Annotated in this window: 42 protein-coding genes, 1 tRNA gene and 1 pseudogene (2 of these 44 only partly in view); 30 read left to right on the forward strand and 14 right to left on the reverse strand. The window is 74.9% G+C overall.

Features of this window, described 5'->3' with window-relative positions; all coding sequences use genetic code 11:
* The 3 genes from IFT45_RS04585 to recR form a co-directional block, all read left to right on the forward strand.
* On the forward strand, positions 1–9,777 hold the 3' portion of the coding sequence (locus IFT45_RS04585) for a hypothetical protein (RefSeq protein WP_192126924.1). Its footprint begins 1,245 nt before the window's first position; the window shows 9,777 of its 11,022 coding nt (coding positions 1,246–11,022); its start codon lies beyond the left edge, outside the window; its stop codon occupies positions 9,775–9,777.
* A 144-nt stretch (positions 9,778–9,921) separates the two neighbouring features.
* Entirely contained in the window at positions 9,922–12,336 is a 2,415-nt protein-coding gene (locus IFT45_RS04590) for a DNA polymerase III subunit gamma and tau (RefSeq protein WP_192126926.1), read from the forward strand.
* A gap of 3 nt (positions 12,337–12,339) precedes the next feature.
* Positions 12,340–12,939 (forward strand): recombination mediator RecR, encoded by a 600-nt coding sequence (gene recR, locus IFT45_RS04595; RefSeq protein ID WP_056053137.1) that lies wholly within the window; start codon positions 12,340–12,342, stop codon positions 12,937–12,939.
* 24 nt (positions 12,940–12,963) lie between these two features.
* On the opposite strand, the gene IFT45_RS04600 is transcribed toward recR, so the two are convergent.
* A complete protein-coding gene (locus IFT45_RS04600) occupies positions 12,964–13,770 on the reverse strand; it encodes a DUF1206 domain-containing protein (RefSeq protein ID WP_192045397.1) in 807 nt (268 codons plus the stop codon).
* A 134-nt stretch (positions 13,771–13,904) separates the two neighbouring features.
* Between IFT45_RS04600 and IFT45_RS04605 the strand changes: the two genes are divergently transcribed.
* The 9 genes from IFT45_RS04605 to IFT45_RS04645 all read left to right on the forward strand — a co-directional run bounded on the left by IFT45_RS04605 (position 13,905) and on the right by IFT45_RS04645 (position 23,724).
* Positions 13,905–15,170, forward strand: a complete 1,266-nt coding sequence (locus IFT45_RS04605; protein ID WP_056053143.1) for an aspartate kinase — start codon at positions 13,905–13,907, stop codon at positions 15,168–15,170.
* 73 nt (positions 15,171–15,243) lie between these two features.
* Positions 15,244–16,314: an aspartate-semialdehyde dehydrogenase gene (locus IFT45_RS04610; RefSeq protein ID WP_056053146.1), complete on the forward strand. Its 1,071-nt coding sequence runs from the start codon at positions 15,244–15,246 to the stop codon at positions 16,312–16,314.
* A gap of 67 nt (positions 16,315–16,381) precedes the next feature.
* Positions 16,382–17,065, forward strand: a complete 684-nt coding sequence (locus tag IFT45_RS04615) for a GDSL-type esterase/lipase family protein (protein ID WP_192126928.1) — start codon at positions 16,382–16,384, stop codon at positions 17,063–17,065.
* Between the two features lie 131 nt (positions 17,066–17,196).
* The gene (locus IFT45_RS04620) at positions 17,197–18,678 is read left to right on the forward strand and encodes a malate:quinone oxidoreductase (RefSeq protein WP_192126930.1); all 1,482 of its coding nucleotides are present in this window, start codon (positions 17,197–17,199) and stop codon (positions 18,676–18,678) included.
* Positions 18,679–18,727: 49 nt separating this feature from the next.
* Positions 18,728–19,840: an Rv2578c family radical SAM protein gene (locus IFT45_RS04625; protein WP_192126932.1), complete on the forward strand. Its 1,113-nt coding sequence runs from the start codon at positions 18,728–18,730 to the stop codon at positions 19,838–19,840.
* A gap of 126 nt (positions 19,841–19,966) precedes the next feature.
* Positions 19,967–21,244, forward strand: coding sequence for a sensor histidine kinase (locus tag IFT45_RS04630; protein WP_192126934.1), 1,278 nt, complete (start codon positions 19,967–19,969; stop codon positions 21,242–21,244).
* Positions 21,241–22,383 carry a hypothetical protein gene (locus tag IFT45_RS04635; protein ID WP_185231832.1) on the forward strand — a complete coding sequence of 381 codons (1,143 nt, stop codon included), beginning with the start codon at positions 21,241–21,243 and terminating at the stop codon, positions 22,381–22,383. The genes IFT45_RS04630 and IFT45_RS04635 overlap by 4 nt, the downstream gene beginning before the upstream one ends.
* Positions 22,370–23,119, forward strand: a complete 750-nt coding sequence (locus IFT45_RS04640) for a response regulator (RefSeq protein WP_082514262.1) — start codon at positions 22,370–22,372, stop codon at positions 23,117–23,119. Before IFT45_RS04635 ends, IFT45_RS04640 begins: the two co-directional genes overlap by 14 nt.
* Positions 23,119–23,724 carry a thymidine kinase gene (locus tag IFT45_RS04645; RefSeq protein ID WP_192126936.1) on the forward strand — a complete coding sequence of 202 codons (606 nt, stop codon included), beginning with the start codon at positions 23,119–23,121 and terminating at the stop codon, positions 23,722–23,724. The genes IFT45_RS04640 and IFT45_RS04645 overlap by 1 nt, the downstream gene beginning before the upstream one ends.
* Positions 23,725–23,935: 211 nt before the next feature.
* On the opposite strand, the gene IFT45_RS04650 is transcribed toward IFT45_RS04645, so the two are convergent.
* From IFT45_RS04650 to IFT45_RS04660, 3 genes are all read right to left on the reverse strand, one after another.
* A tRNA-Pro gene (locus tag IFT45_RS04650) sits at positions 23,936–24,009 on the reverse strand.
* A 106-nt stretch (positions 24,010–24,115) separates the two neighbouring features.
* A complete protein-coding gene (locus IFT45_RS04655; RefSeq protein WP_192126938.1) occupies positions 24,116–25,066 on the reverse strand; it encodes a metallophosphoesterase in 951 nt (316 codons plus the stop codon).
* Positions 25,063–27,624 (reverse strand): transglycosylase domain-containing protein, encoded by a 2,562-nt coding sequence (locus IFT45_RS04660; protein ID WP_192126946.1) that lies wholly within the window; start codon positions 27,622–27,624, stop codon positions 25,063–25,065. The genes IFT45_RS04655 and IFT45_RS04660 overlap by 4 nt, the downstream gene beginning before the upstream one ends.
* Before the next feature lie 50 nt (positions 27,625–27,674).
* On the opposite strand from IFT45_RS04660, the gene IFT45_RS04665 reads away from it, so the two are divergent.
* Positions 27,675–27,836, forward strand: coding sequence for a hypothetical protein (locus IFT45_RS04665; protein WP_185231838.1), 162 nt, complete (start codon positions 27,675–27,677; stop codon positions 27,834–27,836).
* Complete coding sequence (locus tag IFT45_RS04670; protein ID WP_185231840.1) at positions 27,836–28,306, forward strand: RidA family protein; 471 nt, start codon at positions 27,836–27,838, stop codon at positions 28,304–28,306. The genes IFT45_RS04665 and IFT45_RS04670 overlap by 1 nt, the downstream gene beginning before the upstream one ends.
* A gap of 48 nt (positions 28,307–28,354) precedes the next feature.
* Here IFT45_RS04670 and acs read toward each other — a convergent pair whose 3' ends face one another.
* Positions 28,355–30,337: an acetate--CoA ligase gene (gene acs / locus IFT45_RS04675; protein WP_192126948.1), complete on the reverse strand. Its 1,983-nt coding sequence runs from the start codon at positions 30,335–30,337 to the stop codon at positions 28,355–28,357.
* Between the two features lie 393 nt (positions 30,338–30,730).
* Between acs and IFT45_RS04680 the strand changes: the two genes are divergently transcribed.
* The 13 genes from IFT45_RS04680 to IFT45_RS04740 all read left to right on the forward strand — a co-directional run bounded on the left by IFT45_RS04680 (position 30,731) and on the right by IFT45_RS04740 (position 44,020).
* Positions 30,731–31,855: a TadA family conjugal transfer-associated ATPase gene (locus IFT45_RS04680; protein WP_185231844.1), complete on the forward strand. Its 1,125-nt coding sequence runs from the start codon at positions 30,731–30,733 to the stop codon at positions 31,853–31,855.
* Between the two features lie 59 nt (positions 31,856–31,914).
* Positions 31,915–32,856, forward strand: a complete 942-nt coding sequence (locus tag IFT45_RS04685; protein ID WP_192126950.1) for a type II secretion system F family protein — start codon at positions 31,915–31,917, stop codon at positions 32,854–32,856.
* Between the two features lie 126 nt (positions 32,857–32,982).
* Entirely contained in the window at positions 32,983–33,294 is a 312-nt protein-coding gene (locus IFT45_RS16715; RefSeq protein ID WP_197982203.1) for a DUF4244 domain-containing protein, read from the forward strand.
* A 36-nt stretch (positions 33,295–33,330) separates the two neighbouring features.
* Complete coding sequence (locus tag IFT45_RS04695; RefSeq protein ID WP_235491147.1) at positions 33,331–33,642, forward strand: TadE family type IV pilus minor pilin; 312 nt, start codon at positions 33,331–33,333, stop codon at positions 33,640–33,642.
* Between the two features lie 25 nt (positions 33,643–33,667).
* Positions 33,668–34,030 carry an Rv3654c family TadE-like protein gene (locus tag IFT45_RS04700; protein WP_219731549.1) on the forward strand — a complete coding sequence of 121 codons (363 nt, stop codon included), beginning with the start codon at positions 33,668–33,670 and terminating at the stop codon, positions 34,028–34,030.
* A 155-nt stretch (positions 34,031–34,185) separates the two neighbouring features.
* Complete coding sequence (topA, locus tag IFT45_RS04705) at positions 34,186–37,152, forward strand: type I DNA topoisomerase (RefSeq protein ID WP_192126954.1); 2,967 nt, start codon at positions 34,186–34,188, stop codon at positions 37,150–37,152.
* Complete coding sequence (gene tmk / locus IFT45_RS04710; RefSeq protein WP_192126956.1) at positions 37,152–37,778, forward strand: dTMP kinase; 627 nt, start codon at positions 37,152–37,154, stop codon at positions 37,776–37,778. The genes topA and tmk overlap by 1 nt, the downstream gene beginning before the upstream one ends.
* On the forward strand, positions 37,775–38,917 hold the full coding sequence (locus IFT45_RS04715) for a DNA polymerase III subunit delta' (RefSeq protein ID WP_192126957.1): 1,143 nt from the start codon (positions 37,775–37,777) through the stop codon (positions 38,915–38,917). Before tmk ends, IFT45_RS04715 begins: the two co-directional genes overlap by 4 nt.
* A gap of 14 nt (positions 38,918–38,931) precedes the next feature.
* The gene (locus tag IFT45_RS04720) at positions 38,932–39,609 is read left to right on the forward strand and encodes a TetR family transcriptional regulator (RefSeq protein WP_056053190.1); all 678 of its coding nucleotides are present in this window, start codon (positions 38,932–38,934) and stop codon (positions 39,607–39,609) included.
* Positions 39,610–39,731: 122 nt separating this feature from the next.
* Positions 39,732–40,718, forward strand: coding sequence for a Gfo/Idh/MocA family oxidoreductase (locus IFT45_RS04725; RefSeq protein WP_192127376.1), 987 nt, complete (start codon positions 39,732–39,734; stop codon positions 40,716–40,718).
* Between the two features lie 10 nt (positions 40,719–40,728).
* Entirely contained in the window at positions 40,729–42,297 is a 1,569-nt protein-coding gene (locus IFT45_RS04730) for a D-alanyl-D-alanine carboxypeptidase/D-alanyl-D-alanine-endopeptidase (RefSeq protein WP_082514428.1), read from the forward strand.
* A gap of 71 nt (positions 42,298–42,368) precedes the next feature.
* On the forward strand, positions 42,369–42,956 hold the full coding sequence (locus tag IFT45_RS04735) for an isochorismatase family protein (RefSeq protein WP_192126959.1): 588 nt from the start codon (positions 42,369–42,371) through the stop codon (positions 42,954–42,956).
* Positions 42,953–44,020: a Gfo/Idh/MocA family oxidoreductase gene (locus tag IFT45_RS04740; protein WP_192126961.1), complete on the forward strand. Its 1,068-nt coding sequence runs from the start codon at positions 42,953–42,955 to the stop codon at positions 44,018–44,020. Before IFT45_RS04735 ends, IFT45_RS04740 begins: the two co-directional genes overlap by 4 nt.
* Before the next feature lie 129 nt (positions 44,021–44,149).
* Here the strand turns inward: IFT45_RS04740 and IFT45_RS04745 are convergent, their stop codons facing one another.
* The 8 genes and pseudogenes from IFT45_RS04745 to IFT45_RS04780 form a co-directional block, all read right to left on the reverse strand.
* Positions 44,150–46,093 carry an ABC transporter ATP-binding protein gene (locus IFT45_RS04745; RefSeq protein WP_192126963.1) on the reverse strand — a complete coding sequence of 648 codons (1,944 nt, stop codon included), beginning with the start codon at positions 46,091–46,093 and terminating at the stop codon, positions 44,150–44,152.
* A gap of 184 nt (positions 46,094–46,277) precedes the next feature.
* Entirely contained in the window at positions 46,278–47,624 is a 1,347-nt protein-coding gene (locus tag IFT45_RS04750) for an MFS transporter (protein WP_167258608.1), read from the reverse strand.
* Between the two features lie 224 nt (positions 47,625–47,848).
* Positions 47,849–48,466, reverse strand: a pseudogene (gene ribA / locus IFT45_RS04755) (GTP cyclohydrolase II); the annotation flags it as partial.
* A gap of 56 nt (positions 48,467–48,522) precedes the next feature.
* Positions 48,523–49,524, reverse strand: coding sequence for a bifunctional diaminohydroxyphosphoribosylaminopyrimidine deaminase/5-amino-6-(5-phosphoribosylamino)uracil reductase RibD (ribD, locus tag IFT45_RS04760; protein ID WP_192127378.1), 1,002 nt, complete (start codon positions 49,522–49,524; stop codon positions 48,523–48,525).
* A 29-nt stretch (positions 49,525–49,553) separates the two neighbouring features.
* Positions 49,554–50,255, reverse strand: a complete 702-nt coding sequence (locus IFT45_RS04765; protein WP_192126967.1) for a GNAT family N-acetyltransferase — start codon at positions 50,253–50,255, stop codon at positions 49,554–49,556.
* A 2-nt stretch (positions 50,256–50,257) separates the two neighbouring features.
* On the reverse strand, positions 50,258–51,310 hold the full coding sequence (gene trpS / locus IFT45_RS04770; RefSeq protein WP_192126969.1) for a tryptophan--tRNA ligase: 1,053 nt from the start codon (positions 51,308–51,310) through the stop codon (positions 50,258–50,260).
* Between the two features lie 25 nt (positions 51,311–51,335).
* Entirely contained in the window at positions 51,336–52,181 is an 846-nt protein-coding gene (locus IFT45_RS04775; protein WP_056053214.1) for an exodeoxyribonuclease III, read from the reverse strand.
* Between the two features lie 10 nt (positions 52,182–52,191).
* On the reverse strand, positions 52,192–53,310 hold the full coding sequence (locus tag IFT45_RS04780) for a YihY/virulence factor BrkB family protein (protein WP_056053217.1): 1,119 nt from the start codon (positions 53,308–53,310) through the stop codon (positions 52,192–52,194).
* 131 nt (positions 53,311–53,441) lie between these two features.
* Between IFT45_RS04780 and ptsP the strand changes: the two genes are divergently transcribed.
* Positions 53,442–55,091 carry a phosphoenolpyruvate--protein phosphotransferase gene (gene ptsP, locus IFT45_RS04785; RefSeq protein ID WP_192126970.1) on the forward strand — a complete coding sequence of 550 codons (1,650 nt, stop codon included), beginning with the start codon at positions 53,442–53,444 and terminating at the stop codon, positions 55,089–55,091.
* Between the two features lie 97 nt (positions 55,092–55,188).
* Here ptsP and IFT45_RS04790 read toward each other — a convergent pair whose 3' ends face one another.
* Positions 55,189–56,106, reverse strand: a complete 918-nt coding sequence (locus IFT45_RS04790) for a hypothetical protein (protein ID WP_192126972.1) — start codon at positions 56,104–56,106, stop codon at positions 55,189–55,191.
* Between the two features lie 171 nt (positions 56,107–56,277).
* On the opposite strand from IFT45_RS04790, the gene IFT45_RS04795 reads away from it, so the two are divergent.
* Together IFT45_RS04795 and IFT45_RS04800 are read left to right on the forward strand one after the other, a co-directional pair.
* Positions 56,278–57,510, forward strand: a complete 1,233-nt coding sequence (locus IFT45_RS04795; RefSeq protein ID WP_192126974.1) for a DUF6177 family protein — start codon at positions 56,278–56,280, stop codon at positions 57,508–57,510.
* A protein-coding gene (locus tag IFT45_RS04800; RefSeq protein WP_192126976.1) for a hypothetical protein crosses the window boundary here: on the forward strand, positions 57,500–57,671 show its 5' portion. 176 nt of this gene lie beyond the right edge of the window; only the first 172 of its 348 coding nucleotides appear in the window; it begins with the start codon at positions 57,500–57,502; the stop codon falls past the right edge of the window. The genes IFT45_RS04795 and IFT45_RS04800 overlap by 11 nt, the downstream gene beginning before the upstream one ends.

Here is a 57,671-nt window from a genome sequence, read left to right on the forward strand (position 1 = left end):
GTCCTCGTCCGGCCCCTCCTCCGTGGGGTGGTCGTGCCCGTCGTGACCGGCACGCTGCTGCCCGCCGTCGGCGCGGTCTACTCGCCCCTCGTCACCGGCGCGGGGCTCACGGCCACGACCTCGGCGATCACCACGGTGACCAGCGCGACGCTGCTCGCCCTGTCGCCCCTGACGGCCGTGCTCGGCCAGCTCGCCGGCGTCACGATCAACGCGCAGGACGCCCCCGGCTTCCGCGACCCCCGCGGCACCGACGCCGGCTCGCGCAGCGTCCACGCCGTCCGCCTCACCGTCCTGCCCGCGCTCGCGGGCGGGCTCCGCGTCGACCTGGCGACATCGACGGCCCGTGCCGCCGCGTTCGTCGGCCTCACCGTGCAGACCCCCGCCCCCGGCCAGCAGTTCGTCGTCGCCGCGACGCCCGGCGCCACCCGCACGGTGACGCTCACCGGCACCGGCGAGCCCGGCGCGACCGTGCGGGTCAGCGTGCCCGCCTCCGCGGCGGGCGCCCCGGCCCTCACCGGCACCGCGACCGTGGCGGGCGACGGCACCTGGAGCGTGCCCGTGGCCGCCGTGCCCGCCGGTCAGTACCAGGCGACCGTGACGCAGACCGTCGGCGGCACCGTGACCGGTACGCAGACGCGCGCCTTCGTGGTCGTCGCGCAGCAGCCCCTCGTCGTCACCAGCCCGACGGCGGGCCGTGTCTACACGGTGCTCGACGGCGCGTCGACGACCCCCGTCGTCGTGGCGGGCACCGGCACCCCCGGCGCCGCGGTCGCGATCGACCTCGGCGGCGGGCGCACCGCGACCGCCACCGTCGGCCCCGACGGCAGCTGGACGACCACGGTCGACGGCGTCCCCGTCGGCTCGTACACCGCCTCCGTCACGCAGTCGCTCGGCGGCGACACCTCCGCCGTCGTCACCCGTGCGTTCAGCGTGCAGGCGGGCACCGCGCTCGCCCTGACCGCCCCGACGCCCGGCACCGTCCTGCGCGTGCCGGGTGCCGACTCCACCCGTGACGTCACCGTGAGCGGCACGGGCCAGCCCGGCGCGACCGTGACGGTCACCCTGCCCGGCGACCGGACGCAGACCGCGACCGTCGCGGCCGGCGGCCCCTGGTCGACGGTCTTCACCGCCCTGCCCGTCGGGGCCTACCCGGTCTCCGCCACGCAGACGGTGGGAGGCGCCACCAGCGCCCCGCTGACCACGGACGTCACGATCGAGGCCGCCGAGGGCGTCGCGATCACCTCGCCCGACGACGGCGCCGTGATCACCCTCGCCGACGCCGGCTCCGTCACCCCGCTGACCGTGACCGGCACCGCCGAGCCCGGCGCCCCCGTCCGCGTCGACCTCGGCGACGGACACCTCGCGACCACGACGGCGGACGCCGACGGCGACTGGACCGTGACGATCCAGAGCGTGCCCGTCGGGCCGCAGCGCACCGTCAGCGTGACGCAGACCGTCGCGGGCGTCGTCTCGAGCCCCGTCACCCGGGCGCTCACCGTCACGGCGGGCGCGCCCCTCGTGGTCGACGCCCCCACGCCCGGCCAGGCGTACCGGGTGCCCGCCGCGGGCTCGGTCACCACCGTGCCCGTCTCCGGCACCGCCGCGGTCGGCGCCATCGTCTCGCTGTCGCTCGGCACCGGACTGCCGACGCAGACCGTCGTCGCCGTCGACGGCACCTGGGCGACCACCTTCGAGGCCGTCCCCGTCGGCGGCCGCACCCTGACGGCGACCCAGTCGATCGGCGGCACGACGTCGCCGGCGCAGACGCGGCCGATCTCCGTGGTCGCGGGCGCCCCGCTCCTGATCGACTCGCCGACCCCCGGCACGGTCGTCGCCGTGGCCGAGGCGGGCGACGTCGCGGACGTCGTCGTCGCCGGCCGCGCCGACCCCGGCGCCGCGGTGCAGGTCGGCCTCGGCGCCCTCCTCGCCTCCACCGTCGCCGACCCGACGACGGGAGCGTGGACGGCGACGATCACCGGCGTGCCGGAGGGCACGTACACGCTCGGCGCGACGCAGGTCGTGGGCGGCGTGACGTCGCCCCGCGTGACCCAGCCGCTCACCGTCGAGGTCGGCGAGCCGATCGAGATCACCGGCCCCGCCGACCAGACCGTCTACTACGTTCCGGGCGCCACCGGCACGGCGACCGTCCCGGTGACCGGCACGGCCGAGCCCGGGGCCGCCGTGCTCGTCGACCTCGGCGGCGGACGCACCGCGCCGGTCACCGCCACCGCGGTCGGCACCTGGAGCGTCGACGTGGCCGGCGTGCCGATCGGCAGCTACGAGGTCGCGGCCACGCAGACGGTGAACGGCAGCACGTCGTCGGCGACGACGCGAGTGATCGTGGTGGAGCAGGGCGGCTTCGTCGTCATCACCGCCCCCGCGACCGGCAGCCGCCTCACCGTGGCCGACGCGGCCGGCAGCACCTCGGTCGTCGTCCGCGGCACCGGTGTCGCCGGCGTCCCCGTCACCGTCACGGTGTCGGGCGGGGTCGTCGGGCCCGTCACCCGGGACGGCGCGCTGTGGGAGGCGACCGTCACGGGCCTGGCCGTCGGCACGCACACGGTCGAGGCCCGGCAGGTGCAGGGCGGTCAGACGCTCTCGGCGGCCCCCACCACGTTCCAGGTGGTCGCGGCCGAGCCCCTCGTCGTCGTCTCGCCCGCCGACGGCGACGACCCCGTGCGGATCGTCGGCGCGGGGACCGCGTCGGTCCCCGTCACGGGCACGGCGGCGCCCGGCGCTGTCGTCGCCCTCACCGTCGCCGACGCCGACGGCGCCCCCGTCGGCGACGCGCCCGCCCCGGTCACCGCCGACGGCGCCGGCGCGTGGAGCGCCGTGCTCACCGGGCTGCCGGTCGGGCCGCTCACCGTCAGCGCGACCCAGACCGTCGGCGGCTCGACGTCGACCACCCCGGAGACCGTCGTCGTGCGCATCGAGCGCGCGGACGACCTCGTGATCGACACGCCCCTCGGCGACCCCGACTACGTCGTGCTCGACGCCGCGGGGGTGTCCGACGTCCTCGTGCAGGGCCGTGCGGCCGCCGGGGCGACGGTCGAGGTCAGCCTCGACGGCGCCCTCGTGGGTCGGACCGTCGCGGACGGCGCCGGCGCGTGGAGCCAGCTCCTGCAGGCCGTGCCGGGCGGCGACCACGAGGTCACCGCCACCCAGCTGCTCGGCGGCACGAGCCAGGGCGCCGGCCCGGCGACCTTCTCGGTCACAGCGTCGCCCCTCGCCGTGACGACGCCCGACGTCGTGACCCTGGCCGACGAGCTCGCCACGACCGCCGTCACCGTCCGCGGCACCGCCGCCGCCGGGGCCTCGGTGGCGGTCACGCTCGACGGCGTCACCGTGACGGTGACCGCCACCGGGGGAGCGTGGTCGGCCGACTTCGACGACGTGCCCGTGGGCACGCACCAGATCACGGCCGTCCAGTCCCTCGGCGGCCGCACCTCCCTGCCGCAGACGGCGCAGCTGACCGTGCAGGCCGGCGCGCCCGTCACCGTCGACGCGCCCGTCGCCGGCTCCGTGGTCGAGGCGTTCGGCTCGCAGCTGCCGGCCACCGTCACGGTCACCGGCCGGGCCGAGCCCGGCGCGACGGTCGACGTCGCCCTCGGCGGCGTCGTCCGCCAGGTGGTCGCCGACGACGGCACCTGGTCGACGACCTTCCCCGTCGGGGCGGGCAGCGCCACCGTCACCGCCGTGCAGACGGTCGGCGGCACCACGTCGACCGTCCCCGCGACGACGACGTTCCAGGTCGTGGCCCTGCCCGACCTCGACGTCGTCGAGCCCGGCGGCGACCCGATCGTGGTCGTCGACGACGAGGCGACGGTGAGCGTGCCCGTCTCGGGCGCCGCGGCGCCCGGCGCGACCGTCACCGTCGTGCTCGACGGGACGGCCACCGCGACCGTCCAGGCCGACCCCGCGTCGGGCGACTGGTCGACCGTGCTCGAGGGCGTCCGCACCGGAGTCCACGAGGTCGTCGTGACCCAGTCGCTCCGCGACCTGGTCTCGGCCCCCGAGACCGTCGAGTTCACCGTCGAGGCCGGAGCTCCGCTCGTCGTCCTCGACCCGCAGCGCGACGCGACGGTCACCGTCCCCGACGCCGCCGCCCGCGCGGTCGTCACCGTGACCGGCACCGCCCAGCCCGGAGCCCGCGTCCGGGTCGACCTCGGCGACGACCGGGTCGTCTCGACCGACGCCGACGACGCGACCGGCGCCTGGTCGGTCGACGTGGCCGGCGTCCCGGTCGGGGTGCACGTGGTCAGCGTCACCCAGACGGTCGGCGGCACGACCTCCGCCGCCGACGAGCGCACCCTCACGGTCGCGGCCGCCCCGCCCGTCACCATCGCCACCCCGCAGGCCGGCGTCCCCGTCGTCCTGGCCGAGGCCGGCTCGGTGACCGACGTCACCCTCAGCGGCACCTCGGCGCCGGGCGTCGACGTCGTCGTGCAGCTGGGCGACCTGCCCGCCCGCACGGTCACCGCCACCGGCACCGAGGGCGGCCCCGGCACCGGCACCTGGACGCTCCTCGTCGAGGACGTCACCGTGGGCGACCGCGAGATCAGCGTCGTCCAGGTCGTCGGCGGAGCCACGTCGACCCCGGTCACGCAGCTGCTGCAGATCGTGGCCGGGGCCCCCGTCGTCGTCGCCGAGCCCACGGGCGCGGACGACGTCGTCGTGATCGACGCCGACGCCACCGCCTCGGTGGTCGTCTCGGGCACGGCCCAGCCGCAGGCCGTGGTCACGGTGACCCTGGCCGGCACCACGGTGCCGACCCGGGCCGACGGCGAGGGCCGCTGGTCGGTCACCGTGCCGGGCGTGCCCGTCGGCGACCAGGTCGTCAGCGTCGTCCAGACGGTCGGCGGCACGACCTCGACGCCCGTGACCGTCGACCTCACCGTCCGCGCCGCGGGCGACCTGGTCGTCGAGCGGCCGGCCGACGAGCTCGTCGCCACCCTCGTCGACCCCGCCGGCGTCGTCGACGTGCCCGTCTCGGGCACGGCCGAGCGCCTCGCCACGGTGCGGGTCAGCCTCGGGGGCGACCGCGTCGTCGAGGTGCAGGCCGACGACCAGGGCGCGTGGAGCACGGTCGTGCCCGGCGTCCCCGCCGGCCGCTACGAGCTCGTCGTCACGCAGACGGTGGGAGGCGCGACCTCGGCCCCCGAGACCCGCCCCGTCCTCGTCGCGGTCGCCGACGCCCTCGTCCTCGACGAGCCGGTCGACGGCACCGTCGTGCCGCTGATCGCGGCCGGCGACACCACCGACGTCACCGTCTCGGGCTCCGCGGACCCGGGGGCGACGGTCACCGTCGACCTCGGCGCGGCGGGCACCCGGACGGTCGTCGCCGACGACGTCGACGGCTCCTGGTCGACGACCTTCCCGGGCGTCGGCGTCGGCGAGTACGCCGCCACCGTCACCCAGACGGTCGACGGCCGCGTCTCCGCCGCCGTCACCGCCGACGTCTCCGTCGTCGTGGCCGCCCCCGTGGTGGTCACGGTGCCCGACGTCGACGCCTCGTACACCGTCCCGGCGGCCGGCGGCACCGCCGACGTCGTCGTGGTCGGCACCGCCCAGCCCGGCGCCTCGGTCGAGGTCGTCGTGGTCGACGACGACGGCACGAGCCACACCGGCACCGGCACGGTCGGCGTCGACGGCGGCTTCACCGTCACCGTCCCCGGGGTCCCCGTCGGGGAGCACACCGCGAGCGTCGTCCAGACGGTGCCCGCGGGCAGCTCCGACCCTGTGACCCGCGACTTCTCCGTCGTCGTCGCCGACGGCGTCGTCCTGACCGCGCCCGAGGCCGGCACGCCGTTCGTCGTCATCGACGCCGCGGCCACGACCGACGTCGTCGTCAGCGGCACCGCCGAGGGCGACGCCGAGGTCACGGTGACCGTCGGCGGCCTCCCGCCGGTCGTCGTCACCGCCGACGCCGAGGGAGCGTGGACGGCCACCGTGCCCGACGTGCCCGTCGGCACGACCACCATCTCGGTCGTGCAGCGGTTCGGCGGGGTCGTCACGACGCCCGTCACCCAGCCGCTCGTCGTCGCCGCGGCCGCCCCGGTCGTCGTGGCCGCGCCGGCCCCCACCGAGCAGGTGGCGGTCCTGACCGCCGCCGACCTGGCCGACGTGACGGTGAGCGGCACCGCTCAGCCGGGCACCGTCGTCCGGGTCGACCTCGGGGGCGGCCGCGTGCTGACCGCCGACCTCGGCCAGTCGACCACCTGGTCGGTCCGGTTCGCGGACCTGCCGGTGGGCGCCTACCGGGCCTCGGTCACGCAGTCGCTCGACGGGGCCGTCTCGGCGCCCGTCACCCGCGACTTCTCCGTGGTGCCCGCAGCGGCCCTCCTGGTCGAGTCGCCGGCCGACGGGGAGGTCGTCACCGTGCCCACGGTCGACGGCACCGCCGACGTGACCGTCTCGGGCCGTGCGCAGGCCGGGGCGACCGTCCGCGTCGACCTCGGCGACGGGCTCGTCCGCACCGTGCGGGCGTCCGGCGACGGCACCTGGTCGGCGATCGTGGCCGGCGTCCCCGCCGGCGACCGCACCGTCTCGGTGACCCAGACGGTCGGCGACCGGACCTCGGCGCCCGACCGGCGACTCCTCAGGGTCGTCGCCCTCGCCCCGGTCGTGGTCTCGGCCCCGGCCGCCGGCGCGGTCGTCACCACCGCCGACCCGTCGGGCACCGCCGACGTCGTCGTGAGCGGGACGGCGGCGCCCGGCGCGACCGTCACCGTCGACCTCGGCGACGGCCTGGTCGAGGTCGTCACGGCCGACCCGACGACGGGCGCGTGGAGCGTCACCGTCCCCGACGTCCCGGCCGGCGACCGCACCGTGACCGTCAGCCAGGTCCGTGACGGGGTCACGAACGCCCCCGTCGCGCAGGCCCTCACCGTGGCGCTCGCCGAGCCCGTCTCGGTCGACCAGCCCGTCGACGGCGACACCGTCGTCGTGCTCGCCCCCGGCGACACGGCACCGGTGACCGTCCGCGGCGAGGCCCAGCCCGGGGCGACGGTCACCGTCGACCTCGGCGACGGCCGCACGGTCGACCTCCCGGTCGGCGCCGACGGCAGCTGGACCACCGGGCCCGTCGACCTCCCCGTCGGCGGCACGACGGTCACGGTCACGCAGACGATCGACGGCTCGACCTCCGCTCCCGTGGTGGTCGACCTGACGGTCGCCGTCGCGGCGCCGGTCGTCATCGCGACGCCGCCCGCGGGCACGGTCGTGACGGTGCCCACCGCGGGCGCGACCACCACGGTCGTCGTCGCCGGCTCCGCCCAGCCGGGCGCGTCGGTCACGGTCGACCTCGGCGACGGCCTCGTCGGCACGGGGACGGTCGGCGTCGACGGCTCCTTCTCGGTGCCCGTGGCCGGCGTGCCCGTCGGCGACCGCGTGGTCAGCGTCACGCAGACCGTGCCGGCCGGCACGACGGCGCCCGTCGAGCAGCCGCTCACGGTCGTCGTCGCCGCGGCCGTCGTCGTCGAGACGCCGCGTGCCGACCGGCCCGTGGTGGTCGTCGACGACGCCGCCACGACCGACGTGCTGGTCTCCGGCACCGCCGAGCCCGGAGCGAGCGTCGTCGTCGGGCTCGACGGTGATCGGAGCCAGACGGTCTCGGCCGACGCGACCACCGGTCGGTGGGCGACCACCTTCGCGGCGGTCGGCGTCGGGACGCACGTCTTCTCGGTCTCCGAGCGGCTCGACGGCGTGCTCACCGCACCCGTGACCCGCACGCTGGTCGTGCAGGCCGCGACGCCCGTCACGGTGACGGCGCCCCTCGACGGCAGCAGCACGACCGTCGCGACGGCCGCCTCCACCGCCGACCTGACCGCCGGAGGCGCGGCGCAGCCGGGTGCACCGGTGCGCGTCTCGCTCGACGGCGGCGACCCCGTCACCGTGACGGCCGGGGCGGACGGCCGGTGGGCCCTCGCCCTCCCGGGCCTCGCGGTCGGGCCCCACGAGCTGACGGTCGTCCAGACCGTCGGCGGGGTCGACTCGCAGCCGGCGACCTCGCAGTTCGAGGTCGTGGTCGCGGCGGTCGTGGTCATCACGTCGCCGACCACCGACGAGCGCTTCGTCGTCGACGGGGCCGGCACGGCGGCCGTGGTCGTGCGCGGCCAGGCCGAGCCGGGCGCGCCCGTGTCGGTCTCGCTCGACGGCGACGACCCGGTGACGGTCACCGCCGACGCGCGCGGCGCCTGGCAGGTGAGCGTCGAGGTCCGCCCCGGCGTGCACGTCGCCTCGGCCAGCCAGGTCGTCGCGGGCGGGGCCACGGCCCCGGTCGAGGTCCGCTTCGTGGTCGACCCGGCGCCCACCGTGCCGGTCGCGCCCCTGGTCGTCACCTCGCCGGCCGCCGGCCAGCTCGTGGTCGACGCCGACGGCGACGGCACCGTCGACCTCGCGGTCACGGGCACCGGCCAGCCGGGCGCGGTCGTGACCGTCGACCTCGGCGCCGGCGTCGGGGCGACCGGCCAGGTGAGCCCGGAGGGCGACTTCACCGTCGTCGTCCCGGGCGTCCCGGTCGGGTCGCAGGTGATCACGGTCGAGCAGTCCGAGGGCGGCGTCGTCGTCGGCAGCGTCACCGTGCCCGTCACGGTGGCCCCGGCCGCCACGGTCGCGCCGCTGCGGATCGGCTCGCCCGCCCAGGGCGACGTCGTGCCGGGAGGCACGGACGGCGTCGCGGACGTGGTCGTCCGGGGCACCGGTCAGCCCGGCGCGGCCCTCTCGCTGGTGCTCGACGGCGGCGACCCCGTCGCCCTCGAGGTCTCCGACGGCGGCACGTGGGAGCTGCCCCTCGTCGGGCTGGCCTCGGGCCAGCACGCCGTCGCGGTGACCCAGACCGTGGGAGGCGCGACCTCGGCCCCCGAGACCGTCTCGTTCTCGGTGGCCCCGGCCGCCGCGGTCGGCACCCTGACCATCACGGCCCCGGCCCCCGACGAGCTGATCCGCGACGCGGACGGCGACGGGCTCGAGGACGTCGTGGTCTCGGGCACGGGCCAGCCGGGCGCCGTGGTCGTCGTCGAGGTCGCCGGCCGCGACCAGAGCGTCGTGGTCGACGAGGCCGGCCGGTGGACGCTGCCCTTCCGGGCGGTGCCCGTCGGGGCGACCCAGGTGATCGCCACCCAGGTGGTCGACGGGGTCACGAGCGTCGTCTCGCAGGGCCTCGTGATCGCCGCGGTCGCGCCGGTCGTCATCGACGACCCGGCGGCGGGGGCGCAGCTCCCGGCCGGTGCCGCGGGCACGGCCCCGGTCACGGTGTCGGGCTCGGCCGAGCCGGGCGCGCTCGTCACGGTCGTCCTGGACGACGACCGGACGGCGACCGTGACGGCCGACCCGGCCACCGGCGCCTGGAGCGTCGCGTTCGCGGACGTGCCGGTCGGCGACCACGTGGTCGCGGCGGCGCAGACCGTCGACGGCGCCACGGGCGACCCCGTGACGACCGGCTTCAGCGTCGTCGCGGCGGACGAGCCGGCACAGCCGGGCACGCCGGGCACGCCGGGCCAGCCCGGCACGCCGGGTCAGCCCGGGTTCCCGGGCCTGCCCGGGCAGCCGGGCACGCCGGGCACGCCGGGTCAGCCCGGGGCCCCGGGGCAGCCGGGCACGCCCGGCCAGCCCGGCGGCGCCTCGCCCGCGCCGACCGTGGCGGGGTCGTCCGGCCTCGCCTTCACCGGACAGGACGCCCTCGGGTGGGCGTCCGCGGGTGCCGACCTCCTCCTGCTCGGCCTGGGGCTGCTCACCGCAGCCCGGGTGCGCCGGGCCGTCCGGTCGAGGAGGGCGTAGCACCCCGCGTGCCCCGTCCCGTTCGGGTCGGGACGGGGCACGCCCCGACGGCCCCCGTGCAGCCCGCACGGGGGCCGTCGCCGTGCCCGGCGGGCGGTCGCCCGGCCGGGTCGCCCTGTCGGTGGCGGCGGCTACTCTTGGGGGGTGGTCACCGCCCTGTATCGCCGTTACCGGCCAGAGAACTTCGCCGAGCTGATCGGGCAGTCGCAGGTGACGGACCCGCTCCGCACGGCGCTCCGCACCGACCGCGTCAACCACGCGTACCTGTTCAGCGGCCCGCGCGGCTGCGGCAAGACGACGTCCGCCCGCATCCTCGCCCGCTGCCTCAACTGCGCCGAGGGCCCCACCGACACCCCGTGCGGCGTCTGCCCGTCCTGCGTCGAGCTCGCGCGCGACGGCGGCGGATCGCTCGACGTGATCGAGATCGACGCGGCGAGCCACAACGGCGTCGACGACGCCCGCGACATCCGTGACCGCGCCGTCTTCGCGCCGGCCCGCGACCGCTTCAAGATCTTCATCCTCGACGAGGCGCACATGGTGACCCCGCAGGGGTTCAACGCGCTGCTCAAGGTCGTCGAGGAGCCGCCGGAGCACGTCAAGTTCATCTTCGCGACGACGGAGCCCGACAAGGTCATCGGCACGATCCGCTCGCGCACGCACCACTACCCCTTCCGCCTCGTGCCCCCGGCGCAGATGCTCGAGTACGTCCAGGAGCTCAGCGCGAGCGAGCAGGTCGCCGCCGCCCCCGGCGTGCTGCCCCTCGTGGTCCGGGCCGGGGGAGGCTCGGTGCGCGACACCCTGTCGCTGCTCGACCAGCTGATGGCGGGCAGCGACGACGGCGGCATCGACTACGAGCGCGCCGTGGCGCTGCTCGGCTACACCCACGCCTCCCTGCTCGACGACGTCGTCGAGGCCCTCGGCGCCCGTGACGGCGCGGCGGCCTTCGCCGCCGTCGACCGGGTCGTGCAGACCGGCCAGGACCCCCGTCGCTTCGTCGAGGACCTCCTCGAGCGCCTCCGCGACCTCATCGTGGTCGGCGCGACCGTCGAGGGGGCCGCCGCCGTGCTGCGCGGAGTCACGCCGGAGGAGCTCGACCGGCTGACGGCCCAGTCGCACGCGTTCGGCGCCGCGGAGCTCTCGCGCTCGGCCGACGTGGTGAACCGCGCCCTCACCGACATGACCGGGGCGACCTCGCCCCGCCTGCACCTCGAGCTGATGATCGCGCGCGTGCTCGTGCCGGAGTCCGACGAGACCACCCGCGGCGCCCTCGCCCGGGTCGAGCGGCTGGAGCGCCGGGTCGGCGTCGACGGGGGAGCGGAGGCCCCGCGGGCCGCGGCGCCCGCGTCGTCGTCGCCCGCCGCCCGCGGCACGGCCTCGGCAGCGCCGCGAGCGTCGGCGCCCGGCCAGGTCGAGTCGGCGCCCGCCGCGTCGTCCTCGGCGTCGACGTCGTCGGCGTCGCCCGCCTCGGCGGCCGAGGCCTGGTCGTCGGTCGCTCCCGCGGCCGCACCCGCCGCGCGGGAGGGCGCCGGCGCCGCGGCGAGCGAGCCGGCGCCGCCGAGCGCTCCGCACTCCGCGGCCTGGGCCCAGGCCCCCGCCGTCGAGAACGCGGTGCCGCCGGAGCCCGAGCGCGCCTCGTCGCCGGTCGGGCCGGTCAGCCTCCAGCAGCTGCGCGACGCCTGGCCGGAGATCGTCGAGGTCGTCGAGAAGTCGAAGCGGACGGCGTGGATGGTCGTCGTCACGGCCACCGTGCAGGCCTTCGCCGACGACGTGCTCACGCTGACCTTCCCGAGCGCGCACGACGTCGAGAGCTTCAAGAAGCCCCAGGGCGCCGGCGACGGCGTCAGCGAGCACCTGCGACGCGCCATCCAGCACGTGCTCGGCGTCAAGGTGAAGTACATCGCCCGGGTCGAGGGCCCGACCGACGCCCCGGGCGCCCCCACGGGTGCGTCGGCGACGCCCGTGGCGTCCGCGCCCGTCGACGCGCCGACCGCCGCCGCTCCTGCTGCCGCTCCGACCGCTGCCGCTCCGGTCGAACCTCCGGCTCGCCGGGAGGCGCCCGTCGCCGCGCCCGCGCCGACCCGCTCCGCGGAGCCCGTCGAGGCGCCCGCCGCCCCGGCACCGACGGCTCCGACGGCCGCGGCGGCGCCGCCCCGCCGCCCCGCCGCGGCTCCGACGCGGGCGACGTCGTCCGACCCGGTCACCGGCTGGGACGTCGCCCCGATCCCGCAGTCGGCTCCGCCGGAGCCCGACGAGCCCGAGCACATCACCGAGGAGCCCCCGGGAGGCGTGCCCACCGTCGACGCCGCGCCCCCGCCCGTCGAGGTCGCCGCCCCGCGCACGGCGCCGGCCGCCTCGGGCACCGGGCAGGCCCCCGAGGGCCGACCCGCGACTCCCGCCGGTCCGCCCGCGGCCGCCCGCCGCGCCGCCGCCGGCGACCCGCGCCGCGGCATCCCGAACGGCTCGCGCTACGGCGAGGCCGTCGTCCGCGAGATCCTCGGGGCCCAGTTCATCGAAGAAGAGATGGTCGCCCCCCGCGTCACGCCTCAGAGAAGCGAGTAGCCCGTGTACGAGGGAATCGTCCAGGAGCTGATCGACGAGTTCGGCCGCCTCCCGGGCATCGGGCCGAAGTCGGCCCAGCGCATCGCCTTCCACATCCTGCAGAGCGAGTCGTTCGACACGACGCGGCTCTCCGAGCTGCTGGTGGACGTCAAGACGAAGGTGCGGTTCTGCGAGGTCTGCGGCAACGTGACCGAGCAGGAGACCTGCGTGATCTGCCGCGATCCGCGTCGGTCGCCCGCGACGATCTGCGTCGTCGAGGAGGCGAAGGACGTCCAGGCGATCGAGCGCACCCGGGAGTTCCGCGGGCTGTACCACGTGCTCGGCGGGGCGATCAGCCCCATCGACGGCGTCGGGCCCGACGACCTGCGCATCCGACAGCTGGTGCAGCGCCTCGCCGACGACACCGTCCAGGAGGTCATCATCGCGACCGACCCGAACCTCGAGGGCGAGGCCACCGCGACGTACCTCTCGCGGATGCTCGCCCCGTTCGGGCTCCGCGTCACCCGGCTCGCCTCGGGCCTGCCCGTGGGCGGCGACCTCGAGTACGCCGACGAGGTCACCCTCGGCCGTGCCTTCGAGGGGCGCCGGGTCGTCGGCGAGTAGCCGGCGGCCGACCGCGCCCGGCGGTCAGAGCCGGGCGCGGCGGGCCCGGACGAAGCTGTAGAGGCCGAACGCCACGAGCCCGACCGCGACGGCCGTGAGCACGACCGTGCCGAACGGCAGCTCGGCCAGCGACCGCAGGGCCCCGTCGAGCCCGCTGGCCTCCTCGGGGTCGGAGGTGATCGCCGCCACGGCGAAGAGCACGCCGACCACCGCCAGGGCGACGCCCTTGGCGACGTAGCCGGCCACGCCGAGCCCGACGGTCGCCCGCCCGGCGCTGCCCGACGGCACGACGAGGTCCTGGCGGAACTTCTGCCTGACCCCCTTGACCACGAAGTAGACGCCGACGGCGACGATCGCCAGGGCCAGCACGACGAGGAGCACGACGCCGCCGGGCGTCGCGATCAGGCGTGCGCTCAGCGACTCGGTCTGGTCGGAGCTGTCGGAGGAGCCGCCCCGGGCGAAGGTGAACGCGGTGGCGCCGACGGCCAGGTACGCGACGCCCTTGCCGCCCTCCTTGGCCCGCGCACCCCACGCCTCCCCGTCCGTCCCGCGCACCAGCGCGGCCTCGAGAAGCTGGAACAGGCCGAGGGCCCAGAGGCCGACGACGATCACCCAGAGCACGACGGCCCCGGCGGGCTGAGCGGCGAGCTGGCCGAGGGCGCCGCCCTGGTCGGCCTCGCCCCCGCCGCCGAAGGCGATGCCCACGGCGATGCCGCCGATGAGCACGTGCAGGACGCCGTTCATGGCGAAGCCCACGCGGGCGAGGGTCTGGAGGGCGCGGCTGTCCTGGACCCGCGAGGCGGCTCCGCGGGCGTCGTCGGTGTCGGGCATGCCCCCACCGTACGGGGAGCGCGGCGTCGCGGGCCGCGCGACGTCACACGGCGCCCGCGCCGTTAGGATCGGACCACGCCCGCGCGGGCCCCGCCCGCCGCGAGCGGCCCCTCGTACCCGTCCCTGGAGTCCCCGTGAGCTTGATCGTGCAGAAATTCGGCGGGTCGTCCGTCGCCGACGCCGAGAGCATCAAGCGCGTGGCCAAGCGCATCGTCGAGACCCGCAAGGCGGGCAACGACGTCGTCGTGGCCGTCAGCGCCATGGGCGACACGACCGACGAGCTGCTCGACCTCGCGCACGAGGTCACGCCGATCCCCGGGGGCCGCGAGCTCGACATGCTGCTCACCGCGGGCGAGCGCATCAGCATGGCCCTGCTCGCCATGGCCATCCGCAGCCTCGGCGTCGAGGCCCGCTCGTACACCGGCAGCCAGGCCGGCATGCTCACCGACGCGCAGCACGGCAAGGCCCGCATCGTCGACGTGACGCCCGGCCGAATCCGCGACGCGCTCGACGCCGGGTCGGTCGCGATCGTCGCGGGCTTCCAGGGCTTCAACCGCACGACCGGCGACATCACCACCCTCGGCCGGGGCGGCAGCGACACGACGGCCGTGGCGCTCGCCGCGGCGCTCGACGCCGACGTCTGCGAGATCTACACCGACGTGGACGGCATCTTCACCGCCGACCCCCGCGTCGTGCCCAAGGCCCGCAAGCTCGACCGCATCACCAGCGAGGAGATGCTCGAGCTCGCCGCCGCGGGGTCGAAGGTGCTGTACATCCGGGCCGTCGAGTACGCCCGGCGGCACGGCGTCACCCTGCACGTGCGCTCGTCGTTCCACAACGGCGAGGGCACGCTGGTCGTCAACCCGAAAGAGGGAGAGAACGTGGAAGAGCCCATCATCAGCGGCGTCGCCGGAGACCTCAGCGAGGGCAAGATCACGGTCGTCGGCGTGCCCGACGTGCCCGGCAAGGCCGCGCAGATCTTCCGCACCGTCGCCAAGACCGGCGCCAACATCGACATGATCGTGCAGAACATCTCGGCGGCGTCGACCAGCCGGACCGACATCTCGTTCACGCTGCCGAAGTCCGAGGGCGCGACCGTCCTCCAGGCGCTCGAGTCCGACCGAGCCGAGATCGGCTTCGAGTCGCTGCAGTACGACGACCAGATCGGCAAGCTCGCGCTCGTCGGCGCGGGCATGCGGACGAACGCCGGCGTCTCGGCCCGTCTCTTCACGGCCCTCTTCGAGGCCGGCATCAACATCGAGATGATCTCGACCAGCGAGATCCGCATCTCGGTCGTCACCCGGGCCGACACGCTCGCCGACGCCCTGCGCGTCGTCCACACCGCGTTCGAGCTCGACGGCGACGTCGAGGCCGTCGTCTGGGCCGGCACCGGTCGCTGACCGCGCCGCCCGGCCCAGCCCACGCCTCCGCCCCGCCCCCGTCCCCGCACCACCCGTCACGAAGGAGCACGACATGTCCGACACCCTGAGCGAGCGGGGGCTGCGCGTCGGCGTGGTCGGTGCCACCGGCCAGGTCGGCAAGGTCATGCGGACGCTGCTCGACGAGCGTGACTTCCCGCTCCGTGAGATCCGCTTCTTCGCGACGGCGCGGTCCGCCGGCACGACGCTGTCGTTCCGCGGCGTCGACGTCGTCGTCGAGGACGTCGAGACCGCCGACCCGACGGGCCTCGACATCGCGCTCTTCTCCGCCGGCGCCACCGGCAGCCGGGCGCACGCCCCGCGCTTCGCCGCCGCGGGCGTGCTCGTCATCGACAACTCGAGCGCCTTCCGGATGGACCCGGAGGTGCCGCTCGTCGTCAGCGAGGTGAACCCGCACGCGATCGACCAGGCCGTCAAGGGCATCATCGCCAACCCGAACTGCACGACAATGGCCGCGATGCCCGTCCTCAAGGTCCTCGACGCGGAGGCGACCCTCGAGCGCCTGATCGTCAGCACCTACCAGGCGGTGAGCGGCAGCGGCCTCGCCGGCGCCGACGAGCTGCTCGGCCAGGTGCGCGCCGCCCTCGAGGGCGACACGGCCGGCCTCGTCCACGACGGAGGCGCGGTGCAGATGCCGGAGCCCGCCGTCTACGTGCGCCCCATCGCCTTCGACGTCATCCCGCTCGCCGGCTCGATCGTCGACGACGGCCTCGACGAGACCGACGAGGAGAAGAAGCTGCGCAACGAGAGCCGCAAGATCCTCGAGCGCCCCGACCTCCGCGTCAGCGGCACCTGCGTGCGCGTGCCGGTCTTCACGGGCCACTCGCTGTCGATCAACGCCGAGTTCGCCGACGCCCTCACGGCGGCCCGCGCGAAGGAGCTCCTCGCCGACGCCCCCGGCGTCGTCCTGACCGACGTGCCGACGCCGCTCCAGGCGGCGGGCTCCGACCCGTCGTACGTGGGCCGCATCCGGCAAGACGAGGGTGTGCCCGGCGACCGCGGCATCGCCCTCTTCATCAGCAACGACAACCTGCGCAAGGGCGCGGCCCTGAACGCGGTGCAGATCGCGGAGATCGTCGCGGCCCGTCGCCTCGCCGCCGCCTGAGCCCGGCAGGGGAGCGCGGGAGGCGCGGGGCACCGAACCCGCGCCTCCTGCGCTCCGAACAGCGAGCGTGACCCGTCTCGCCCGCTCCCTCGTCGCCGTCGCGGCGTTCCTCCTCGTCCTCACCGGCTGCGCGCCCGACCCCGCGGCGCCGTCGGCCGGCGACGGCAGGGCCGGCGTCCCGGAGGGAGACGGGCCGGTCGTCTCGTTCTACGGCGACTCGTACACGCTGGGCACCGGGGCGAGCGACCCGTCGAAGCGGTGGTCGACCGTCGTCAGCGCCGAGCGCGGCTGGCGGGAGCACAACGAGAGCGTGAACGGCCTGGGCTTCGTCAACAACCGGACGTCGTTCGAGGGCGGCGACCTGCCGGGCCAGGTGATCGCGGCCGACCCCGACATCGTGATCGTGACGATGGGGCTCAACGACGCGTTCTCGTACGACAGGAGCGCCGACGAGATCCACGAGCAGATCGGCGTCGACCTGCACCGCCTCGACGACGCCCTGCCCGAGGCGCGCATCGTCGTCGTCGAGCCCTTCTGGTACACCGACGAGCGGCCGGAGAGCGTCGACGTCATCGCCGGGTGGGTGCGGGAGGCGGCGGACGAGATCGACGCCGACCAGGTGCCCGGAGCCTCGCGGTGGCTGACCGGCCACCCGGAGTGGACGGCGGCCGACGGGCTGCACCCGAACGACGACGGCTACGCCGAGCTGGCCCGGCGCATGGACGAGGCGCTGACCGGGCTCGGGCTCTGACCGGGCTCGGGCTCTGACCGGCTCGGGCACCGACCGGCCGGGTCGTCGGCGGTCGTTCGACGTCGAGAGGCCTGCGCCGCCTCCCCGGGGCCGCTCGCCCCGCCGTGAGCGCGTCGGCCTAGACTGACGCCGTGACCGATGCACCGAAGCCAGTCGACGTCGCCCTGATCGGGGCGGGCATCATGAGCGCCACCCTCGGCGCGATGATCAAGCAGCTCGAGCCGACGTGGACGATCCAGATCTACGAGGCCCTCGGCGACGTGGCCCAGGAGTCGAGCAACCCGTGGAACAACGCGGGCACCGGCCACTCCGCACTCTGCGAGCTGAACTACACGCCCGAGCGCTCCGACGGCACGATCGACATCAGCAGCGCCGTCAAGGTCAACGAGCAGTTCCAGGTCTCGCGGCAGTTCTGGTCGCACCTCGTCGCCGAGGGCGCCCTGCCCGACCCGTCCGCGTTCATCTCGTCGACGCCCCACATGAGCTTCGTCTGGGGCGAGAAGAACGTCGAGTACCTGCGCAAGCGCCACGAGGCCCTGCGCGACCACCCGCTCTTCCGCGGTCTCGAGTTCAGCACCGACGCCTCCGTCATCCGCTCGTGGGCCCCCGTGCTCATCCCCGGCCGCTCGAAGGGGCAGCCGATCGCCGCGACCCGCATCGAGGCCGGCACCGACGTCGACTTCGGGGCGCTGACCCGGCTGCTCATCGAGCACCTCGAGGCGAACGACGCCCGCCTCGAGCTCGACCACCGCGTGACGGGCCTCAAGCAGCTCGGCGACGGCACCTGGCGCATCAAGATGCGCAAGCAGGTCGGCGGCACGCCCACGACGGTCGACGCCCGCTTCGTCTTCGTGGGGGCCGGGGGAGGCGCGCTGCACCTCTTGCAGAAGTCGGGCATCGACGAGATCAAGGGCTTCGGCGGCTTCCCGGTCAGCGGCGAGTTCCTCCGCACCGACGACCCCGAGGTCGTCGCGAAGCACCGGGCGAAGGTCTACGGCAAGGCCGCCGTCGGGTCGCCGCCCATGTCGGTGCCGCACCTCGACACCCGCATCGTCGACGGCGAGGCGAGCCTCATGTTCGGGCCCTACGCCGGCTTCAGCCCGAAGTTCCTCAAGAACGGCTCCGTGCTCGACCTCGTGATGTCGATCCGGCCGCACAACCTCTACCCGATGATCCGGGCGGGCCTCGCCAACCTCGGCCTCGTGAAGTACCTCGTCGGCCAGCTGGCCGCGAGCAAGGAGACCAAGTTCGAGGCGCTGCGCGAGTTCATGCCCGACGCCGACCCGGCCGACTGGTACCGCATCACCGCGGGCCAGCGCGTCCAGGTGATCAAGCGCGACGTGGAGAAGGGCGGGGTGCTGCAGTTCGGCACCGAGGTCGTCGCCGCGGCGGACGGCAGCATCGCCGGCCTCCTCGGTGCCTCGCCCGGCGCCTCGACCGCCGTGCCGATCATGCTCGACGTGCTGGAGCGCTGCTTCCCCGACCGCATCGCGGGCTGGACCCCGGTGCTCCGGCGGCTCGTGCCGACCTACGGGGAGTCCGTCGCGACGGACGAGCAGCGGGCCGCCGCCACCCTCGGCGCGACCGCGGAGGCGCTGCGCATCCACGCCTGACCCCGTCGCCGGCGTCCCGGCCCGATCGAACGTGTGTTCTAATGGACGCATGCGGTGGAGCGGGCAGGCGATGGCGACGGAGAGCGACTCGGTTCTGCCCGGGCTCGCGAAGCTGTCGAACCTCGTGGCGTCGGTCGCGACGCCGGAGTTCGCCGGCGTCACCTTCCACGAGATCCTCGCCAAGAGCGCGCTGAACCGCGTGCCCGGCGGAGACAGCGCCCTGCCGTTCGGCTGGACGGTCAACCCGTACCGGGGCTGCAGCCACGCCTGCGTCTACTGCTTCGCGCGACCCACCCACGAGTACCTCGACCTCGACGGCGGCGACGACTTCGACCGCCAGATCGTCGTCAAGGTCAACGTCGCCGAGGTCCTGGCCCGCGAGCTCGCCCGGCCGTCCTGGCAGCGGCACCCGGTCGCGCTCGGCACGAACACCGACCCGTACCAGCGGGCCGAGGGGCGCTACCGCCTCATGCCGGGCATCATCGCGGCGCTCGCCGACTCGGGCACGCCGTTCAGCATCCTCACGAAGGGCACCCTCCTCCGCCGCGACCTGCCACTGCTGGCGGAGGCGGCGGAGCACGTGCCGGTCGACATCGCGATGTCCGTCGCCGTCCACGACGACGACCTGCAGCAGTCGATCGAGCCGGGCACGCCCACGACCGCGGCGCGGCTCGCCACCGTCCGGGCGGCGACCGACGCGGGCCTCCGCTGCTCCGTCTTCATGATGCCGGTGCTGCCGTACCTCACCGACACGCGCGAACACCTCACCACGGCGCTCGAGGCCGTCCGCGACTCCGGGGCCACCACGGTGCTCTACAGCGCGCTGCACCTCAAGCCCGGGGTCAAGGAGTGGTTCTTCGCCTGGCTCGAGCGCGAGCACCCGGAGCTGCTGCCCCAGTACCGCGAGCTCTACGCGCACGGCACCTACGCGCCCACGGGGTACCGCCGCTGGCTCGCGGGGCGGATGCGGCCCCTGCTGGCCCAGCACGGGCTGCAGCGCGGCGAGGCCGACCCCTCGACCGGCACGACCCGGTCGCGGGCGCTCGACGACGCGGAGCAGTCGCTGCGGCTGATGAACCTCACCCCGACGTCGGCTCCCCGGTCGCTGCTGGCGGAGGAGCTCCCCGGCGGGGCACGCTCCGCGCATCCCCGGCTCTTCTGAGCGACCGGGGCACAGATCACGACCCTCCTGCGAGTCGATCCGGGGGTGGCCCCAGATAACGGGGTACATGAGCTGGTCCATGTTCTGGCATGATCATCAGGCCAGCCACGGAGCGAAGGAGGCACGGTGCTGCTCGGACTGCCCGCCCACCTCGCTCCCCAGAGCACCGGTCGCGCGCTCGCGCGCTCCTGTCACGTGATCGCGTGCGTCGTCCTCGCCGGCGCGGCCCTCCTGCTGGTGAGCAACCAGGTGGGCATGCCGTCGCTCATCCTGTGGCCCGCCCTGGTCGCGGTCGTGACGATGGCGGCGCTCGTGCTCGTCGTCGCCACCTACCGCAGCGCCACGAGCTACGCCGCCTACCTCCTCCTCGGCTCGGCCTGCCTCTACTGGTACGCGCTCACCCTCTTCGCCCAGGTCCCGTCGATCCAGGCCTCCGACGCCTTCTCGCTCTCGCTCCCCAAGATCGCCCTGGTCATGGTGGGGGCGAGCGGGGTGCGCCCGCGCCACAGCATCGCCTGGGCGACGGGCGGCCTCGTGCTCGGCGAGGTGGCCACCCAGCTCGCGACCTGGCAGACCGGGTCCGCCCCGAAGGTCGACGTGACGACGGTGGTGGCCTGGGCCGTCGTGGTCGCCACCCTCGGCTACGCCCTCGTCGCCCGCGACCGGGCTCGGCGGGCCCAGCCGAGCATCCACCGCGCCGCCGTCGACCAGCAGCTCCAGAGCATCCGTCACGACATGGAGCAGCAGGCCGCGGCGCTCGTCCACGACACCGTCCTCAACCACCTCGCCGCCGTCGCGACCGCGGGCCCCGGCCGGCTCGACCCGTCGCTCGCCTCGTCGATGGCGGCGGACCTCGAGACGCTCGTCGGCCAGGAATGGCTGCGTGACCCCGCCCCGCCCGGGGTCGACGCCGCGACGGCCGAGTGGGACGACAGCCAGCTCGCCCGCGCGGTCGAGCAGGGGCGCGCCCGGGGGCTGGAGATCGGCGTCACGGGCGACGTCGCTGCCGTGGCCCGCCTGGCGCCCGTGGTGGGCCAGGCGCTCGGCCTGGCCGTGACCCAGTGCCTGACGAACGTCGAGAAGCACAGCGGGGTGCGCCGCGCGGAGGTCGTCGTCTACGGCGACGGCGGCGAGCTCTCGGTCATGGTCATCGACGACGGTGCGGGCTTCGACCAGGACGCGGTGCCCCGTGACCGGCTCGGCCTCAGCAACTCGGTCCGGGCGCGCATGGAGCGCGTCGGGGGCTCGGCGCAGGTCTGGTCGTCGCCCGGCAGCGGCACCTCCGTCGTCATCCGCGTCCCGGCCACCGGCCCCGACGAGCCGGGGGACACGGTCCCGGTGCCCGGCGCCGAGGGCGCGTCGGACGTCGCGCGCTCGGACGACCGGACGGGCGACGCCGCATGAGCGACCGCGAGCGGACCCCGCAGCAGGTCGACCCCGTGGGGGCCCTGGCCTCCCGTCCCGTGTCGCTGATCACCGTCGTCGCGGCCCTCGCCGTGGCCGTGTCGGCGACCCTGAGCGGTCGTGACGAGATCGTCGACCCGGCCGCGTCCGTGGGCGCGGTCGCGGCCCTGGCGGCGGCCGGCCTCGTGCTCGTGCTCTCCGCCAGCCCGCTCCGGGCGCCGTTCCGGCGTCGCTCCCTGGTGGCCGTGGTCGTGCTCTCCTGCGCCGCCGTCGCCCTCGAGGCGCTCGGTCTCCTCGGGCAGAACGAGCTCGTGCGCGACGACTGGTCGTCGCTCGCGGTCGGCGTCCTGCTGCTCGGCGTCGCCCCCTACCGACCCGCCGCCGAGATCCTCGTCGCCGGCCTCGTCGTCGCGGTCGTCGTGGCCGTGGTCGTGCTGCTCGAACGGCCCTGGTTCGTGACGGCCGTGCCGACCACGACGTTCGTCGTCGTCGCCGTCGTGCCGGTCGTGGCGCTCTCCGCGGCCGCCGCCTCCTTCTCCCGCACCTTCACGCTGTTGGTCGAGCGGTGGATCGACCGCGCGACGACCTTCCGGCGCGCCAGCGCCGACGAGCTGCGGGCGAGCATCGCCCGGTCGGTGCAGCAGGACCGCGTCACCATCCTCAACCGGGAGGTCGTGCCGTTCTTCTCGTCGCTCGTCGACCGCGGGGCGGTGACGGCCGCCGACGCCCAGCGCGCCCGCGACATCGCCGACCAGCTCCGGGTGTCGATGGTGGCGGAGGCCGACCGGTCGTGGCTCGAGCACCTCTTCGTCAGCCCGACGAGCGGGGTCTCGGGCATCGTCGTCGACCCCGACTTCGTCGCCTCCGCGATGACCCCGGACCACAGGACGTCGCTGCGCGCCCTGCTCGTCGCCTTCGGCGAGCGGGACGGCGTCCAGGCCGACGACGTGCGGGTCGACCTCCGACGGGTCGACGAGCGCGTCGAGGCCCTCGTGAGCGTCCCGACCACGGTGGGGGAGTTCGTCGTCCGCCGCCGCTTCGCACCGTGGTTCGCCGTGCTCCGCATCGTCTTCGGCGACCTGCAGGTCGACGCCACCTCCCCCCTCCTGACACTAAGGTTTTCTTATGACCAGCACTGAGTCGAGCGGCCGCTCGTCCCTCCGCCCGGGCTTCGGCAGGCCCGCCGCCGCTCCGTCGTGGAGCACGGTCGGCCCCGGCGACGAGACGCCCGCCACCCGCCGGGTGCGCCTCGCCATCCTCGACGACCACGAGGTCCTCCTGGACAGCCTCTCGAGCTGGATCAACGTCAACGCGTACGACTTCGACCTCGTGCTCACGGCGCACACCTGGCTGCAGCTGGTGCACAGCGACAACTTCCCGACCGACCTCGTCTTCCTCGACTTCCAGCTCAAGGAGCCCGTCTCGATCGAGGCCCGGGTCCGCACCTGCCGGGCCGCCGGCGCCAAGGTCGTCGTGCTGTCGAGCCTCGACACGCGGGAGTCGCGGGAGCGCGCCCTCGACGCCGGGGCCAGCGCGTTCCTGTCGAAGTCGCTGCCCATGCGTGAGGTCATGGACGCCGCGCGCCAGGTGATGGGCGTCGCCCGCGACTCGTCGCCGCAGCGGGACTGGCGGCCGCTGCCGGTCGGCGCGACCAACCAGAGCCGACCCAAGCTGAGCGCCGGCGAGGCCGAGGCATTCCGGCTCTACGTCTCGGGCTTCAGCACCAACGAGGTCGCCGCCCAGATGAACGTCCAGTACGAGACGGCGAAGACCTACCTGCGCCGGGTGCGCGAGAAGTACGCCAAGGCCAACCGACCGGCGAGCAAGAAGAGCGAGCTGATCCGTCGGGCGGCGGAGGACGGCTACCTCCAGTAGTGGCGAAGCTCTACTTCCGCTACGGGGCCATGAACAGCGGCAAGAGCACGGCCTTGCTCCAGGCGGCCTTCAACTACGAGGAGCGCGGCCAGCGCGTGCTGCTGGCGAAGCCCCGGGTCGACACGAAGGGCGACGACGCGGTCGTGTCGCGGCTCGGCGTCACCCGGACCGTCGACGTCACCTTCGCGCCGGGCGACGACGTGCTGTCGGTGTTCTGTGCCGAGCGAGCGCGCGTGCGCGACGAGACCGGCTCCGACCTCGCCTGCCTGCTCGTCGACGAGGTGCAGTTCCTGTCACCGGAGCAGGTCGACGACCTGCTCCGCATCGCCGTGCTGGAGGACGTGCCCGTGCTGGCCTACGGCATCCGCACCGACTTCCGCACGCTGGCGTTCCCGGGCAGCCTGCGCCTGATGGAGGTCTCGCACAGCCTCGAGGAGCTCAAGACGATCTGCCGCTGCGGGCGGAAGGCCGTGTTCAACGCGCGCAAGGTCGGTGACCGGTTCGTCTTCGACGGGGACCAGGTCGCGATCGACGGCGAGCAGGTCACGTACGAGTCGCTCTGCGGCGCCTGCTACCTGGCCGAGAGCAGCGGCCGCCTCGCCTGACCCGGCCCCCGCCTCCCCTTCAGCGTCGTGAAGAAAGCACAGAACGACAGGAAGGCCGGACCCGTAGGCCCCCGCCTGTCCTTCAGCGTCGTGAAGAAAGCACAGAACGACAAAAAAGCTGGACCCTAGGGTCCAGCCTCCCCTTCAGCGTCGTGAAGAAAGCACAGAACGACGAATGGCTGGACCCTAGGGTCCAGCCATGCGTCGTGTGTCGGGGTAGCGGGATTCGAACCCACGACCTCCTCGTCCCGAACGAGGCGCGCTACCAAGCTGCGCCACACCCCGTCATCTCGGTGGGCATCTCTGCCTGCCGAAGCAACGTGTACAAGGATAGCGGATGAATCGGGGTCCGCGTGCCACCGCCGGGCGGTGGGCACCGAGGGGGAGCGAGTCAGGCGGTCAACGTCACGACGACCGCCTCGGGGCGGCAGTCGAACCGCACGGGGGCGTAGATCGACGTGCCGAGCCCTGCGGAGATCTCGAGGTGCGCGGTGCGCCGTGCGTGGCTCCAGGTCGTCAGCCCGCTCACCTTGCTGCGGGGGATGTCGCAGTTGGTCACGAGTGCGCCGTAGCCGGGCACCCGCACCTGACCGCCGTGCGTGTGGCCGCCGAAGATGACGTCGGCGCCGTTCGTGACGAACGAGTTGAGCACGCGCTGGTAGGGCGCGTGCGTGACGCCGATGCCGATGGGGTCCGGCCCGCCCCGGTCGTCCTGCCAGCCGACGTTCTCGCGGAGGTCGTCGAGGGCACCGGGGAGGCGGTCGAGGCGGTCCCAGCCCCGGTGGGCGTCGTTCACCCCGAAGAGCTCGAGCCGGTTGCCCCGGAGTTCCAGGGCGCGCGCGGTGTTGTTCAGGTCGAGCCAGCCCAGGTCGGCGAAGAACGCCTCCATCCGGTCGACGTCGAGCGGCGCGGGCGCCCGGTGCGGCCTGCTGGGCCCGGCGAAGTACCGGAGCGGGTTCTTCGGCACCGGGCCGAAGTAGTCGTTGGACCCGTTGACCCAGACGCCCGGCACGCCACGGAATGGCTCCAGCGTGTACTCGAGCGCGGTGTGGGCATCGGCGTGCCCGAGGTTGTCGCCCGTGTTCACGATGAGGTCCGGCTCGTACACGGACAGCCCGCGGACCCACTCTTGCTTCTCCGACTGCCAGGGGGCGAGGTGCAGGTCGGACAGGTGCAGGACGGTCAGCGACCGGGACCCCGCCTCGAGGATCGGGAGGACCTCGTGACGCACGGTGAAGCGGTTGCGCTCGACGAGAGCGCCCCAGGCGAACGCTCCCAGGCCGACGGCCGCGCCCGCCGCAGCGGTCGCGGCCGTCAGGCGTCCTGCGGTGACGGGGCTCACGAGCAGCCGCCCGGGTCCTTGCCGTCCTTGTTGCCGAAGAGGACCACCGAGATCGCCGTGTCCTTCGCGACGGACGTCCCGGCGGCGGGGTCGCTGCTCGCCACCCGGCACTGGTTCTTGCCGTCGCCCGCCGTGAAGCCGGAGACCCCGAGCGCGGTGGTGAAGCCGGCCCCGGCCACGGCGGCACCGGCGCCCTCGAGGTCCTGCCCGGTCAGGTCAGGGACGGTGGTCGCCAGCGATCCGTCGGACGTGAAGACGCGCACGGTCGAGCCCTTGGCCACCAGCGTCCCGCCGGCGGGATCCGATCCGCTGACCTGCCCGGCCGGCAGCGTCGACGCCTGCACGCCGCCGTCCTCGTACTTGAGGCCGGTGCTGCGCAGGAGCGTCTGGGCGGCGGCGGGCGTGCTGCCCGCGAGGTCGGGGACGCTGACCCCGGTGCCGCGGAGGACGGCGTTCGAGGGGGCCACGAAGGCTCCGCCCGGGTACGCGGCGTTGTTGACGGTCTGGACCTCACGGAAGAAAGCCGTCCGTGCGTTCGCGTAGCTGCCGTTCCTGGGCTGCACGGGCGACGAGTAGGCGCGGAGGCTCTTCTTGCCGCCGGTGAAGTCGTAGTTGCCCTGCCAGATGGCCGTGGCGACGCGGGTCGAGGCGCCGATGATCCAGATCTGGTCCTTGTCGTCGGTGGTGCCGGTCTTGCCGATCTCGGGGATGCCGTCGCGGGGCAGGCCGCCGACGGCCGTCCCGGAGGTCCAGAGACCCGACATCGCCTTGGCGGCGCCCGCGGCGACGTCCGGGTCCAGCGCCTGGGTGCAGGCCTGGGGCTGGCCGCCGATGTCGGCACCCGAGGAGTCCTTGATGTTGTCCACGATGATCGACTCGCAGTACTTGCCGCCGGCCGCGATCGCGGCGTAGGCCGTGGCCATCGTGAGCGGGGCGACCTCGTTCGAGCCGAGGATCGACGACGGGTTCTCGTAGGCCAGCGGGTTCCCGTCGGCGCGGTGCACGCCGAGCTTCTCGGCGACCCCGGCGATGTCGGCGAGGTCGAGCTGAGAGGCCATCGACGCGTACGCCGTGTTCATGGACTGTGCCGTCGCGGCGGCCACGGTCATGCTGCCGGGGCGCTCACCGGCGTCGTTCTTCGGCGTCCAGCGCACGGTCGGACGACCGTCCGCCGTGAGCTGGAAGGTGCGGGGAGTCGCGTTGACGGACTGGTTCACGCCGTTGCCCTGCTCGAGCCAGTCGATGAGGGTGAAGGGCTTGTAGGTCGAGCCGGGCTGGAATCCACCCGAGCCGCCGTACTGCTGGTCGGTGCTGAAGTTCACGGAGGTCTGGGTGCGGTCGTCGGACGCCACCTCGGAGAACGTCGTGTTCTGCGCCATGACGAGCACGCGGCCCGTGCCGGCCTCGACGGTGTTCACGACCGAGCCGAGCTGGAGCCGGGTCTCGCTCGCCGGGGCGTACCGGTCGACCTTCTCCTTGGCGCTGGCGGTGAGGTCGAGGTCGAGGGTCGTGTAGACGTTGTAGCCGCCGGTCGCCCAGTTCTTCTCGCGCTCCTCAGGCGAGGAACCCAGGACGGCGAGGTTCTTGATGTTCTTCTTCACGTAGTCGCAGAAGTACTGGGCTCCGGCTGCCGTGACGGCCGCACAGCCCTGAGTCGGCGTCGTCAGGTGCACGTAGCTCGCGATGTCCGCGGCCAGGGCCGCCTGCATCGTCGGCTCGTCGATGAAGCCCTCGGCCTTCATCGACTTGATGATGACGTCGCGTCGTGCCTTGTTGCCCTCGTACTTCTCCGGAGTGGAGAGGTTGCGGGTGTCGGGGTACTGCACGATGGCGATGAGGCTCGCGGCCTCCTCGACGGTCAGGTCGAGCGCCGACTTGTTGTAGTAGTGCTGGGCGGCGGCCTGCACGCCGTAGGTCTGGTCGCCGAAGTACGCGATGTTGAGGTACGCGAGCAGGATGTCGTCCTTGGAGTACTTCTTCTCCAGCCCGATGGCGAACTTCATCTCCTCGAGCTTGCGGTCGAGCGTGGTCGTCGTCGCCTCCTTGTAGGCGGCGTCACGCTCCTCCTGCGTGTCGAGCTGCTGCGACTGAGCGATGCGGATGTTGCGCACCAGCTGCATGGTCAACGTCGATCCGCCGCCGCTGGCCCCCAGCTCGCCGCCCCCGAGCGACCCCGCCGCGGCGCGCACGAGCGACGTGACGTCCACCCCGCCGTGGTCGTAGAAGCGGCGGTCCTCACCGGCGAGGACGGCGTTCTTCAGGTTGCCCGAGACCTGGTCCCACTTGAGCTCGACGCGGTTCTCGCTGTAGAGGGTCGCGAAGGGGACGTCCTGCCCGCCCTGCTTGGCGTAGAGCGTGTTGCGCTGGGACAGCTTGCCGATCTCGATGTACTCGGGGATCGACTCGAAGACCCCGATCGAGCTCGAGGCGGTCATGCCCGCCACGGCGATCGCCGGCGTCACGCCGATGGTGACGAGGAGGCCGGCCAGCACGCTGAAGCCGACGAATCCGAAGAGCGCCCCGACGACGGACGTGGGCTTCGATTTTTGGGCAGACATAAGATCAGGGTAAGTGACACCGACGACATCCGAGCTGATAGGAACCACAAATGGTCCTTTGGGAGTACATGACCACGCCGCTCATGGTGCACAACAGCACCGCGATCCTGAACAACTGGGGGAGCGAGGGCTGGGAGCTCGTGCAGGTCACGCAGGGGCCGGAGGGCGGCCCCGTCGCCTGGTTCAAGCGCGAGAAGCCGCAGGGCGCCTGATGGCCGACGTCGCCGCTCGCCTCGCCGAGCTCGGCCTCGAGCTCCCCGCCGTGGCCGCCCCCGCGGGCGACTACATCCCCGCCGTCCGCAGCGGCCAGCTGGTGTTCACGGCCGGCCAGCTCCCGTTCGTCGACGGCGCCCTCCCGGCGACCGGCGTCGTGGGCGAGGCCCCCGGGCTGGTGACGCCGGAGGCCGCCCGTGACCTCGCAGCACGGTCCGCGCTCAACGCCCTGGCCGCCGCGGCGACCGTGCTCGGTTCGCTCGACGAGGTCGTCCGGGTGGTGAAGGTGACGGGCTTCGTCGCGTCCGACCCGGCGTTCACCGGGCAGCCCGGTGTGATCAACGGCGCCTCCGAGCTGCTGGGCCGGGTGTTCGGCGAGGCCGGCCGCCACGCTCGCAGCGCCGTCGGCGTCGCCGCGCTGCCGCTCGGCAGCCCGGTCGAGGTCGAGCTCGTGCTCGAGGTCGCCTGACCCCGCCCGGCCGCAGGGCTCCCGACCGGGAGCCCTGCCCGGTGGGCATCAGCGCAGGCCGGCGCTGATCGCGCTCATCACGGTCGCGTCGGCGAGCGTGGTCGTGTCCCCGACCTCCCGGCCCTCCGCGACGTCCCGGAGCAGGCGCCGCATGATCTTCCCCGAGCGGGTCTTGGGCAGCTCGTCGACCAGCACGACGGTGCGCGGTCGGGCGATGCTGCCGATCTGGCGGGCGACGTGCTCCCGCAGGGCGACCACCGCCTCCTCGGGGGCCTGGGCGCCGCGGGCGCCGTCGCGCAGCACCACGAAGGCGACGACGGCCTGCCCGGTCGCCTCGTCCGCCGCCCCGACGACGGCCGACTCGGCGACCGAGGGGTGGGCGACGAGCGACGACTCGATCTCGGCGGTCGAGAGCCGGTGCCCCGACACGTTCATCACGTCGTCGACGCGCCCGAGCAGCCAGATGTCGCCGTCGTCGTCGCGACGAGCGCCGTCACCGGCGAAGTACCGGTCGCCGAAGCGCCCCCAGTAGGTCTCGACGTAGCGCTCGTGGTCGCCCCAGATGCCGCGCAGCATCGACGGCCACGGCTCGGTGACCACGAGCAGCCCGCTGCCGCCGGGGCCGACGGGTGCCCCGTCGTCGTCGACCACGTCGACCACCACGCCCGGCACCGGCGTCTGCGCGGCCCCGGGCTTGGTCGCCGTGACGCCGGGCAGCGGCGAGACCATGATCGCGCCGGTCTCGGTCTGCCACCACGTGTCGACGACGGGGGTGCGGCCCGAGCCGACCACCTCGCGGTACCAGAGCCAGGCCTCGGGGTTGATGGGCTCGCCGACGGAGCCCAGCAGGCGCAGCGACGAGAGGTCGCGGGCGAGGGGCAGCTGCCGCCCGGCCTTCATCGCGGCACGGATGGCCGTCGGGGCCGTGTAGAAGAGGGTCACCCCGTACTTCTCGACGATGTCCCACCAGCGCCCTGGAGCGGGGGAGTCGGGGGTCCCCTCGTAGAGGACCTGCGTCGCGCCGTTCGCGAGGGGCCCGTAGACGACGTAGCTGTGGCCGGTGATCCAGCCGACGTCGGCGGTGCACCACCAGACGTCGGTGGCCGGGCGGAGGTCGAAGACCGTCGCGTGGGTCGTCGCGACCTGGGTCAGGTAGCCGCCGGAGGTGTGCAGGATGCCCTTCGGTCGGCCCGTGGTGCCGCTCGTGTAGAGGATGAACAGCGGGTGCTCGGCCGGGAAGGGCTGCGCGACGTGCTCGTCGCCGACGCCGTCGAGGGCCTCGTGCCACCAGAGGTCGCGGCCCTCGGCCCAGTCGACGGCCTGGCCGCCGCGGCGCACGACGAGCACGGTCTGGACGGTCGACGGCCCGCCCGTGGCGAGCGCGGCGTCGACGGCGGGCTTCAGGGGCGACACCGTTCCCCGTCGCCAGCCGCCGTCGGCGGTGACGACGACGGTCGCCCCGGCGTCGTCGATGCGGGCACGCAGGCTCTCGGCGCTGAACCCGCCGAAGACTACGGAGTGCACGGCGCCGAGGCGGGCGACGGCGAGCATGACCACCACCGCCTCCGGGATCTGGGGCAGGTAGACGACGACGCGGTCGCCCGCCCCGACGCCGAGCGACGCGAGCAGGTTCGCGGCGCGCTTGACCTCCCGGGTCAGCTCGTCGTAGGTGACGGCACGGCTGTCGCCGGGCTCGCCCTCCCACAGCAGGGCGACGCGGTCGCCGTGGCCGGCCTCGACGTGCCGGTCGAGGCAGTTGTAGGCCACGTTGAGGGTTCCGTCGGCGAACCAGCGGGCGACGGGCGCGTCCGTCCAGTCGAGCGCCTCGGCGGGAGGGCGGTGCCAGGTGAGGCGCTCGTGGGCCTGTCGCAGCCAGAAGCCCTCCCGGTCCGCGGCGGCCGCCGCGGCCAGCTCCGGGCCCGCCGCGGCCTCCTCGACGAACTGCGCGGAGGGCGGGACGACCAGGCCGGGGGAGGCGGCCGCCCCGTGGTCGTCACCGGTGGGGGTGGAGGGGGCGGTGCCGTCGGTCATGTCGGTCCTCTCGCGTCGTCGCGGTGCGGCGGCCGGGGCCGTCGCGCCGACCCTACTCCGGCGGCCGGACGCCGCAGGCGCGCCCGGCACCTCGACCGGCGCCGCGACACACCGAGACGGATCGGCCTCACCCGTGGCGTCCGAGCGGGTAGCTGGGGTACAGTGATGCACGTCGGGATTCGTCCTGGCAGGCAGTGCGAGCGATTCCCCCCGATCCAGCACTGCCGTGGCGGCACCCGTTCCCCCCGACTGGTGCCGCCCCTCTCGTTTAACCCGGTCGTCGCCCCCGGGTGGCCGGGGCGTCGTCCCTCCCCAGGACGCTCCGAACGAAGTCGTTCCGGGCTCGGCGTGCACTGATCTGTCTGCGTTGCCGCCGCTGGCTAGCGTCGGCGGATGGACGAGACCGATCGTGGAGCTGCCCGGAGTCACCCCGACCTCACCCGCGGGTGGCCGCCGGGGCGGTACGTCCCCGACGTGCCCGGGAAGCGGGGTCGTGATCGGGGTACGTCGGGCCGTTCCGGGGTACAGGTCGAGGCCGCCCGGGGAGCCTCCGCGCACCGCGAGGCAGACGTAAGCGCGGTCGGCCACGACCTGGGGCCGCTCAGCGCGCTGCTCGACGACGACGTCACCGACGTGTTCGTGAACGGAGGCGCGGGCACCTGGGTCGACCGGGGCGCGGGGGCCCGCCCCGACCCTCGCGTGCACCTCTCCGAGGGCGACGTGCGCTCACTGGCCGCCCGGCTCGTCGCCCGGGGCGGGCGGCACGTCGACGAGGCGACGCCCTGCGTCGACGTGCGGCTGCCGGGGGGCGTGCGCGTGCACGCCGTGCTGCCGCCCGTCTCGACGAGGGGCACCCTCCTCTCCGTCCGGCTGCCTCGCCCCGAGCCGCTCGGCCTCGACGAGCTCGCGGCCGCCGGCTTCTTCGCGCCGGGCGACCACGCCGTCGTGCGGGGGCTGGTGGAGAGGCGCGCGAACGTCCTCGTGACCGGCGCGGGAGGGGCGGGCAAGACCACCTTCCTGGCGGCCTTCCTCTCCGCGGCCGACCCGGGCGACCGCGTCGTCCTCATCGAGGACGTCGCGGAGCTGCGCCTCCGGCACCCGCACGTGGTCTCGCTCGAGGCCCGACAGCCCAACCTCGAGGGCGTGGGCGGCATCGACACCGCGCGCCTGCTGCGGGAGGCCCTCCGGATGCGTCCCGACCGGCTCGTGGTGGGGGAGTGCCGGGGCGTGGAGGTGCGCGACCTCTTGTCGGCCCTCAACACCGGGCACGACGGCGGAGCGGGGACGCTGCACGCCAACGGGCTCGCCGACGTCCCCGCCCGGCTCGAGGCCCTCGGCGCCGTCGCCGGCCTGGCCCCGTCGGCCCTCGCCCGGCAGGCGGTCAGCGCCGTCGACGCCGTGCTGCACGTCGAGCGCCGGGACGGTGGTCGGCGGCTCGCGCAGATCGGCTCGCTGGCCCTGGGCCCGTCGGGCGAGCTCGTCGCCCGGGCGGGCCTCCGCGCGGCGGAGGAGCCGTGAGGCGGAGGCGGCCCCTGAGGCGGCACGACGGGGCGGTCGCCGTCGAGCCGGGTCGACCGGTGCGGAGGGCACCGCCCACGGCGGTCGCCGTCGTCCTGGAGCGCACCGCCGTGCTGCTCGGGGCGGGAGTGGCCCCCGCGTCGGCCTGGCGGCACCTCGCCGGGTCAGAGCGCCACGCCGTGGTGGCCGCCGTCGCGGAGCGCATCGGCACGCAGGCAGCCCGCGGCTCACCGGTCTCCGTCGCCCTCCTCGACGCCCTCCGCAGCAGGCCCTTCGCCCGCGTCCCGGACGGGCTCCGCGCGGACAGGGAGTGGCGTCAGGTCGCGTGCGCCTGGCGTGTGGCCGAGCAGAGCGGAGCGCCCCTGGCGGACTGCCTGAGGTCGTTCGCCCGCGCCCTGCGCCAGTCCGAGGAGGTGCGCCACGAGGTGGAGGTGGCGCTCGCCGGCCCCCGCGCCGCCGCGCGGATCGTGCTCGGGCTCCCCGTGGTCGGCCTCCTCTTCTCCCTCGGCTCCGGCGTCGACGCGGGGGCCGTGCTGGTCTCGCCCCTCGGCGGAGCGTGCCTCGCGGGCGGCGGGGCCCTGGTCGCCGCCGCTCGGGCCTGGAACGCCCGTCTCGTCCGCGGAGCGACGCCGCCGGGCGACGTGCCCGGCCTGCGGCTGGAGCTGCTGGCCGTCGCGCTCGCGGGAGGCGGCTCGTGGCAGGGGGCGGTGGCGCTCGTGGCCCGAGCCGTGGAGGAGTGCCTCGTCGACGGGCCGTCCGGCGACGACGGCGCCGCCGTCCTGGAGCTGTCCCGGCGGGCGGGCGCGCCGGCGGCCGAGCTCCTCCGGGCCGCCGCCGTGGAGGAGCGGCTGGAGGCCGCCACCACGGCGCGCTCGGCGGCGGCGCGGCTCGGGTCGACCCTGATGCTCCCCCTGGGGGCCTGTGTCCTCCCGGCCTTCCTGCTCGTGGGGGTCGTCCCGCTCGTCGCGGCACTCGTCTCCTCCACCGCCGGCGTCCTGTGATCCCTCTCCCCAGGCCGGCGTCCCCGCCCGAGGGCCGGGCCCGGGGAGGCCGCACACTCGCACCAGGTCGCCGCGGCGGCCCGCCGACCCGGCCGGGTCGGCGAACGACGAGAAGAAGAGGACCTCATGACCACTGCCCAGACATCCGTCTCCCGCTCCTCGGCGCCCGGCCGTTGCTCGGCGCCCGCGGGCGGGTCCGCGCCCGCCAGGTCGTCCGCCGCGCTCCGACCGGGCGGGCCCGACGTTCCCCGGGCCGCACCGCGGCTCCGGCGACTCGTCGCGCACCTGCGCTCGGAGGTCGGCGCCGCGACGGCGGAGTACGCCATCGTCATCATGGCCGCGGTCGGCTTCGCCGGCGTGCTGCTCGCCGTGATGCGCAGCGACGAGGTGCGGGCCGTGCTCAGCGACCTCGTGCGGTCGGCCCTGTCGGTGGGCTGACGGGTGCCCCGCGGGCTCCGCGGCGACGCGGGGAGCGTGACCGTCGAGTTCGCGGTCGTGCTGCCCGCCGTCCTGCTCCTCCTCGCGCTGGTCGTCGGGGCGTCGGCCGCCGCCGCGCAGTCGATCCGCCTCGCCGACGCGGCGGCGGTCACCGCCCGGCAGACGGCCCGCGGCGACGGCGGGCGGGCCGCGGCGGTGCTCGGGCAGCTCGCGCCCGGCGCCGCGGTGCAGTCGACCGAGGGCGAGGGGCTCGTCTGCGTGGTCCTCCGCCGACCGGTCGACGCGGGCCCGCTCACGGGCGTCGTCGTCCTGACCTCCCGCAGCTGCGCCCCGGCGCTCGGGGGCTGACGTGGGAGGGAGGGCGCCGGGCCCCGTGCCCGGCGACGAGGGGGCCGCCTCCGTCCTGGTCGTGGCCGTCCTCGTGGGGGTCGTCGTGCTCGCCGTCGCCGTCGTGGGCGGCGGGCGCGCCCTGGCGGAGCGCAGCCGGGTCAGCGGAGCCGCCGACGCCGCGGCGCTGGCGGCGGCCGACGTCGCCGCCGGTCTGGTCGCGGGGTCGCCCTGCGACCGGGCCGGGGCCCTCGCGACGGCCAACGGCGTCGTCCTCACGAGCTGCCGCGTCGACGAGCTGGTCGTCACCGTGAGGGTGACGACGAGCCTCGCCGGGGTGGTCGTGGGGGCCTCCGCGACGGCGGGTCCGCCGGCGACCGGCACCGTGCCTCCCGGGCTCCCGCCGTGAGGTGGCCGCCCGCCGCGTGTGTGTATGGTGTGCCTGTCGGCGGCACACGTCAGCGCCGTCGCGCTGGTCGGGGTGCGACGCGAGTCGCCCGCCGCCGACCGTCTGACCGGCCTCCCGGGGCTGGTCCCGTCGTTCCCCCCAATGCAAGGAGTCCCGTGCCAGGCACGAAGAAACTGGTCATCGTCGAGTCGCCCGCGAAGGCCAAGACGATCGCCCAGTACCTCGGCAGCGGCTACGAGGTGCTCGCCTCGGTCGGCCACATCCGCGACCTCGTCGAGCCGAAGAACCTGCCGGCCGAGCTGAAGAAGGGCTCGCTGGGCAAGTTCTCCGTCGACGTCGAGAACGGCTTCGAGCCCTACTACGTCGTCTCCGACGCCAAGAAGAAGACGGTCTCCGACCTCAAGCGCGCCCTCAAGGGCGCCGACGAGCTCTACCTCGCCACTGATGAGGACCGCGAGGGCGAGGCCATCGCGTGGCACCTCCTCCAGGAGCTCAAGCCGAAGGTCCCCGTGAAGCGGATGGTCTTCCACGAGATCACGAAGGACGCCATCCAGCAGGCGCAGGAGAACACGCGCGAGCTCGACACCGCGCTCGTCGACGCCCAGGAGACCCGGCGCATCCTCGACCGGCTGTACGGCTACGAGGTCTCGCCGGTCCTCTGGCGCAAGGTCGGCCCCGGCCTCTCCGCCGGTCGGGTGCAGTCCGCCGCCACTCGGCTCGTCGTCGACCGGGAGCGCGAGCGGCTCGCCTTCGTCTCGGCCTCCTACTGGGACCTCACCGCGACCTTCGAGCCCGACGGGGAGGCGCTGCCCTTCTCCTCGAGGCTCGTCCGGGTGAACGGCTCGCGCGTCGCCAGCGGCCGTGACTTCGACGACCGCGGCCGGCTCAAGGGCGAGGCCGTCTCGCTCGACGAGCAGTCGGCCACGGCGCTGACGCGGGCCCTCGAGGCCGAGGGCGTCGACGTCGTCGTCTCGTCGGTCGAGTCGAAGCCCTACACGCGGCGCCCCGCCGCGCCCTTCACCACGTCGACCCTGCAGCAGGAGGCGGCGCGCAAGCTCCGCTTCTCCGCCCGCCAGACGATGAGCGTCGCGCAGTCCCTGTACGAGAACGGGCACATCACCTACATGCGCACCGACTCGCCGTCCCTGTCGCAGCAGGCCACGAACGCCGCCCGGAAGCAGGCGGCCTCCCTCTACGGCGCCGAGACGGTTCCCGAGAAGCCCCGCACGTACGCCGGCAAGAGCAAGAACGCGCAGGAGGCGCACGAGGCGATCCGCCCCTCGGGCGACACGTTCCGCACGCCGAGCGAGATGCAGGGCGCGCTCCGCGGCAACGACTGGAAGCTCTACGACCTCATCTGGAAGCGCACCGTCGCCTCGCAGATGGCCGACGCCAAGGGCTCGACGGCCTCGGTCGTCGTCTCGGCGACGACGCCCGACGACGTCGCGGGCATCACGCCCCGCACCGCCGCCGGGACCCTGGCGGAGTTCGTCGCGACCGGCACCGTCATCACCTTCCGCGGCTTCCTCGCCGCCTACGAGGAGGGCCGCGACGAGGACCGCCACGGCGCCGCCGAGACCGCCGACGCGAAGCTGCCCGTGCTGGCCGAGGGCCAGCACCTCGTCCTCGACGACGTCGAGGCCAAGGGCCACGACACCAGCGCGCCGCCCCGCTACACGGAGGCGAGCCTGGTCAAGACCCTCGAGGAGCTCGGCATCGGGCGGCCGTCGACGTACGCCGCCATCATGTCGACGATCGTCGACCGCGGCTACGTGACCCCGCGCGGCACCGCCCTCGTGCCGAACTGGATCGCCTTCTCGGTCGTCCGGCTGCTCGAGGAGTACTTCGGCGACCTCGTCGAGTACGACTTCACGGCCAGCATGGAGGACGACCTCGACCAGATCGCCGGCGGCGACGCCGACCGGGTCGACTGGCTGAACGGGTTCTACTTCGGCAACGAGACCCACCGCGGCCTGCGCAAGGTCATCGACAACCTTGGCGAGATCGACGCCCGCGACATCAACTCCATCCCGCTGGGCGAGGGCATCACGCTCCGCATCGGCCGCTACGGTCCGTACCTCGAGGCGCCCGGCGACGACCCGGAGACCCCGCGGCGAGTCAACGTGCCCGAGGACCTCGCCCCCGACGAGCTCACGCCCGCCAAGGCGCGCGAGCTGATCGAGGCGCCCGTCGTGGGCGACCGCGTGGTCGGGACGAACCCGGAGTCGGGCAAGGAGGTCGTCGCGAAGGACGGCCGATTCGGCCCGTACGTCACCGAGCGCACGCCGGAGGAGGTCGAGGCCGACCCGGCGACCGGTGAGGTCGTCGAGGCTCCCGCCGCCGCGCCCGCGACCGGGCCCGCGGCCCCGGCCAAGAAGCCCGCCGCGAAGAAGGCCGCCCCGAAGGAGCGCACGGCGTCGCTCTTCAAGAGCATGAGCGTCGACACGATCGACCTGCAGACCGCCCTCGCTCTGCTCGACCTGCCCCGCACCGTCGGCCTCGACCCCGAGAGCGGCGACGAGATCCAGGCGCAGAACGGCCGCTACGGCCCGTACCTGAAGAAGGGGACGGACACCCGGTCGCTCACCTCGGAGGACCAGATCTTCGAGATCGACCTCGCCGGTGCCCTCGAGGCGTTCGCGCAGCCCAAGTACGGCGCCCGCCGAGCCAGCAGCGCGCTCGCCGAGTTCGCGGCCGACCCTGTCAGCGGCAAGCCCATCAAGGTCAAGGACGGCCGCTTCGGGCCCTACGTGACCGACGGCGAGACGAACGCCACCATCCCCCGCGGAGAGACGGTGGAGGAGGTCGACTTCGACCGCGCCGTCGAGCTGCTCGCCGACAAGCGCGCCAAGGGCCCGGCGAAGCCGAAGGCCAAGGCCCCCGCCAAGAAGGCACCGGCCAAGAAGGCCCCCGCCAAGAAGGCGCCCGTGAAGAAGGCCGCGACGACGAAGGCCGCCACGACCGGAGCCGCGACCACGAAGGCTGCCACGACGAAGGCCGCGACCGCGAAGGCCGCGACCGCGAAGGCCGCCACGACGAAGGCCGCGACCGCGAAGGCCGCGGCCGCGAAGGCGGCGGCGACCGAGGCCGCGTCGTCGACGACCGACTCGACTGGCGAGTAGTGGCGGGCCTCTTCGTCACGTTCGAGGGCGGTGACGGCTCGGGCAAGACCACGCAGGCGGGCCTGCTCGAGTCGTGGGTGACCGAGCAGGGTCGTCGGGTCGTGCGCACCCGAGAGCCGGGCGGCACCGACCTGGGGCTGGAGCTGCGCGAGATCGTGCTGCACCGCCGTGGCCACATCGCCCCGCGCGCCGAGGCGCTCCTCTACGCGGCCGACCGGGCCCAGCACGTCGACACCCTCGTCCGCCCCGCCCTGGAGCGCGGCGACGTGGTGGTGCAGGACCGCTACATCGACTCCTCGGTCGCCTACCAGGGCGCCGGTCGCGTGCTGGGCGGCGACGAGGTGCGCGACCTCTCGCGCTGGGCCGTGGAGGGCCTCGCCCCCGACCTGACCGTCCTGCTCGACCTCGACGAGGCCGCGGCCCGGTCGCGCCTCGACGCGTCGCGCACCACCTACGACCGCCTCGAGGCCGAGGCCCAGGACTTCCACGCGAGGGTCAGGGCCGCCTTCCTCGCGATCGCCGACGCCGAGCCCGAGCGCTTCCTCGTCGTCGACGCGACCCTGCCCGTCGACGAGATCGCCGCCTCCGTCCGGTCCCGCGTCGAGACCCTCCTCGACCGCCCGTGACGTTCTGGGACGACCTCACCGGCCAGGCCGACGCCATCGACTCCCTGAAGGCGGCGGCCTCGGCCGACCCGGCGAACTCGTCGATGACGCACTCCTGGCTGATCACCGGCCCGCCCGGCTCGGGCCGCTCGAACCTGGCCTACGCCTTCGCCGGGGCGCTGCTCGCCCGGGGCGACGACGACGAGGCGACCGCGCGCCAGGTGGCGGCACGGTCGCACCCCGACCTCGCGGTGCTGAGCACGGAGCGCATCATCATCACCATCGACGAGGTCCGGTCGCTCGTCGCGGCCTCGCAGTTCTCGCCCTCCGTCGGGCGGTACCGCGTCGTCGTCATCGAGGACGCCGACCGGATGACCGAGCGGACCTCCAACCTGCTGCTCAAGGCCCTCGAGGAGCCGCCGCCCCGCACGGTGTGGATCCTCTGCGCGCCGAGCGAGGCCGACCTCATCCCGACGATCCGGTCCCGCGTGCGGAGCGTGCGCCTCCGCGTCCCGTCCGTGCACGACGTCGCCGCCCTGCTCGAGCGCCGGGGGGTCGAGCCCGCCACCGCCCTGGTCGCCGCCCGCGAGGCGCAGAGCCACATCGGGATGGCCCAGCGGCTCGCGACCAACCCCGAGGCGCGCGCCCGACGGCGGACGACCCTCGAGACCGCCCTCGGCATCCGCTCGGTCTCCGACGCGGTGATCGCCGCCTCCACCATGCTCGCCGTGGCGGGGGACGACGCCAAGGCCATCACCGAGGAGCGCGACGCGGAGGAGCGCGCGAGCGCCCTGCGCTCCCTGGGCGTCGAGCCCGGCGGCACCGTCCCGCCCGCGCTGCGGAGCCAGCTGCGCGCCCTCGACGACGACCAGAAGCGCCGCGCGACGCGCAGCCTCCGCGACGGCATCGACCGCATCATGGTCGACCTGCTGTCGCTCTACCGGGACGTCCTCCTGCTGCACCTCGGCGTCGGCGACGACCTCGTCAACGAGAGCATCCGGCCGCAGCTCGAGCAGGCGGTGACGGCCTCGACGTCGGCCACCACCCTCGCCGTGATGGACGCGGTCAGCGTGGCCCGGCGGCGCATCGAGTCGAACGTCGCCCCCGCCCTCGCGCTGGAGGCGATGCTGGTCGCCGTCAGCAGGCACGCGGTCCGGTGAGGCAGGATGTGCCCATGACCGACCCCACAGCGACAGCCCCTCCCGGACTGCGTGAGCGCAAGAGGCTGGCCACCCGACGAGCGATCCAGGTCGCCGTCCTCGACCTCATCGCCGAGAACGGCTTCGACGCCGTGACCGTCGAGATGATCAGTCGCCGCGCCGACGTCTCGCCCCGCACCTTCTTCAACTACTTCACGTCGAAGGAGGAGGCCGTCGTCGGCGACCCGCCCGAGCTGCCCGACGGCGCCGCCATCGACCAGTTCGTGGACGGGCACGACGAGCCCATCCTCGACGGCCTCGTCGCCCTCCTCGACCAGGCCGTCGTGACGGCCACGGTCGACCGTGAGCTCGTGCAGCGCCGTCGCATCGTGCTGCGCGCCCACCCCGACCTGTTCGCGAAGCGGATCGCGTCGATGCGCGACTTCGAGGAGCGCCTCTCCGAGATCGTCGCGCGTCGCTTCACCGCCGACCCGCGCCTGTCCGCCGCCGTCTCCGACGGGGGAGGGCGTGCGCTGCTCGAGAGCCGCGCGCACCTCGTCACGCTCGTCGTCATCGCGGCGCTCCGGCACGCCTGGGCCGAGTGGATCGACGACGACGACGCCGACCACGCCGCCGACCACCGCTTCAGCCTGCGGGCCCGCATGGAGGACTCGTTCGCCGACCTCCGCCGGGTCGTGACGCGAGAGCTCTGAGAATCCGCTACAGTTGGTGATCGTGCCGAGAGGCACGGGTTCTCGATCTGATCGAGATCCGCCGCTTTAGCTCAGTCGGTAGAGCGTCTCACTCGTAATGAGAAGGTNCGACTCGATGGGGCATCCTCGGCGCCGGCGGCATCGCCGACGCGTTCACGGCCGACCTGCTCGGCGCCGGGCTGACGGTCACGGCCGTGGGCTCGCGCCGGCTCGACAAGGCGCGGGAGTTCGCCGACCGCCACGGCGTGGCCGGTGCGCACGGCAGCTACGAGGAGCTCGTCGCCGACCCCGAGGTCGACGCGGTCTACGTCGCCACGCCCCACCCCTTCCACCGCGACGCGGCCCTGCTCGCGATCCGCGCGGGGAAGCACGTCCTCGTCGAGAAGCCGTTCACGGTGAACCAGGCCGAGGCCGCCGAGGTGCTCGACGCGGCCCGTGAGGCCGACGTGGTGGCGCTCGAGGCGATGTGGACGCGCTTCCTGCCGCAGCAGGTGCGGCTCCGCGAGGTGGTGCGGGCCGGCGTCGTCGGCGAACCGCGACTCCTCACGGCCCACCACCTCCAGGCGCTGCCGACCGACCCGCGTCACCGCATCAACGACCCCGCCCTCGGCGGCGGCGCGCTGCTCGACCTCGGCGTCTACCCGGTCTCGTTCGCCGCCGACCTGCTCGGGCCGGTCGAGACGGTCGCCGCCACCGGCGTGCTCAGCGACCAGGGCGTCGACCGGCGCATCGGGGCGTCGCTGCTGCACGCCTCCGGCGCCACGTCGACGGTCTTCGCCGCCCTCGACACCGCCGGTGCGAACACCGCCGTCCTCCACGGCAGCGAGGGCCGCATCGAGGTCGACGCCACCTTCTACGCCCCGGGCGGCTTCACCGTCCTCGACGCGGAGGGCGCCGTGGTCGAGCGCTACGACGCCGTCGACGACGGGCTGCGCGGCATGCACCACCAGGCGGTAGAGCTCGAGCGCCTCGTCGCCGCCGGCGAACGGGAGAGCCCCGCCCTGACCCACGCCGACATGCTCGAGGTGATGCGCGTGATGGACGAGATGCGTCGGCAGGTGGGCGTCCGCTACCCCGGAGAGGCCGGAGGCGCGGTCCGCGTTCCGTAGGATGACCCCGATGAACGATCAGGGCGACCTCACCGACCACCCCGACGTGCCCGCCGACGGCCAGGCCCCGACGGGCGCCCCGTCGACGAGCACCGGGTCGACGGGCACCGCGTCGACGACCGCCCCGCCCGCCCGTGCGGGCCTCGGGCGCCTCGTCCGCGAGCACCCGCGCGCCGCCCTGGTGACGGCCGCCGTGACCGCCTTCGCCCTCCTCGGCGGCGGGGCCGTGGCCGCCGGCGCCGCGACCGCTCCGTCGTCTCGCGGCACCGCGTCGTCCGCGTCGCCTTCATCGAGCGACCCGGCCGCCGCCGTGACCGTGACGCCGACGCCGACCGCCGAGGCCGACCCCGTCCGGTCCGTCCCGGGGGAGATCCCGGCCCCCACGCGCCTCCGCACCTGCTCGGTCTCCGGCCCGGCCGCCGACTCCCGCCTGGCCCAGTTCGAGGGCACCGTCGTGAACGCCGCGACCGGCGAGGTCCTGCTCGACCGGGACGGCTCGACGCCCGCCCGCACGGGGAGCGTGCTCAAGACGCTGACGAGCGCGGTCGCCCTCTCGGTGCTGGGGGCCGACCACCGCCTCCGCACGCAGGTCACCGGCGACCCCGGCACGGGCTCGATCGCCCTCGTCGGCGGCGGCGACGCGACGCTCAGCGCGACGGGCCGCAGCGTCTACTCGGGTGCTCCCACGCTCGCCGACCTCGCCGGCCAGGTCAAGGCCTCGCTCGGCGACCAGCCCGTGAGCCAGATCACGCTCGACGCGACCTGGTGGAGCGCCGCCGACAAGTGGGACCCGTCGTGGAAGCGCACCGAGCAGACGATCGGCTACCACAGCGAGGTGACGGCGCTCATGGTCGACGGCGACCGCGCCGACCCCGCCGCCCAGACCAGCCCGCGCAGCACCGACCCGGTCGCCCGTGCCGGCGACGCCTTCCGCGCCGCCCTCGTCGCGGCCGGCGTGGCCGGTGCCGACAGCGCGACCATGGCCCCGGGCTCGGCGACGAGCGCCACCGTGCTCGGCACCGTGTCGTCGCAGCCCGTCTCGACGCTCATCTCGCAGATGCTCCCCGTCTCCGACAACACCCTCGCCGAGATGCTGGCCCGCGCGTCGTCGAAGGAGTCGGGGGCCGACGGCTCGGCGGCCTCGCTCACGACGCTCTACCGCTCGGTGCTGACCAGCGCGTACGGGCTCGACGCGTCGACGGTGACCATCGTCGACGGCTCCGGGCTGAGCGAGGGCAACGCCGTGCCCTCGACCTTCGTGGCGCGTCTCATGGTGAAGGTGCTCGACCGCGAGGGCGGCCTCGGCGTGGTCTACGACGCCCTCCCGATCTCGGGCCGCACGGGCACGCTGGCCTCGCGCTTCACGGGCTCCAACGCCGTCGCCCGCGGTGCGGTGCACGCCAAGACCGGCTGGATCGACACGGCCTACACGCTCGCCGGCACCGTCGCGGCGGCCGACGGCACTCCTCTCGCCTTCGCCTTCTACGCGATCGGCGACGTCCGCGACGACGCTCGGGTCGCCCTCGACACGCTCACGGCGGCCGTCTACAGCTGCGGGGACTCGCTCTCCAACACCTGACCCGGGCGCCGCCGTCCCCGGGCGCCGCCGCCCGGCGTGCGCCTCGCGGCCCGGCGCGCGAAGATGGTGCCATGAGCAGAGCCCTGATCGTCGTCGACGTCCAGAACGACTTCACCGAGGGAGGCGCGTTGGCCGTCACCGGCGGCGCCCGCGTCGCCGAGGCGGTCACCGAGCACCTCCGCCGCTCCGGCGGTCGCTACGACCTCGTGGTCGCGAGCCGCGACTGGCACGCCGCCGACGGCGACAACGGCGGCCACTTCAGCGCCGAGCCCGACTGGGTCGACTCGTGGCCGGTGCACTGCGTGGCGGGCACGCCCGGGGCCGACTACCACCCCGCCCTCGACGCGACGCTCGTCGACGTGCACGTGACCAAGGGCACCGGGTCGCCGGCGTACTCGGTGTTCGAGGGCGTGACGGGCGACGGGTCCTCCGCGGCGGAGGTCCTCGCGTCGCGAGGCGTCGACGAGGTCGACGTGGTGGGCCTGGCCACGGACCACTGCGTGCGGGCCTCGGCGCTCGACGCGGCCCGGGCAGGCCTCCGGGTCCGCGTGCTGACCGACCTCGTCGCGGGGGTCGGGGCGGAGTCCTCGGCGGCCGCGCTCGACGAGCTGCGCGCCGCCGGGGTCGAGACCGTCCCGTCGACCGAGGTCGCCGCGTGACCGGGCCCGGCCCAGAGCGGGGCGACGAGCGCGCCCCGCTCCGCGTCGGCGTCGTGGGCTACGGCCTCGCCGGCCGCGTGTTCCACGCCTCCCTCCTCGCGGTCGACCCGGCCTACGACCTCGTCGCCGTCGTCACGCGCGACCCGGCCAAGGCCGACGCAGCCCGGGCCGCCCACCCGGGCGTGGAGGTGGTCGACGCCGTCGACGGCCTCTGGCCGCTCGCGCTGGACCTCGTCGTCGTCGCGACCCCCAACGACACCCACGTCGAGGTGGCCGCGGAGGCCCTGCGGCGCGGGGCGGCGGTCGTCGTCGACAAGCCGCTGGCCACCAGCGCCGAGGAGGCCCGCGCGCTCGTGGAGCTCGCGGAGTCGCTCGGGCGGCCCCTGACCGTCTACCAGAACCGCCGGTGGGACGGCGACTTCCTGACCGCGTCGCGCCTCGTGCGCGACGGCGCCCTCGGGGAGGTCCACACCCTCGAGTCGCGCTTCGAGCCCTGGAAGACCGCCAACCGTGCGGGCTGGAAGGCCTCGGCCACGGCCGAGCAGGGCGGGGGGATCCTCCTCGACCTCGGCCCCCACCTCGTCGACCAGGCACTCAGGCTCTTCGGCCCCGCCGAGGAGGTCCACGCCGAGATCGCCGTCCGTCGACCGGGAGCGGTCGCGGACGACGACGTCGTCGTGTCGCTCCGCCACGCGGGCGGCATCCGCTCGCGCCTCTGGATGAGCCACGTGGCCGCCCAGCCCGGTCCGCGCTTCAGGGTCCTGGGCTCGCAGGGGGCGTACGTCGTGCACGGGCTCGACCCGCAGGAGGCGCAGCTCGCGGCGGGCGTCTCGCCCGCCGACCCGGGGTACGGGCTCTCGGACCCGGCCCGGCCCGGCCTCCTGGGCATCGGCGCCGACGCCCGGCCCGAGCCGACCGACCGCGGAGACTACCCCGCGTTCTACGCCCAGCTCGCCGTGGCGCTGCGGGGGGAGGGGCCGCTGCCCGTCGACCCCCGTGACGCGGTCGCCGCCCTCGAGGTCGTCGAGCGGGCACGCCGGTCGGCCGAGCCCCGGCAGGGCTGACCAGGGCGCTGACCAGCGGCGCGGACCGGCGGCGCGGACCGGCGGCGCTGACCGGCGGCGCTGACCGGCGGCGCTGACCGGCGGCGCTGACCGGCGGCGGCGACGGCAGTGCCGATCGGCGACGGCCGCTCAGACCAGGAGCTGGTGCTTCGCGAGGTCGCGGTAGAGCGGCGTGCTGACGACGAGCTCGGAGTGGGTGCCCACGCCGACGACGCGGCCGGCCTCCACGACGACGATCTGGTCGCTGTCGACCACGGTCGACAGCCGGTGCGCGATGACGATGAGCGTCCTGTTCTCGGCCACCGCGTCGATGGCCTCGCGGAGGCGCTGCTCGTTGAGGCCGTCGAGGCTCGAGGTCGACTCGTCGAGGAGCAGCACGGGGGGAGCGTTGAGCAGGGTCCGGGCGATGGCGAGGCGCTGACGCTCGCCGCCGGAGAGCATCACCCCGTCCTCGCCGACCTGGGCGTCGAGGCCCTGCTCGCCGCGCTCGAGCACGCCCGTCAGGTTGACCGCCTCGAGCACGCGGCGGCAGTCGTCGTCCGACGCGTCGGGCGACCCCAGGGTCAGGTTGTCGCGGAGGGTGCCGGCCAGCACCGGGGCGTCCTGCTCGACGTACCCGATCTGGGCCCGCAGCTCGGCGCGGTCGAGCGCCCGCACGTCGACGCCGCCGAGGCGCACGACCCCGGCGGTCGGGTCGTAGAAGCGCTCGATGAGCGCGAGGATCGTGCTCTTGCCGGCGCCCGAGGGGCCCACGAGGGCCGTCCGCCGGCCGACGGGCACGGAGAACGAGACGCCGTGGAGGACGGTGAGGTCGTCGGCGGCGGGCCCCTCGCCCTGCGGGTCGCCCGCGGCGGCCGCGGCGACGGCCCCGGGAGAGGTGGCCGACCCCGTGGCGACGGGGGAGTCGGGGTAGCGGAAGTGCACGTCCTCGAAGGTCACGGCGTCGCCGGTGTCGACGCGGGCGTCGGGGCCGAGCGCCCGCGCCGTCTCGGCGTCGTGCTCCGTCTCGCCGGGCAGGTCGAGGATCTCCTGGATCCGGCCCAGGGCGCCCAGCGCCTGGTTGACGCTGAGCACGGCGCCGAGGGCCTGGCCGAGCGGCATGATCATCAGGAACAGGAAGAGGATGAACGAGACGAGCGACGCGATGGTGATCGAGCCGCTCGCGACCCGGTAGCCGCCCACGCCGAGCACGACGAGGAACGACGTCTGCATCGCGACCGAGGCGATGGGCACGACGAGGGCCGAGATGCGCGCCACCTGAAGGCCGCGCTGGTAGGCGCCCACGGCGTCCTCCTCGACGCCGGCGATCTCGCGCTCGGTCGCGCCCGAGGCCCGGATGGTGCGGACCGAGCTGATCGCGCGCTCGACCGACGAGGTCAGGTCGCCGACCTTCTCCTGCGCCTGGCGGCTGGCCACGCGGATGCGGCCGCTGAGCAGCACGACGACGGCGACCGAGACGGCCACGACGAGCACGGTGAGCCCGAGCAGCACCGGGTCGATGAGGAACATGCCCACCAGGGCCCCGACGAAGGTGAGCGAGCCGCCGATGGCCTCGACCAGCCCCTGGGTCAGGACGGCGCGGAGGAGCGTCGTGTCGGAGCCCACGCGGCTCACCAGGTCGCCCGTGCGCCGCACGTCGAACTGGCTGATGGGCAGGTTGAGCATGCGGCCGACGAGGCGGCGTCGGCTCGAGAGCACCACGCCCTCGCCGGTGCGCTGCAGCAGGTAGTGCTGGTACCCGCTGATCAGGCCCGCGACGACGACCAGCGCGACGAGCAGCCAGACGAGGCGGCCGAGGGGGTCGCCCGCCTGGACGACCGAGATGACGCGGCTGACCAGCAGGGGCTGGGCGAGCGAGGCGGCGGCGCCCAGCACGCTGAGCACGATGATGAACACCATCACCTTCCGGTGCTCGAACAGGTACGGCACGAGCTGGCGGAAGGTCGCGCGCGGACCCTCCGGCCGCGGCCGTCGACCCAGGCCCCTGCGGGCCGGGGGCGGCGTCGGCGAGCCGACCCGCGCCTCCTCGGCCTGGGTGGCGGCGCGCTTGCGGGTGCTCGTGTCGGAGCTCATGGTGCCTCTCGTGCTCGGTCGTCGCGGCGACGGGTCGCGACCGGTGGGCGCGACGCGACCGGGGTCACGGGCACCGAGTCGAGGGTACTGCCGTGCGGCCGCGAGCCGCCTGTCGGGGGACGCCGACGGCCCGCCCCCCCGAGGGGAGCGGGCCGGGGTGGTGCAGGAGGCGCGGTGCGGCCCGTCAGCTCGAGGTCTCGTACTGCACGTCGCGGGTCTCCGAGCTCAGCAGCAGGGCGATCAGCGTCAGCACCGCCATCGACGACAGGTACAGCCCCACCAGCCAGGTGCTGCCCCCGGCGGCCTGCCACAGCGCCACGGCGATGAACGGCGCGACGGCCGCGCCGAGGATGCTGGCGACGTTGTAGCTGATGGCCGAGCCGGTGTAGCGGACGCTGGTCGGGAACAGCTCGGGCAGCACGGCGCCCATCGGCCCGAACGTCAGCCCCATGAGCACGAAGCCGATGATGAGCAGCGCCTGGGCGCCGAGCGCTCCTGCCGCGAAGAGCGGGGCGAAGAGGAAGCCGAAGACGAGGATGCCCGCGGTGACGCAGATCAGCAGGGCGCGCCGGCCGAACTTCTCCGCCAGCGGACCGGAGACGAGTGTGAACACGCCGAAGAACACGACGCCGAGGATGAGCATCCAGAGGAACTGGTTGCGCGCGATGCCGAGGCCCGGCGCCGCGCCCTCGGCCGGGGCGGTGCCGTAGGTCAGCGTGAACGTCGTCATCAGGTAGAAGAGCGTGTAGGTCGCCAGCATGATGAACGTGCCGAGGATGAGCGGGCGCCAGCTCGTCGAGAACACGCGCGCGAGCGGCAGGGTCGCGACGTTGCCCGAGTCGACGACCTTCTGGAAGGCCGGCGTCTCGATGAGCTTGAAGCGCACGTAGAGCCCGATCACGACGAGCACGGCGCTGGCGAGGAAGGGCAGGCGCCAGCCCCAGCTCAGGAACTGCTCCTCGGTGAGCGTGCTGTTGAGCACGACGAACAGCAGGTTGGCGATGATGAAGCCGATCGGGGCGCCGAGCTGCGGGAAGGTGCCGTAGATCGCCCGGCGCTTCGCGGGGGCGTTCTCGGTCGCCAGCAGGGCGGCGCCGCTCCACTCGCCGCCGAGGCCGAGGCCCTGGCAGAAGCGCAGCACGACGAGGCAGGCCGGGCCGGCGACGGCCCAGCCGGGCGTGGTGCCGGCGGGGATGCAGCCGATCAGCACCGTCGCGACGCCCATCGTGAGCAGGGAGGCGACGAGCGTGCCCTTGCGGCCGATGCGGTCGCCGAAGTGGCCGAAGATCACCGAGCCGACCGGGCGGGCGATGAAGGCGACGCCGAAGACCGCGAAGGAGGCGAGGCGCGCGACGGCGGGGTCGTCGTTCGCGAAGAAGACGGTCGGGAAGACGAGCACGGCGGCCGTCGCGTAGACGTAGAAGTCGTAGAACTCGATGGAGGTGCCGACGAGGCTCGCGACGATGACGCGCGAGCGCTTGTTGGCGGGAGGGGCGGGGGGCGTCGACGAGGCGACGGTGCTGGCAGACATGGAGGCTCCGGAGCGGCAGGCAGGGCGGCGGGTGCGGACGGGCGACGGCCTCGACGACGCCCGGCGCGAGGTGTGCGCTGCAGGTGTCGGAGGCGGCTGGTGCGGTGCTCGGTGGGCGCACGTCGCCGGTGGTGCGGGGCGCTGCTCGTGACAGCGTCCTCCCAGCTTACCTCCGCGACGGCGTCGTGGCGGACGCTGGGCGACGACCGTCGTCGACGCCGGGCTCAGGCTCCGGCGAGGTCGTCCGGCAGCTCGTGGCCCATGCGGTCGCGCTTGGTGTCGAGGTAGCCGGCGTTGAACGTGCCGACGCCGACGACGAGCGGCACCGTCTCGCTGACGGCGATCCCGTGCGCCGCCAGCTGACGGCGCTTCTCCGGGTTGTTGCTCAGCAGCCGGATCGAGGTGACGCCCAGGTCGCGCAGCATGTCGGCCGCCGCGCCGTAGTCGCGGGAGTCGGCCGGGAGCCCCAGGGCGAGGTTGGCGTCGAGGGTGTCGAGGCCGTCCTCCTGGAGCCGGTAGGCACGGAGCTTGGCGACGAGGCCGATGCCCCGGCCCTCGTGGCCGCGCAGGTAGACGACGACGCCGCCGTGGGCGTGGATCGTGTCGAGGGCGGCGTCGAGCTGCGGCCCGCACTCGCACTTCAGCGAGCCGAACGCCTCGCCCGTCAGGCACTCGCTGTGCACGCGCACGAGGGCGCCGTCGCGCGGCGGCGAGCCGTCGGGGGCGGACGCCACGATCGCGATGTGGTCGGCCCCGGTGAGGGTGTCGGCGTAGGCGCGCATGCGGAAGGTGCCGTGGCTGGTCGGGACGGTCGTCTCGACCTCGAACCGCACCTGCGACGAGACGGCGGGGGCGGTCGCGGGCCTGGCGGTGGGGGCGTCGGCGGCGGGGGTGTCGGTCACGGGGTCCTCCGGTGCGGGGCGCGGGCCACGACGAGGAGGTCGTCGCCCAGCGCGGCGGTGCTCACGACGCTCAGCCGGCGCTGGTCGTCGATGGTGTCGACGCCGAGGTCGTCGAGCGCCGTCCGGGGCCCGCCGAGCAGCGTCGGGGCGAGGTAGACGAGGTACTCGTCGACGAGCCCGCGCCGGACGAGCTCGCTCGCCACGGTGGGCCCGCCCTCGACGAGGACGCTCCGGACGTCACGCCGCCAGAGGTCGTCGAGCACGGCGGCGAGGTCGTGGGTCGCCGCCCGGACGAGCCCACGCGGGTGCGCGTGCAGGGCCGCCCCGGCCGGCAGCTCGCGGTCGCCGACGACGACGGGCAGGGGCTGCTCGGGCAGCAGTCCGCCGTCGGCGTCGCGGGCGGTGAGCGACGGGTCGTCGGCGAGGGCGGTGCCCGTGCCGACGAGGATCGCGTCGTGCTCGGCCCGTCGGGCGTGGACGTCGAGGCGGGCGGCGTCGCCGGTGACCCAGCGGCTGGAGCCGTCCGCCGCGGCCACGCGGCCGTCGAGGCTCGAGGCCCACTTCAGCGTGACGAAGGGGCGGCGCAGCTCGACGGCCGTGAGCCAGCGGTGCAGGAACTCGCGGCCCTCGGCCTCGAGCACCCCCGGGACGACGTCCACGCCGGAGGCGCGGAGCCGGTCGGCCCCTCCCGAGGAGTCCCGGCCGGGGTCGCCGACGGCGTACACGACGCGCTCGACGCCGGCCGCCAGCAGGGCCTCGCTGCAGGGCCCCGTCCGGCCGGTGTGGTCGCAGGGCTCGAGGGTGACGACCGCGGTCGTGCCCCGGGCCTCGCCGGGCGCCAGCTGCGAGAGCGCGTCGACCTCCGCGTGCGCCGTCCCGGCGCCGCGGTGCCAGCCCTCGGCAGCGACGATGCCGTCCGGTCGGAGCAGCACGCAGCCCACCCGCGGGTTCACGCCGAGGAGCGTGCCGCGGGCCGCCAGCTCGAGGGCGCGGCGCATGGCCGTCTCGAGCACGGCGGGGGCGAGGGTCACGGGGTCTCCGGGGGAGCGGTCGGTGGGACGGGAGGGGGCGTCGGTGCCGGGGCAGGGGTCGCGACGTGAGGGCGGTCGCCAGGCCCGACGGGAGCGTCGGCCCTCGACCCAACGCTCGCGGCACCGGGGAATTCCCCGGTGAGGGGCGCGGGCCAGCCCGGCGCCGGCTCGCGGTCGTCGTCGGGGCCGAGCCGAGCCGTCCAGCACAGGGGGTGCTCGCCGTCGCGCCCCGGGTGCAGGCCCGGGGCCGCCCCGAGGTACCGGAAGCCCACCCGGCGGGCGACCGCGGCCGACGCGACGTTGCCGACGTGCGCCTCCCAGCGCACCTCGGGCAGGCCGCCCTCGCCGAGGGCCCAGTCGACGACGAGCTGCACGGCCTCGGTCATGAGGCCGCGGCCGCGGGCCGCCGGCGCCGTCCAGAAACCGACGTCGCGGCCCGCCGTTCGCACGCTGACCACGCCGACGAGCTCGGACGACCCCGGGGCCCGGAGGCCCCAGGTCATCTCGCGGCCCGTGGCCCAGCCGTGGTCGACGATCCGGTCGAGGAAGAACTCGGCGTCGGAGCGGTCGTAGGGCGTGGGCACGGTCGTCCAGCGGACGGTCTCGGGGTCGTGGCAGGCCGCCACGATCGCCTCGACGTCGCTCGTGTCGGGCGCTCGCAGCTCGACGAGCGGCGAGCGGAGCGTGAACGCGCGCACCGTCACGCCCTCGCGAGGAACCCGATGCGCTCGTACACGGTGGCGAGGGTCGCCTCGGCGATCTCGCCGGCCCGGTCGGCGGCGCCGGCCAGCACGCGGTCCAGCTCGGCGGGGTCGTCGAGCAGCTCGAGCGCCCGCGCGCGGATCGGGGTGAACGTCTCCACCACCGCCTCCGCGACGTCCTTCTTGAGGTCGCCGTAGCCGCGGCCCGCGTACTGCTCCTCCAGCGAGGCCACGGGGGTCTCGGTGAAGGCGGAGAGGATGGTCAGCAGGTTCGAGACCCCGGGCTTCGCGCCGCGGTCGAAGCGGATCTCGCGCTCGGCGTCGGTCACGGCCGACTTGATCTTCTTCGCGGTGCGGCTGGGCTCGTCGAGCATCCAGACCACGCCGGCCTCGGTGGCCGCCGACTTGCTCATCTTCGACTCGGGCGACTGCAGGTCGTAGACCCGGGCGCCCTCCGCCTGGACGACCGCCTCGGGCACGACGAGCGTCGGGCCGAAGCGCGAGTTGAAGCGGTTCGCGAGGTCGCGCGTCAGCTCGACGTGCTGGCGCTGGTCGTCGCCGACCGGGACCTCGTGGGCGCCGTAGAGGAGGATGTCGGCGGCCATGAGGGTCGGGTAGGCGAAGAGGCCGAGCGAGGCCGTGTCGGCGCCCTGCTTCGCCGCCTTGTCCTTGAACTGGGTCATGCGGCTGGCCTCGCCGAAGCCGGTGAGGGTGTTCAGCACCCACGCGAGCTGGGCGTGCGCCGGCACGTGCGACTGGATGAAGAGCGTCGAGCGCTCGGGGTCGATGCCGGCCGCGATGTACTGCGCCGCGGTGCGACGCGTCGACTCGCGGAGCGTCGCGGGCTCCTGCGCCACGGTGATGGCGTGCATGTCGACGACGCAGAAGAGCGCGTCGTGCGTCGACTGCATCTCGCGCCACTGCAGCAGGGCGCCCACGTAGTTGCCGATGTGCAGCGAGTCGGCCGACGGCTGCATGCCCGAGAAGAGGCGGGGCTTCTGCCCGGGCGTCGTGGTCGGGGCGGGGGCGGGGGAGGGGGGGAGCGTGGTCATGGTGTCCTCGTGGGGGCGGTGCGGGTCAGATGTCGTAGTCGACGACGACGGGGGCGTGGTCGGACCAGCGCTTGTCGTACGACGCGGCGCGGTCGATCGTGTAGCCCGAGGCGCGCTCGGCGAGGGCCGGGGTCGCCACGTGGTAGTCGATGCGCCAGCCCGTGTCGTTGTCGAAGGCCTGGCCGCGCCACGACCACCATGAGTAGGGCCCCTCGACCTCGCCCGAGAGGCGGCGCCCGACGTCGACCCAGCCGAGGCCGGTGCCGCCGCTGCCGTCGACGGTCTCGACGGGCTGGCCGGCCTCGCCGAAGAAGCGGTCGAAGTAGGCGCGCTCGCGGGGCAGGAAGCCGGCGCGCTTGACGTTGCCCTTCCAGTTCTTGATGTCGAGCTCGCGGTGGCCGACGTTGAGGTCGCCCGTCACGACGGCGAGCTCGGAGTGCGCCGCGAGCTGCGGGAGCCTCTCCGACATCGCGTCGAGGAACCGCCACTTCTCGTCCTGCTTCTCGGTGCCGACCTCGCCCGAGTGCACGTAGGTGCTCACGACGGTGACGATCGTGCCGTCGACGTCGTAGTCGGCCTCGATCCAGCGGCCGGCGCTGTCGAAGTCGTCCGGCCCGAGCTCGACGCGGTGGATCACCGCGGCGCCGCGGGACGCGATGGCGACGCCGGCGCGGCCCTTCGCGGTGGCGGGGTGGTGGATGACGTTCCACTCGGGGCCGAGCAGGCCCTCGAGGTCGTCGGTGGTGGCCCGCACCTCCTGCAGGGTCAGCACGTCGACGTCGCGGTCGGCCAGCCACTCGCCCATGCCCTTGCGGTACGCGGCGCGGATGCCGTTGACGTTGACGGACGCGAGTCGGAGGCGTTGTGACATGCCGACGAGACTACCGGCGGCCGCCGACGTCGCCGCCTCGGCGCCGCACCGACCCGGCGGCCCGGGCGACGTGGGCGGCGAGGCCCCGCACCCGCGACGCCGCGCGCCGGGGGGCGGAGACGACCCGCGCCTCCTGGGCGAGCCGTTCCTCCTCGAGGCGGCGCAGCCGCTCGGCCTCCTCGCGGGGGTCGGCCCGCACGCCGATGTCGTCAAGCCCGACCGCGATCCAGGCGGCGGCGAGCAGCAGCACCTGGCAGAGCAGGTTGATGACGAGCAGCAGGCCGACGATCGCGGCGAAGGAGGCGAGGAGGGGGTTCGACCCCGCGGCCCGCAGCAGCGTGCCGCCGACGAAGGTGATGAGCACGAAGCCGGCCGCGCCGAGCGCCGACCCCGCGAGGAGTCGCCGGCCGGGGATGTGCAGGCCGGCCAGCACCCGGAAGAGCGCGACGAGCACCGCGGTGTCGAACGCGAACACGAGGACGAGCGCCACGACCCGGAGCAGCACGACGGACGCCGGGGAGGCCGTGGAGAGCCCGACGAGGTGCAGGCCCCAGGTGACCGCCGTGGTGCTCAGCAGGGAGATCGACGCCGAGACGAGGACGGCCACGCCGAAGGCCACGGCGAGGGCCAGGTCGCGCAGCACGAGGACGATCAGCGACGGGGCCGGCGTCGGGGCCCGGAAGACCGTGCGGACGGAGTCGCGCATGCTGCCGAACAGGCGGACGGACCCGAACAGCAGGCCGACGAGCGCGACGGTGCCCGTCCAGCCGAACACCGAGGCGTTCATCAGGGCGCCCGGCTCCACGACGCCGGCTCCCGAGTCGTCCTTGATGACGCCGGGCACGGCCGACTGGATGAAGACGACGAGCTCGTCGCGGAGGACGACGTCGCCGGCCACGACGAAGCCCGCCACGCTGAAGCCGACCCAGAGGGCCGAGAAGAGGGCGAAGAGCGCCTGGTAGGTGAGGCCGGCCGCGAGCAGCGGCCCCTTCGAGGCGACGTGTCGCCCGACCACGCGGACGAGGCGCGACCCGAGCAGGCGGGCCGCCGCCGAGGGCCCCGCGGGCGTCGCCGGGGCGGGGGCCGAGGGCGGGGGCGGGGTCGCTTCGTCGTCGGGTCGGCGGCGCATGCCCCCAGCGTAGGTGCCCGCGCGCCGGGGGGCCGCGGACGGACAGGCCCGCTCGCGTACGATGTGGACGACCGTGCGGCGCCGCCCCTCCCGTGTGCGCCGTCCCCTCCCGAGCATGAAGAGGTACGACCGTGGCACTACAGGGCGTTGGCGTCGGACGTGGAGTGGCCGTCGGCCCCGTCCTGAGGATGCCCGAGCCGCTGCCGGAACCCGGCACCGAGGCGCGCACCGCCGACGCGTCCGCCGAGCTGGCCCGCGTGCGCGAGTCGCTCGAGGCCGTCGCGGCCGACCTGACCGCCCGCGGCGAGAAGGCCGGCGGCGAGGCGAAGGACGTCCTCGACGCCCAGGCGCTCATGGCCCAGGACCCGACCCTCGTCGACGACGTCGAGCAGCGCATCGACGGCGGCGTCACCGGCGAGCGGGCGGTCTTCGAGGCCTTCGGCGCCTTCCAGGAGATGCTCGTCGGCATGGGCGGCTACATGGCCGAGCGAGCGACCGACCTCGGCGACGTGGCCCAGCGCGTGATCGCGGCCCTCCGCGGCGTGCCCGCCCCGGGCGTGCCCGAGAGCGACACGCCCTTCGTGCTGGTGGCTCCCGACCTGGCCCCGGCCGACACGGCGCTGCTCGACCTCGACAAGGTGCTCGCGCTCGTCACCCGTGACGGCGGCCCCACCTCCCACACCGCGATCCTCGCCCGCTCCAAGTCGATCCCCGCCATCGTCGGCGTGACCGGTGCCCTCGACCTGGTCGACGGCACCGTCGTCGTCGCCGACGCCGTCTCCGGGGTGGTCACCGTCGACCCCTCCGCCGACGAGGTGGCGGCCGCCGAGCAGCGCATCGCCGACCGCCGGGCCGCCGCGGCCGCCCCGCTCACCGACGGCGCGCTCGCCGACGGCCACGCGGTGCCGCTGCTCGCGAACCTCGGCTCGCCCGACGAGGCCGCGGGCGCCGTCGCCCTCGGCGCCGAGGGCGTGGGCCTGTTCCGCACGGAGTTCCTCTTCCTCGGCGCGAGCCAGGCCCCGACGGTCGAGAGCCAGACCGCCAGCTACACGGCCCTCCTCGAGGCCTTCCCCGGCCGCAAGGTCGTCGTCCGTGCCCTCGACGCCGGGGCCGACAAGCCCCTCGCCTTCCTCAACGACGCCCACGAGGAGAACCCCGCCCTCGGCCTCCGCGGCCTGCGGGCGCTGCGGGTCAAGGAGCAGATCCTCCGCGACCAGCTGACGGCGCTCGCCGCGGCCCAGGCCGCCACGACGGCGGACCTCTGGGTCATGGCGCCCATGGTCAGCGACGCGGAGGAGACCGAGTACTTCGTCACCCTCGGCCGTGAGCTCGGCCTCCGCACGGTCGGCGTCATGGCCGAGGTGCCCTCCCTGGCCGTCCTCGCCGACCAGGTGATGCAGACCGCCGACTTCGTGAGCATCGGCACCAACGACCTCACGCAGTACACGCTGGCCGCTGACCGGATGCTCGGCTCGGTCGCCAGCTACCAGGACCCGTGGCACCCGGCGGTGCTCCGCCTGGTCTCGACCCTCGGCGAGGCCGGCCGAGCCGCCGCGAAGCCGGTCGGCATCTGCGGCGAGGCGGCGGCCGACCCGCTGCTCGCCGTCGTGCTCGTCGGGCTCGGGGCGACCACCCTGTCGATGACGCCGGCCGCCCTGGCCGACGTCCGGCTCGAGCTGTCGAAGCACACGCTCGAGCAGGCGAAGGCCCTCGCGGCCGCCGCGGTCGACGCGACGACGGCCGCCGGCGCCCGTCAGGCCGCCGAGGCGCTCGCCGGCTAGTCCCGACGGGCCGGCCCGGCCAGGCCGGCCGGGTCCGGCTCGGACCGGGTCCGGCTCGGACCGGGTCCGACTCGGACCGGGTCCGGTCCGCCCGGGCTCAGCCCTCGACGGCCTGCTGCAGGTGCGCGGCGACGACCGCGTCGACCACCTGGCCGACGGCGGCCTCGACGGCCGCGACGAGCTCCGGAGCCGCGACCCGCGCCTCCTCGAGCGACAGGTCGCCGTCGACGGCCTCGGCACCCTCGACGCCGGGCAGCAGCCCGGCCGCGACGGCCTCGTCGTGCAGGCGCAGCAGCGTCGCGACGCGGTGCGGGGCGATCACGTCGGCGACGACGGCCTCGCGCACGAGGGGGGCCAGCTGGTCGACGGTGAGCACGGGGGAGTCGGCCGTCGCCACGCCCTCCTCCGCTCCGGTCGGCGTCGCTCCGGCCACCGACGACACCGGTGCCGTCGCCGTCTGCTGCGCGACGCTCTCGAGCACGCCCGGCCAGCCCCAGCGGCCCTCGAGGGCCGTGAGGGCGCCGGGCAGGGCGACGGAGGCGGTGGTCGCGGAGGCCGTGCCGCCCGTTCCCGCGGTGGTCGGCAGCCACTCGGGCCGGTAGCGCTCCGCGCGCGGGAACCGCTCGAGGTCGGCGGCGTAGTCGGCGTCCGAGGGCAGCACCCCGGCGTCGCCGGGCTCGAAGGGCGAGCCCGGGTTCACCCAGACGCGTCGGTCGAGGTTGAAGCGGGCGGTGAACGACCCGTCGCGCGAGACGGTGAGCGAGAGGGAGAACCAGGCGCCCTTCTCCGGGTCGGCCATCACCTCGCGGAGCTGCCCGCCGAGGGCGACGACGTCGGGCACGGTGCCGACGGTGCGGCTGCTGCCCGCGGCGTCGACGGCGTCGACCCAGAGGCGCGAGACCGAGCCCACCTCGAGCAGCTGGAGCGTGGCCTCCGCCCAGTCGGTGCCCTCGAGGCTGGCGGCGAAGCGCTCGGCGATGTCGTTCTGGAGCTGCTGCTGGCGGGGGACGTCCATGTCGGCGCGGCCTCTCGGTCGTGGTCGGTGATCGGGGGCGGTGCCGACGACGGGGCGGTGCCCGGCAGGACGGCACGAGAAGCATATGCGCCCGGGCGGGGCCGTGCCCTGATCCGGAGGACGCCGGGCTCGTTCCGGTCAGCGCGCAGGGGCGTGGAGCAGACTGTCCCCGTGGGCACCCCTATCCGACACCCGATGGTCGACGCGGTCACCGCGCAGGTCGTCCGGGTCGACAGCCGGGCCCGGGTCGTGCGGCTGAGCGCGCCCTTCGCCGACCTCCTCTCGCGTCGCCGCAGCCGACGACGCGTCGTGCTCGTCACGAGCGACCGGTCGCGGCTGACCGTCGGCGTGCGCGCCGCGCTCGTCGACGCCGGCGGCACCTGGGCCGTCCACGACGACGCCGGGGCCCTGCGCGACGGGCTGACCGGTCTGCCCTACGCCGACGTCGACGCGGCCGGCCGGCCCCAGGAGGACCCCCTCGCGCCGGTCGTCCCGGTCGACGTGCCGGCTGCGGTCGGCACCACCGCCCAGCTCAGCGTCGACCTCACGGTGCTGCACCGCGCCTCCCACGACACCAGCCTGGGAGGCGCGCTCGAGGCCCTCGGGACGGCCGTCTCCGGCACCGGCCCCGCGTCCTGGGGCAGCTCCGAGCCCCTCCTCCACGACTGGGACCGCTGGGTCCTCACGCAGCACGCGCGCCACGCCGCCCCCGAGACCGTCCGGGTCGTCGTCGAGGGCCCTCGCCTCTCGGGTACCGTGACCGCCCGGGTGACCGAGCACGGCATCGAGGAGACCACCGCCGTCACCATCGACGTGCCCGTCGTCGAGACCGCCGCCGGGGGCTCCGAGGGGGCCGAGGCGGACGCCCGACGCGCCCTCGACGCCGCGATCTCGCGCCTCACCGAGGCGCTCTCCGACATCGCCGGGTCGTCGCTGCCCACGTTCGCGCTCGTCGTGGCGCGGGAGGGCGACGTCGACCGCTGCGTGCGGGCGAAGACCTACCCGCCGCCGAACCCGGTCGCGCTCCTCATCGGCGCGCCCTCCGTGAAGCGGCTGGGCCTCGAGCTGTCCGCCCTCCCCTCGACGCGGCCGGTGGTCGTCGTCGGTCGGCCGCGGCTGCCCGCCTACGTCGTCCCGCTCGGCGACGCGAGCACCTCCGGCTGGGACGCCCTCCACGACACCCTCGACGCCGTCGGGCCCGAGCGTCTCGCCACCATGGTCGCCACCCCCCTGCTGCAGGCGTGGGAGGAGGACCTCGCCGAGGCCGACCTCCTGCACGAGAGCGCCGTCGACGGCGCCGTCGGCGTCGCGGGGGCCGGCCGCCCCCGCGAGGGCGAGGTCGACGACGACGACGAGCAGCACGACGACGACGACGACGAGGAGACGCCCCCCGGTGCCCCGTGACATCACGATCCTGAGCCCCACCGTCCCCGACGCCCTCGACCTCGCCACGGCCGCGCGGGCCGTCGACGAGTCGTACGGCGTGCGCGAGATCGACGACGGCGACGCGCTGCAGGTCTTCGCGGAGGGCGGCGAGCCCCTCCTCACCGTGTGGGGCGCGCGGG

The sequence above is a fragment of the Frigoribacterium sp. CFBP 13707 genome (genome assembly GCF_014842245.1).
GTDB lineage: Bacteria > Actinomycetota > Actinomycetes > Actinomycetales > Microbacteriaceae > Frigoribacterium > Frigoribacterium endophyticum.

What these genes read in the sequence shown, in the direction of transcription:
- IFT45_RS04600 (WP_192045397.1), bottom strand. Translation starts at nt 13,770, where the DNA reads ATGCCCGACACCGACGACGCCCGCGGAGCCGCCTCGCGGGTCCAGGAC.
- IFT45_RS04610 (WP_056053146.1), top strand. Translation starts at nt 15,244, where the DNA reads ATGTCCGACACCCTGAGCGAGCGGGGGCTGCGCGTCGGCGTGGTCGGT.
- IFT45_RS04625 (WP_192126932.1), top strand. Translation starts at nt 18,728, where the DNA reads ATGCGGTGGAGCGGGCAGGCGATGGCGACGGAGAGCGACTCGGTTCTG.
- IFT45_RS04635 (WP_185231832.1), top strand. Translation starts at nt 21,241, where the DNA reads ATGAGCGACCGCGAGCGGACCCCGCAGCAGGTCGACCCCGTGGGGGCC.
- IFT45_RS04640 (WP_082514262.1), top strand. Translation starts at nt 22,370, where the DNA reads ATGACCAGCACTGAGTCGAGCGGCCGCTCGTCCCTCCGCCCGGGCTTC.
- IFT45_RS04660 (WP_192126946.1), bottom strand. Translation starts at nt 27,624, where the DNA reads ATGTCTGCCCAAAAATCGAAGCCCACGTCCGTCGTCGGGGCGCTCTTC.
- IFT45_RS04665 (WP_185231838.1), top strand. Translation starts at nt 27,675, where the DNA reads ATGGTCCTTTGGGAGTACATGACCACGCCGCTCATGGTGCACAACAGC.
- IFT45_RS04670 (WP_185231840.1), top strand. Translation starts at nt 27,836, where the DNA reads ATGGCCGACGTCGCCGCTCGCCTCGCCGAGCTCGGCCTCGAGCTCCCC.
- acs (WP_192126948.1), bottom strand. Translation starts at nt 30,337, where the DNA reads ATGACCGACGGCACCGCCCCCTCCACCCCCACCGGTGACGACCACGGG.
- IFT45_RS04680 (WP_185231844.1), top strand. Translation starts at nt 30,731, where the DNA reads ATGGACGAGACCGATCGTGGAGCTGCCCGGAGTCACCCCGACCTCACC.
- IFT45_RS16715 (WP_197982203.1), top strand. Translation starts at nt 32,983, where the DNA reads ATGACCACTGCCCAGACATCCGTCTCCCGCTCCTCGGCGCCCGGCCGT.
- IFT45_RS04720 (WP_056053190.1), top strand. Translation starts at nt 38,932, where the DNA reads ATGACCGACCCCACAGCGACAGCCCCTCCCGGACTGCGTGAGCGCAAG.
- IFT45_RS04730 (WP_082514428.1), top strand. Translation starts at nt 40,729, where the DNA reads ATGAACGATCAGGGCGACCTCACCGACCACCCCGACGTGCCCGCCGAC.
- IFT45_RS04735 (WP_192126959.1), top strand. Translation starts at nt 42,369, where the DNA reads ATGAGCAGAGCCCTGATCGTCGTCGACGTCCAGAACGACTTCACCGAG.
- IFT45_RS04745 (WP_192126963.1), bottom strand. Translation starts at nt 46,093, where the DNA reads ATGAGCTCCGACACGAGCACCCGCAAGCGCGCCGCCACCCAGGCCGAG.
- IFT45_RS04750 (WP_167258608.1), bottom strand. Translation starts at nt 47,624, where the DNA reads ATGTCTGCCAGCACCGTCGCCTCGTCGACGCCCCCCGCCCCTCCCGCC.
- ribD (WP_192127378.1), bottom strand. Translation starts at nt 49,524, where the DNA reads ATGCGCCGCGCCCTCGAGCTGGCGGCCCGCGGCACGCTCCTCGGCGTG.
- trpS (WP_192126969.1), bottom strand. Translation starts at nt 51,310, where the DNA reads ATGACCACGCTCCCCCCCTCCCCCGCCCCCGCCCCGACCACGACGCCC.
- IFT45_RS04775 (WP_056053214.1), bottom strand. Translation starts at nt 52,181, where the DNA reads ATGTCACAACGCCTCCGACTCGCGTCCGTCAACGTCAACGGCATCCGC.
- IFT45_RS04780 (WP_056053217.1), bottom strand. Translation starts at nt 53,310, where the DNA reads ATGCGCCGCCGACCCGACGACGAAGCGACCCCGCCCCCGCCCTCGGCC.
- IFT45_RS04790 (WP_192126972.1), bottom strand. Translation starts at nt 56,106, where the DNA reads ATGGACGTCCCCCGCCAGCAGCAGCTCCAGAACGACATCGCCGAGCGC.